The 56207-nt window shown below is 70.4% G+C and carries 55 protein-coding genes (1 of these 55 only partly in view); 19 read left to right on the top strand and 36 right to left on the bottom strand.

Translation table 11 applies throughout. The annotated features are described in order from the left end of the window. A protein-coding gene (locus ACFO0C_RS24235; RefSeq protein WP_378069142.1) for an RNA polymerase sigma factor crosses the window boundary here: on the top strand, positions 1-348 show its 3' end. It extends 1242 nt beyond the left edge of the window; the window shows 348 of its 1590 coding nt (coding positions 1243-1590); its start codon lies off the left edge, out of view; the stop codon is at positions 346-348. A 246-nt stretch (positions 349-594) separates the two neighbouring features. Continuing rightward, positions 595-837, top strand: coding sequence for a DUF7455 domain-containing protein (locus ACFO0C_RS24230; RefSeq protein ID WP_317797349.1), 243 nt, complete (start codon positions 595-597; stop codon positions 835-837). Positions 838-906: 69 nt separating this feature from the next. Here ACFO0C_RS24230 and ACFO0C_RS24225 read toward each other — a convergent pair whose 3' ends face one another. The 4 genes from ACFO0C_RS24225 to ACFO0C_RS24210 all read right to left on the bottom strand — a co-directional run bounded on the left by ACFO0C_RS24225 (position 907) and on the right by ACFO0C_RS24210 (position 5237). After that, complete coding sequence (locus ACFO0C_RS24225; protein WP_378068935.1) at positions 907-2502, bottom strand: sensor domain-containing diguanylate cyclase; 1596 nt, start codon at positions 2500-2502, stop codon at positions 907-909. Between the two features lie 64 nt (positions 2503-2566). Next, complete coding sequence (locus ACFO0C_RS24220) at positions 2567-4297, bottom strand: DEAD/DEAH box helicase (protein ID WP_378068934.1); 1731 nt, start codon at positions 4295-4297, stop codon at positions 2567-2569. 93 nt (positions 4298-4390) lie between these two features. Continuing rightward, entirely contained in the window at positions 4391-5005 is a 615-nt protein-coding gene (locus tag ACFO0C_RS24215) for a trimeric intracellular cation channel family protein (RefSeq protein WP_378068933.1), read from the bottom strand. A 7-nt stretch (positions 5006-5012) separates the two neighbouring features. Further along, a complete protein-coding gene (locus ACFO0C_RS24210; RefSeq protein WP_378069141.1) occupies positions 5013-5237 on the bottom strand; it encodes a DUF3039 domain-containing protein in 225 nt (74 codons plus the stop codon). Positions 5238-5403: 166 nt separating this feature from the next. Here ACFO0C_RS24210 and ACFO0C_RS24205 point away from each other — a divergent pair, with 166 nt between their 5' ends. Further along, positions 5404-6354, top strand: coding sequence for a pseudouridine-5'-phosphate glycosidase (locus ACFO0C_RS24205; protein WP_378068932.1), 951 nt, complete (start codon positions 5404-5406; stop codon positions 6352-6354). Then, positions 6351-7250: a carbohydrate kinase family protein gene (locus ACFO0C_RS24200; protein WP_378068931.1), complete on the top strand. Its 900-nt coding sequence runs from the start codon at positions 6351-6353 to the stop codon at positions 7248-7250. Before ACFO0C_RS24205 ends, ACFO0C_RS24200 begins: the two co-directional genes overlap by 4 nt. Before the next feature lie 64 nt (positions 7251-7314). On the opposite strand, the gene ACFO0C_RS24195 is transcribed toward ACFO0C_RS24200, so the two are convergent. From ACFO0C_RS24195 to ACFO0C_RS24130, 14 genes are all read right to left on the bottom strand, one after another. Next, the gene (locus tag ACFO0C_RS24195) at positions 7315-7749 is read right to left on the bottom strand and encodes a DUF3099 domain-containing protein (RefSeq protein WP_378068930.1); all 435 of its coding nucleotides are present in this window, start codon (positions 7747-7749) and stop codon (positions 7315-7317) included. Between the two features lie 67 nt (positions 7750-7816). Continuing rightward, a complete protein-coding gene (locus tag ACFO0C_RS24190) occupies positions 7817-8395 on the bottom strand; it encodes an HhH-GPD-type base excision DNA repair protein (RefSeq protein ID WP_378068929.1) in 579 nt (192 codons plus the stop codon). Continuing rightward, entirely contained in the window at positions 8392-8919 is a 528-nt protein-coding gene (locus ACFO0C_RS24185; protein WP_378068928.1) for a GAF domain-containing protein, read from the bottom strand. Before ACFO0C_RS24185 ends, ACFO0C_RS24190 begins: the two co-directional genes overlap by 4 nt. Further along, the gene (locus ACFO0C_RS24180; RefSeq protein ID WP_378068927.1) at positions 8916-9188 is read right to left on the bottom strand and encodes a hypothetical protein; all 273 of its coding nucleotides are present in this window, start codon (positions 9186-9188) and stop codon (positions 8916-8918) included. The genes ACFO0C_RS24185 and ACFO0C_RS24180 overlap by 4 nt, the downstream gene beginning before the upstream one ends. A gap of 34 nt (positions 9189-9222) precedes the next feature. Beyond that, positions 9223-10275, bottom strand: a complete 1053-nt coding sequence (locus tag ACFO0C_RS24175) for a methyl-accepting chemotaxis protein (RefSeq protein ID WP_378068926.1) — start codon at positions 10273-10275, stop codon at positions 9223-9225. Between the two features lie 29 nt (positions 10276-10304). Next, positions 10305-10676: a response regulator gene (locus tag ACFO0C_RS24170; RefSeq protein ID WP_093619822.1), complete on the bottom strand. Its 372-nt coding sequence runs from the start codon at positions 10674-10676 to the stop codon at positions 10305-10307. Further along, positions 10673-10948 (bottom strand): hypothetical protein, encoded by a 276-nt coding sequence (locus tag ACFO0C_RS24165; RefSeq protein ID WP_378068925.1) that lies wholly within the window; start codon positions 10946-10948, stop codon positions 10673-10675. The genes ACFO0C_RS24170 and ACFO0C_RS24165 overlap by 4 nt, the downstream gene beginning before the upstream one ends. Then, on the bottom strand, positions 10929-13304 hold the full coding sequence (locus ACFO0C_RS24160; RefSeq protein WP_378068924.1) for a chemotaxis protein CheA: 2376 nt from the start codon (positions 13302-13304) through the stop codon (positions 10929-10931). Before ACFO0C_RS24160 ends, ACFO0C_RS24165 begins: the two co-directional genes overlap by 20 nt. Then, positions 13301-13699: a response regulator gene (locus tag ACFO0C_RS24155; protein ID WP_378068923.1), complete on the bottom strand. Its 399-nt coding sequence runs from the start codon at positions 13697-13699 to the stop codon at positions 13301-13303. The genes ACFO0C_RS24160 and ACFO0C_RS24155 overlap by 4 nt, the downstream gene beginning before the upstream one ends. After that, positions 13699-14565, bottom strand: a complete 867-nt coding sequence (locus ACFO0C_RS24150; RefSeq protein ID WP_378068922.1) for a CheR family methyltransferase — start codon at positions 14563-14565, stop codon at positions 13699-13701. The genes ACFO0C_RS24155 and ACFO0C_RS24150 overlap by 1 nt, the downstream gene beginning before the upstream one ends. Then, entirely contained in the window at positions 14565-15188 is a 624-nt protein-coding gene (locus tag ACFO0C_RS24145) for a HEAT repeat domain-containing protein (protein WP_378068921.1), read from the bottom strand. The genes ACFO0C_RS24150 and ACFO0C_RS24145 overlap by 1 nt, the downstream gene beginning before the upstream one ends. A 22-nt stretch (positions 15189-15210) precedes the next feature. Next, a complete protein-coding gene (gene cheB, locus ACFO0C_RS24140; RefSeq protein ID WP_378068920.1) occupies positions 15211-16269 on the bottom strand; it encodes a chemotaxis-specific protein-glutamate methyltransferase CheB in 1059 nt (352 codons plus the stop codon). A gap of 12 nt (positions 16270-16281) precedes the next feature. Then, positions 16282-17844, bottom strand: a complete 1563-nt coding sequence (locus ACFO0C_RS24135; protein WP_378068919.1) for a chemotaxis protein CheW — start codon at positions 17842-17844, stop codon at positions 16282-16284. 17 nt (positions 17845-17861) lie between these two features. After that, positions 17862-19802 carry a methyl-accepting chemotaxis protein gene (locus ACFO0C_RS24130; RefSeq protein ID WP_378068918.1) on the bottom strand — a complete coding sequence of 647 codons (1941 nt, stop codon included), beginning with the start codon at positions 19800-19802 and terminating at the stop codon, positions 17862-17864. Positions 19803-20047: 245 nt separating this feature from the next. Between ACFO0C_RS24130 and dtd the strand changes: the two genes are divergently transcribed. Beyond that, positions 20048-20467 (top strand): D-aminoacyl-tRNA deacylase, encoded by a 420-nt coding sequence (gene dtd, locus ACFO0C_RS24125; RefSeq protein ID WP_378068917.1) that lies wholly within the window; start codon positions 20048-20050, stop codon positions 20465-20467. Here the strand turns inward: dtd and ACFO0C_RS24120 are convergent. After that, positions 20464-21252 (bottom strand): sporulation protein, encoded by a 789-nt coding sequence (locus ACFO0C_RS24120; RefSeq protein ID WP_378068916.1) that lies wholly within the window; start codon positions 21250-21252, stop codon positions 20464-20466. The genes dtd and ACFO0C_RS24120 overlap by 4 nt on opposite strands. 236 nt (positions 21253-21488) lie before the next feature. On the opposite strand from ACFO0C_RS24120, the gene sigB reads away from it, so the two are divergent. After that, on the top strand, positions 21489-22478 hold the full coding sequence (sigB, locus tag ACFO0C_RS24115; protein WP_378068915.1) for an RNA polymerase sigma factor SigB: 990 nt from the start codon (positions 21489-21491) through the stop codon (positions 22476-22478). Between the two features lies 1 nt (position 22479). On the opposite strand, the gene ACFO0C_RS24110 is transcribed toward sigB, so the two are convergent. Next, complete coding sequence (locus ACFO0C_RS24110; RefSeq protein WP_378068914.1) at positions 22480-25035, bottom strand: bifunctional acetate--CoA ligase family protein/GNAT family N-acetyltransferase; 2556 nt, start codon at positions 25033-25035, stop codon at positions 22480-22482. Positions 25036-25038: 3 nt separating this feature from the next. Continuing rightward, positions 25039-26220 carry an acetoin utilization protein AcuC gene (locus tag ACFO0C_RS24105; protein WP_378068913.1) on the bottom strand — a complete coding sequence of 394 codons (1182 nt, stop codon included), beginning with the start codon at positions 26218-26220 and terminating at the stop codon, positions 25039-25041. 151 nt (positions 26221-26371) lie between these two features. Between ACFO0C_RS24105 and ACFO0C_RS24100 the strand changes: the two genes are divergently transcribed. Beyond that, positions 26372-27061 carry a metal-dependent transcriptional regulator gene (locus ACFO0C_RS24100; protein ID WP_378069140.1) on the top strand — a complete coding sequence of 230 codons (690 nt, stop codon included), beginning with the start codon at positions 26372-26374 and terminating at the stop codon, positions 27059-27061. A 57-nt stretch (positions 27062-27118) separates the two neighbouring features. Here the strand turns inward: ACFO0C_RS24100 and ACFO0C_RS24095 are convergent, their stop codons facing one another. Continuing rightward, on the bottom strand, positions 27119-27688 hold the full coding sequence (locus tag ACFO0C_RS24095; protein WP_378068912.1) for a hypothetical protein: 570 nt from the start codon (positions 27686-27688) through the stop codon (positions 27119-27121). 67 nt (positions 27689-27755) lie between these two features. After that, the gene (locus tag ACFO0C_RS24090) at positions 27756-27977 is read right to left on the bottom strand and encodes a DUF5522 domain-containing protein (RefSeq protein WP_378068911.1); all 222 of its coding nucleotides are present in this window, start codon (positions 27975-27977) and stop codon (positions 27756-27758) included. 53 nt (positions 27978-28030) lie between these two features. Between ACFO0C_RS24090 and ACFO0C_RS24085 the strand changes: the two genes are divergently transcribed. The 4 genes from ACFO0C_RS24085 (at position 28031) to ACFO0C_RS24070 (ending at position 31156) form a co-directional block, all read left to right on the top strand. Further along, positions 28031-28489: a hypothetical protein gene (locus tag ACFO0C_RS24085; RefSeq protein WP_378068910.1), complete on the top strand. Its 459-nt coding sequence runs from the start codon at positions 28031-28033 to the stop codon at positions 28487-28489. Continuing rightward, positions 28486-29388, top strand: a complete 903-nt coding sequence (locus tag ACFO0C_RS24080; protein WP_378068909.1) for an alpha/beta fold hydrolase — start codon at positions 28486-28488, stop codon at positions 29386-29388. Before ACFO0C_RS24085 ends, ACFO0C_RS24080 begins: the two co-directional genes overlap by 4 nt. A 178-nt stretch (positions 29389-29566) precedes the next feature. Beyond that, positions 29567-30115, top strand: coding sequence for a hypothetical protein (locus ACFO0C_RS24075; RefSeq protein ID WP_378068908.1), 549 nt, complete (start codon positions 29567-29569; stop codon positions 30113-30115). Positions 30116-30184: 69 nt separating this feature from the next. Next, positions 30185-31156: an SGNH/GDSL hydrolase family protein gene (locus ACFO0C_RS24070; RefSeq protein ID WP_378068907.1), complete on the top strand. Its 972-nt coding sequence runs from the start codon at positions 30185-30187 to the stop codon at positions 31154-31156. Here ACFO0C_RS24070 and ACFO0C_RS24065 read toward each other — a convergent pair. From ACFO0C_RS24065 to ACFO0C_RS24050, 4 genes are all read right to left on the bottom strand, one after another. Continuing rightward, entirely contained in the window at positions 31146-31280 is a 135-nt protein-coding gene (locus ACFO0C_RS24065; protein WP_378068906.1) for a hypothetical protein, read from the bottom strand. The genes ACFO0C_RS24070 and ACFO0C_RS24065 overlap by 11 nt on opposite strands. A 122-nt stretch (positions 31281-31402) precedes the next feature. Next, the gene (locus tag ACFO0C_RS24060; protein ID WP_378068905.1) at positions 31403-34306 is read right to left on the bottom strand and encodes a vitamin B12-dependent ribonucleotide reductase; all 2904 of its coding nucleotides are present in this window, start codon (positions 34304-34306) and stop codon (positions 31403-31405) included. An 82-nt stretch (positions 34307-34388) separates the two neighbouring features. Next, entirely contained in the window at positions 34389-34907 is a 519-nt protein-coding gene (nrdR, locus tag ACFO0C_RS24055) for a transcriptional regulator NrdR (protein ID WP_109590589.1), read from the bottom strand. 352 nt (positions 34908-35259) lie between these two features. After that, positions 35260-35397 (bottom strand): hypothetical protein, encoded by a 138-nt coding sequence (locus ACFO0C_RS24050; RefSeq protein ID WP_378068904.1) that lies wholly within the window; start codon positions 35395-35397, stop codon positions 35260-35262. A gap of 250 nt (positions 35398-35647) precedes the next feature. On the opposite strand from ACFO0C_RS24050, the gene lexA reads away from it, so the two are divergent. Continuing rightward, entirely contained in the window at positions 35648-36424 is a 777-nt protein-coding gene (gene lexA, locus ACFO0C_RS24045) for a transcriptional repressor LexA (RefSeq protein WP_378068903.1), read from the top strand. 567 nt (positions 36425-36991) lie between these two features. Here the strand turns inward: lexA and ACFO0C_RS24040 are convergent. Both ACFO0C_RS24040 and hflX read right to left on the bottom strand, forming a co-directional pair. Continuing rightward, on the bottom strand, positions 36992-38725 hold the full coding sequence (locus ACFO0C_RS24040) for a hypothetical protein (protein WP_378068902.1): 1734 nt from the start codon (positions 38723-38725) through the stop codon (positions 36992-36994). Positions 38726-38817: 92 nt separating this feature from the next. Beyond that, positions 38818-40230, bottom strand: a complete 1413-nt coding sequence (hflX, locus tag ACFO0C_RS24035) for a GTPase HflX (RefSeq protein WP_378068901.1) — start codon at positions 40228-40230, stop codon at positions 38818-38820. A gap of 153 nt (positions 40231-40383) precedes the next feature. Here hflX and ACFO0C_RS24030 point away from each other — a divergent pair, with 153 nt between their 5' ends. Continuing rightward, positions 40384-41844, top strand: a complete 1461-nt coding sequence (locus ACFO0C_RS24030; protein ID WP_378068900.1) for an NAD-dependent malic enzyme — start codon at positions 40384-40386, stop codon at positions 41842-41844. Positions 41845-41932: 88 nt separating this feature from the next. Here the strand turns inward: ACFO0C_RS24030 and ACFO0C_RS24025 are convergent, their stop codons facing one another. The 3 genes from ACFO0C_RS24025 to miaA are packed head-to-tail and all read right to left on the bottom strand — an operon-like array spanning position 41933 to position 44414. Further along, positions 41933-42655 (bottom strand): glycerophosphodiester phosphodiesterase, encoded by a 723-nt coding sequence (locus ACFO0C_RS24025; protein ID WP_378068899.1) that lies wholly within the window; start codon positions 42653-42655, stop codon positions 41933-41935. Continuing rightward, entirely contained in the window at positions 42655-43500 is an 846-nt protein-coding gene (gene dapF, locus ACFO0C_RS24020; RefSeq protein WP_378068898.1) for a diaminopimelate epimerase, read from the bottom strand. The genes ACFO0C_RS24025 and dapF overlap by 1 nt, the downstream gene beginning before the upstream one ends. A gap of 8 nt (positions 43501-43508) precedes the next feature. Further along, positions 43509-44414 (bottom strand): tRNA (adenosine(37)-N6)-dimethylallyltransferase MiaA, encoded by a 906-nt coding sequence (miaA, locus tag ACFO0C_RS24015; RefSeq protein ID WP_378068897.1) that lies wholly within the window; start codon positions 44412-44414, stop codon positions 43509-43511. 180 nt (positions 44415-44594) lie between these two features. On the opposite strand from miaA, the gene ACFO0C_RS24010 reads away from it, so the two are divergent. Continuing rightward, a complete protein-coding gene (locus ACFO0C_RS24010) occupies positions 44595-45803 on the top strand; it encodes a DUF349 domain-containing protein (protein WP_378068896.1) in 1209 nt (402 codons plus the stop codon). A gap of 18 nt (positions 45804-45821) precedes the next feature. Here the strand turns inward: ACFO0C_RS24010 and ACFO0C_RS24005 are convergent, their stop codons facing one another. Next, entirely contained in the window at positions 45822-46760 is a 939-nt protein-coding gene (locus tag ACFO0C_RS24005) for a threonine ammonia-lyase (protein WP_378068895.1), read from the bottom strand. 84 nt (positions 46761-46844) lie between these two features. On the opposite strand from ACFO0C_RS24005, the gene ACFO0C_RS24000 reads away from it, so the two are divergent. Next, positions 46845-47732, top strand: coding sequence for a LysR family transcriptional regulator (locus ACFO0C_RS24000; RefSeq protein ID WP_378068894.1), 888 nt, complete (start codon positions 46845-46847; stop codon positions 47730-47732). Between the two features lie 40 nt (positions 47733-47772). Here ACFO0C_RS24000 and miaB read toward each other — a convergent pair whose 3' ends face one another. Then, on the bottom strand, positions 47773-49272 hold the full coding sequence (gene miaB, locus ACFO0C_RS23995; RefSeq protein WP_378068893.1) for a tRNA (N6-isopentenyl adenosine(37)-C2)-methylthiotransferase MiaB: 1500 nt from the start codon (positions 49270-49272) through the stop codon (positions 47773-47775). A gap of 21 nt (positions 49273-49293) precedes the next feature. Continuing rightward, a complete protein-coding gene (locus ACFO0C_RS23990) occupies positions 49294-49758 on the bottom strand; it encodes a hypothetical protein (RefSeq protein WP_378068892.1) in 465 nt (154 codons plus the stop codon). A 138-nt stretch (positions 49759-49896) separates the two neighbouring features. Here ACFO0C_RS23990 and ACFO0C_RS23985 point away from each other — a divergent pair, with 138 nt between their 5' ends. The 4 genes from ACFO0C_RS23985 to ACFO0C_RS23970 all read left to right on the top strand — a co-directional run bounded on the left by ACFO0C_RS23985 (position 49897) and on the right by ACFO0C_RS23970 (position 53270). Next, a complete protein-coding gene (locus ACFO0C_RS23985; protein ID WP_378068891.1) occupies positions 49897-50640 on the top strand; it encodes an amino acid ABC transporter ATP-binding protein in 744 nt (247 codons plus the stop codon). A 69-nt stretch (positions 50641-50709) separates the two neighbouring features. Next, complete coding sequence (locus ACFO0C_RS23980) at positions 50710-51588, top strand: glutamate ABC transporter substrate-binding protein (RefSeq protein WP_378068890.1); 879 nt, start codon at positions 50710-50712, stop codon at positions 51586-51588. Positions 51589-51615: 27 nt separating this feature from the next. Then, positions 51616-52326 carry an amino acid ABC transporter permease gene (locus ACFO0C_RS23975; protein WP_360324418.1) on the top strand — a complete coding sequence of 237 codons (711 nt, stop codon included), beginning with the start codon at positions 51616-51618 and terminating at the stop codon, positions 52324-52326. Further along, positions 52323-53270 (top strand): amino acid ABC transporter permease, encoded by a 948-nt coding sequence (locus tag ACFO0C_RS23970; RefSeq protein ID WP_378068889.1) that lies wholly within the window; start codon positions 52323-52325, stop codon positions 53268-53270. Before ACFO0C_RS23975 ends, ACFO0C_RS23970 begins: the two co-directional genes overlap by 4 nt. A 4-nt stretch (positions 53271-53274) precedes the next feature. Here ACFO0C_RS23970 and rny read toward each other — a convergent pair whose 3' ends face one another. Beyond that, positions 53275-54999: a ribonuclease Y gene (gene rny, locus ACFO0C_RS23965; RefSeq protein WP_378068888.1), complete on the bottom strand. Its 1725-nt coding sequence runs from the start codon at positions 54997-54999 to the stop codon at positions 53275-53277. Positions 55000-56207: the final 1208 nt, after the last annotated feature.

The following is a 56207-nucleotide window of genomic DNA, read 5'->3' as shown; positions in this document are numbered from 1 at the left end:
CAGCAGTACGCCCGGGAGCCGATCTCGCTCGACCAGACGATCGGCGACGAGGGCGACAGCCAGCTGGGCGACTTCATCGAGGACTCCGAGGCGGTCGTCGCGGTGGACGCGGTCTCCTTCTCGCTCCTCCAGGACCAGCTCCAGCAGGTTCTCCAGACGCTGTCCGAGCGTGAGGCGGGTGTGGTCCGGCTGCGGTTCGGCCTGACCGACGGCCAGCCGCGCACGCTCGACGAGATCGGCCAGGTCTACGGGGTCACCCGTGAGCGGATCCGGCAGATCGAGTCGAAGACGATGTCCAAGCTGCGGCACCCGTCGCGGTCCCAGGTCCTGCGCGACTACCTCGACTAGGACCTTTGGTCAACATTCAGTGTCTGATTGGTCACCACCCGTACATCAACGGGTGGTGATCAGACCGTTGTGCAGAAGTGATCGTTGACGTGGCACCCTTGGATCACGGCACACTAGCTGGAACCACGGTGTGATCCCGGTCCCCCCGGGGCACTCTGGGAAGGCTGCAACGGTGCAGGGTGTTGCACGATGTGTGAGCAGTAGCCGAGGAACATGTTCATCGGTGACGAACAGAGGAGGAAGGCGATGACCCCGACTCTCACGCCGTCGGCAGGAAGTCTGGCCGGCCCCGCAGCCGATGAACGGTGCGACCGCTGCAATGCAGCCGGGAAGCTCCGTTTGACCCTGGCGGGTGGCAGTGAACTGGTTTTCTGTGGCCACCACGCCAACCGGTACGCCGAGGACCTGGTGAAGATCGCGGTTCAGTACGCGGCTGAGCCCGAGTTCACCTGGCGCGGCGCGGACATGATGTCGAACTCCAGCAACTAGCAGCGGTCCCCCAACCGAGACGTGTGACAAGAACGGGCGTTCCCCCTGCAGGGAGCGCCCGTTCTGCGTTCAGGCGGCGAGCGCCGCCTCGTCCTCGGCGCACAGCCGCACCCCGTCGCCACCGGCACGCTTGATGGCGTACATGGCCTCGTCAGCGCGTTCCAGGGCCGCCGGGAGCTCGTCGGCGAAGGCCACCGCGACCCCGATGCTCAGCGTCGCGGGGCAGTCCGGGATCGCCCGTATCGCCTGGACCATGCGCACGGCGACGTCGGCGGCAGTGGCCTCGTCCCGCCCGTCCAGCAGCGCCGCGAACTCGTCGCCACCCAGACGCGCGACCAGGTCGCCCGGGCCGGCCTGGGCCGTCAGGGCCGCGGCGATGGCACGCAACGCCGCGTCGCCGGCCGCGTGGCCGTGCGTGTCGTTGATCTGTTTGAACCGGTCCGTGTCGATGAGCAGCACCGCGATCCGGTGAATCGCCGCGTCGTGGCCCGTGCGGGCCAGATTCACGGCGTGGTCGAAGGCGCGCCGGTTGGCGATGCCGGTCAGCGCATCCAGGTCCGCGGCCCGGGACATCTCCTCGTGCTGCTGCCGCAGGGCGTCCAGGTCCTTCAGGGTGCGGGCGGCGTGCAGGGTGTTCAGCCGCTGGCGCCAGAGCGCGCCGGCGAGCGAGTCGCCGTAGGCCAGGGCCGCTGCGGCGTCCGCCGAACCGAGGTTGGCCATCAGGACCGTGCGGGTGCGGTGGGTGCTCGCCACGGCCAGCCAGTCGGCGTCCGCCGGCAGGTCGCGGACGGCGTCGGCCATCACCCGCAGGGCCTCCTCCGGGCGGCCGGAACGGCTCAGTGCGACGGCGTAGAACGGCTTGCCGAGCGTCATCGCGGCCGGCATGAAACCGCGGGCCTCCAGCCGGGCGAGGTAGATCTCGATGTCGGCGGCGGCTCCGGCCGGGTCGTCCCGGTCCGCACGGGAGCAGGCGGCGTAGAGCAGCGCGTTCTCCCGCCACGCGTCGGCGTCGCCCCCGGAGACCTCGTCGGCGGCCCGCATGGCGTACCGCTCCGCCTCCGCCGTGTGCGCCTCGGCCTCGTCGACCTGGGAGATCTGGTAGAGCTCCAGAGCCCAGCCCAGGTGCATCTCGGCGAGGTTGAGCAGCCACATGGCCCGGTTGCCGTTCTGTCCGTCGCCGGCGCGGCTCATCTCGTAGGCGGAGTGGAACTGCGGGGCCGCCAGCTCGTAGAGGCGCAGCTCCCAGTAGCCGATCGCCACCGCCACCAGCGAGTTGACCGCGGCGATCGGCTCACGTTCCTCGGCGGCCAGCGCCTCGGCGGCCACCAGGTCGCGCAGCACCCGGTCCACGTCGTTCTCGGCCGGGTCGATCTGACCGAGACGCAGGCGCTGCCAGGCCCGGCTGGCCAGGGCGCAGGCACGCCATCCGGCGCTGCCCTCCCGTTCGGTGGACGGGAGCATCAGGTCCGAGGCCTCGACGGCGGCGGCCGGGTCGCCCTGGGCGATGAACGAGACGACCCGGACGAAATGCATGCAGGCCGGGCCGTCGGCGAGATCACCGGTGGCGGCACGGAGCACCTCTTCGGCGCGTTCCCGGGCGGCGACGGCCTCACCGGTCTGTGCGTGCTCCAGAAGGCGTACCGCCTCGAGTGTGATCTCCCGCATCGGGCCACCTCCCCCCGGCGCTCTATCGGCGCCGGGGAGACGGGTCCTGAGGGAATCGGTGGCCCTAGAAGGACTGGATCGTGGCGATCCGTTCCTCCAGCTGCTCGATGGTGGCCTGGGCGCTGGGCGGGCCGCCGCAAATCCGGCGCAGCTCCGCGTGGATCTTGCCGTGCGGCAGGTTGGTCCGGTGATGGTGGGCCGCGACCAGGGTGTTCAGCTGGCGGCGGAGGCTGTTGCGCCGCTCCCCCGCGCTCATCGGCACGACCGGCTCCGGACGGGCCGGCGTCTCCGGCTTCGGCTCCTCCGCCTGACGCCTCTTCTGCGCCGCCATCTGGTCGGTCTGGCGTTTGTTGAGCAGGGTGGTCACCTGGTCCGGGGTGAGCAGACCGGGCAGCCCCAGATAGTCGGCCTCCTCCGCGGTGCCGGTGAGCGCCCCCGTGCCGAACGACGTGCCCTCGTAGATGACCTGGTCCAGCTCGGCGGTCGCGGAGAGCGCCTCGAACATCTTGTCCAGGTCGCCGAGCGCGTCCTCGGTCTTCTGCGCCCGCTCCAGGATGTCGTCGTCGAGCCCGTCCTTCTCCTTGGGCGCCCCGATCACGTGGTTGCGCTGCGCCTCCATCTCGCTGGCCAGCCCCAGCAGGTGCGGGACGCTGGGCAGGAAGACGGTCGCGGTCTCGCCGGGCACCCGGGACCGCACGAACCGGCCGATCGCCTGGGCGAAGTAGAGCGGGGTGGACGCGCTGGTGGCGTAGACGCCGACGGCCAGACGCGGGATGTCGACGCCCTCCGACACCATCCGGACCGCGACCATCCAGCGTTTCTCCGAGGCGGCGAACTCGGCGATGCGGCCGGAGGCGCCGTCATCGTCGGAGAGGACCACGGTGGCGGACTCGCCGGTCAGGTCGTGCAGAAGCTTCGCGTACGCCCGGGCGGACTGCTGGTCACTCGCGATGACCAGGCCGCCCGCATCCGGCATGCCGTGCTCACGGATCTTCGTCAGCCGGGCGTCGGCGGCCCGCATCACCTGCGGCATCCAGTCGCCCCGGTGGTCCAGAGCGGTCCGCCACGCCTGCGCGATCAGGTCCTTGGTCATCGGCTCACCCAGGCGGGCGGCCAGTTCGTCACCGGCGTTCGTGCGCCAGCGGGTCTCGCCCGAGTACGCCATGAACAGCACCGGCCGGACGACCTGATCACGAAGCGCGTCGGCGTAGCCGTACACCGAATCGGCTTTTGATCGTTGAATGCCGTCCTGACCGCGCTCGTAGGACACGAACGGGATCGGGTTCTCGTCGGACCGGAACGGGGTCCCGGTGAGCAGCAGGCGCCGCTCGGCCGGCTCGAAGGCGTCCTTGACCCCGTCGCCCCAGGTCCGCGAATCGCCGGCGTGGTGGATCTCGTCGAGGATGACGAACGTGCGGCGGGAGAGGGTGCGCCGTTTGTGCACGGCCGGCGCCATGCCGACCTGGGCGTAGGTGAGCACCGCGCCGTGGAAGTCACGCGACGAATGCACGTCGGAGTTGCGGAATTTCGGGTCCAGCTGGATGCCGACCCGGGCCGCCGCGAGCGACCACTGCGTCTTCAGATGCTCGGTCGGGCAGACCACGGTGACCGCGTCGCACGTGCCGTCGGCGAGCATCTCGGCCGCGATCCGCAACGCGAACGTGGTCTTGCCGGCGCCGGGCGTCGCCACGGCCATGAAGTCCTCGGAACGGCGACGAAGGTACGTCACCATCGCCTTACGCTGCCAGTCCCGCAGCGGCGGAAAGATCTCCAGGTTCGGCACAGGCGGGCTCAAGCTGCGGTGATCCCTTCTCCCAAGGAAAAACCCCCGCGATGAAGGGGCGCGGAGGCGGGGTCCAGCATAGCCGTGGAATGTTGCCGGGCAGCGTCACGGCACCGCGACGGGAGCCGACCAGCGCCGTCGCAGCGCGATCAGGCGGACCACCGTCATGACGACCGCGGCGACCGCGAGCGGGATCACCCCGGCCTGGCCGATCCGGTGCAGGACGGCCACCACCACGGCGCCGCCGAGGGCGACGATCGCGTAGATCTCTCGTTGCAGCACCACCGGGATCTCGCCGGTGAGCAGGTCGCGGGTCAGTCCGCCGCCGATCGCTGTGAGCATCCCCACCAGGCAGGCGCCGACTGCCGGGACGCCGGCCTCGATCGCCTTCAGCGTGCCGGTCACGGTGAACAGGCCCAAACCGGCGGCGTCGAGTGTCAGCACGGTCCGCCGCACCCGGTGCAACGCCGGGTGCAGCCAGAACACCACGACCGCGGCAGCCACCGCGGTCACCGCGTAGCGCCAGTCAGCGAACGCCAACGGCGGCGTGGCACCGATCACCACGTCGCGCAGGATGCCACCACCGAGCGCGGCCGCGAAGCCGACGAACGCGACACCGAACAGGTCGAGTCGTTTCGCGACGCCGGCCGAGGCGCCGGAGGCAGCGAACACCGCCACACCGATCAGATCCGCGACGAGCAGCGGATATCCGCCCGTCACGCCCCGATCAGGCCTTCATGGCTTCGTAGATCTCCTTGCACTGCGGGCAGACCGGCGACCCGGGCTTCGGCGACTTGGTCACCGGGAAGGTCTCGCCGCAGAGTGCAACCACGAAGTTGCCCATGACCGCGCTCTCGGCGATCTTCTCCTTGCGGACGTAGTGGAACATCTCGGGACCGGTGTCGGCGTCCCGGGTCTCCGGACGCTCCAGAATCTGCGTGCTCACAGCTATCTGCCCTTCTGAAATAAGCCAAGCTCCGGCCGCCAAGTCTGACACCTCACGCCTGACCGGTCCAACGACAACGCGGAGGGTGGGCACGGCCCGCCGGAGCGTGGCGTGACGGGTCTCGCGTCCGGTCCCGGGATCATGGCGGCTGCTCGCGCCGTACGGTTTACCCGTGACTGACTTCGCGATTCGATACGGCGAGCACGTGACCCGTGCCCGGCGGGACGGCCGTCCGGTGGTGGCCCTGGAGAGCACGATCATCTCGCACGGGCTGCCGCACCCCGACAACATCCGGGTGGCGAGGGAGATCGAGCAGGCCGTCCGGGACAACGGGGCGGTGCCGGCGACCATCGGCATGATCGACGGCGAGGTGATCGTCGGCCTGGAGGACGCCCAGGTGGAGCGGCTCGCGTCGGCCCAGGCCGTGGCCAAGCTCTCGGTGCGTGACCTGGCGATCGCCGCGGCCCGGCGCGCCGACGGGGCGACCACCGTCGCGGCCACCAGCGCGATCGCCGCGGCGGCCGGCATCGGCGTGTTCGCCACCGGTGGGCTCGGCGGCGTGCACCGGGAGGCGAACGTCACGTATGACGAGTCCGCCGACCTGACCGCGCTGGCGCGGACACCGATCGTCGTGGTCTGCGCCGGGGTGAAGTCGATCCTGGACGTGGGCGCCACCCTGGAGCGGCTGGAGACCCTCGGCGTCTCCGTCGCCGGTTACCGGACACGCCGCTTCCCCGGCTTCTTCATCACCGACGGCGGTTTCGACCTGGACTGGCAGCTCGACTCGCCGGAGCAGGTGGCCGACTTCATCCGTGCCCGGACCGCGCAGGATGTCGCCGAGGCCGCGCTGGTGCTGGCCAACCCGCTGCCCGCCGACGAGCAGCTCGACCCGGCACTGCACGACCGGACCCTGGCGACCGGCCTGAACCTGCTGGCCGAGCAGAACATCACCGGCAAGGCGGTCACCCCGTTCCTGCTGGGCCACTTCCACTCCAGCACCGAGGGCCGCAGCCTGGCGGTCAACATCCGGATCATCCTGCGCAACGCCGCGCTGGCCGCCCAGATCGCGGTGGCCGCGACCGACGGCTCCAACGCGCCGGTCGGCTTCGCCGTGCCGGCATGATCCTCGTCGTCGGCGACCTGGTCACCGACGTCCTGGTCGAGCACGTCGGAGAGATCCGGGCCGGCTCGGACACGGACGCGGCGATCCGGGTCGCCGGTGGCGGTCAGGCGGCCAACACGGCGGCCTGGCTGGCCCACACCGGCCAGGAGGTGACGCTGATCGCGGCGGTCGGTGACGACCAGGCCGGCCGTGACCGGGTTTCCGAGCTCACCGCGGCCGGGGTGCGGTGCGCGGTGCAGGTCCTCCCGGGCGTGGCGACCGGCAGCGTGGTGGTCCTCACCGGGGCGGCCGAGCGCACCATGATCACCGACCGGGGCGCGTCGCTGCGTCTCGACGCCGATCATGTCGCCGCCATGGTCGCCGCCGCTCCGGCCGGCAGCCACCTGCACCTGTCCGCCTATCCGCTGCTGCACGCCGGCTCCCGTCCGGCGGGCCTGGCGGCCCTCACGGCCGCCAAGCGACAGGGGATCACCGTGAGCGTCGACGCGGCGTCGGCGGCTCCCTTGCGCGATGCCGGGGCCCAGGAGTTCCTTTCCTGGGTACGGGGAACCGACCTGCTCCTGTGCAACGCGGACGAGGCCGACGTGCTCGCCGGGCCGGGCAGCGCGGCCGACCAGGCGGGGCGGCTCACCATGTGTGTGCGCGACGCCGTGGTGAAACAGGGCGCGGGTGGCGCGGTGTGGGCGGGGCCGGACGGGGTGTGGCCGGTGGCCGCCGACCCGGTGCCGGTGAAGGACCCGACGGGCGCCGGTGACGCCTTCGCGGCCGGACTGCTCGGCGCGTGGTGTGCGGGCGCGGCCCCGTCGGACGCGCTGCGTGCCGGCGCCACCCTGGGCGCGCTGGCCGTCTCCCGAATCGGCGCCCGCCCAACCCCTCTGCTGGCGGGCCAGCCGTAGCTCAGCCATCTGACAGCGCCCCGACAACCTTTCTGAGGTACAGCACGGCCACCCCGGCTGTACCTCAGAGCGGTGGGGTGGCCGGACCGTACCGCTGCGACGGGGTTTTGTCTTGACCTTCAGCCGGACCGGAGGCGGGCTCGTCGATCACCTCGGCGTCGATGGTGATGTAGTCGGGCTCCTCGGGTGGCTGTTCGATGGCTCGGCGGACGTCCTCGCGGGCCGCCGCGTCGGCAGCCCGCTCCTCCTTGGTCTTGGGTGGCCGGTCGTTGGCGATCAGCACCGCCATCCACGGGAGCAGCACCATCCCGAGCGCGCAGAGCGTCAGCCACAGGGGCAGCAACGGGACCTGGGCGCTGATCAGGACCCCGCCGAGGATCAGGCAGCCGGCCCGGACGCTCATCATCGTGACGTAGCGGATCTGCCGGCTGCGGAGCTGATCGTCCTGGCTGTGAGCGGCATCGGTGATCAACACCGGACGCTCCGGGTGCTTCTTCACGCGAGGTCTCCGATCGACCCCGTCATCCTCCCACCGGCCGGGCCGACATGCCCAGCCGGGCCGGGACTCAGGACTCCTTCGCCGCCCGCGCCTCGGCCTTGACCTGCTTCTTGTAGGCCCGGACCTTGGCCAGCGACTCGGCGTCGACGATGTCGGCGACCGACCGGTGGGAGCCCTCCTCGCCGTAGCCGCCGGCCGCCTCGCGCCAGCCCTCCGGCCGCACGTCGTAGAGCTTGCCGAGCAGGGCGACGAAGATCTGCGCCTTCTGCTTGCCGAACCCGGGCAGCGCCAGGATCCGCTGGTAGAGCTGGGCACCGGTCGCCGCGTCACGCCAGAGGGCGGCGGCATCGCCGTCGTACTCCTCGGCGATGACCCGGCAGACCTCCTGCACGCGGGCCGCCATCGCCTTGGGGAAGCGGTGCAGCGCGGGCGGCTCGGAGAAGATCGCGACCAGCGCCTCGGGGTCGAACTCGGCGATCTCCACGGCGGTCGGCTCGTGACCGAGACGCTGGGCCAGCACCCACGGCGAGGTGAACGCCTTCTCCAGGGTGATCTGCTGGTCCAGCACGATCCCGAGGGTCACCGCGAGCGGGTCACGGTTGAGGAGGTCGTTGGCTTCGGCCGGCACCGGCAGGGAGAACGTCACGGCCCCATGATGGCAGGTTCGGCCCGGGCCTCGATGCGGCGGACCGTCTCGCCGGCGAGATCCCGCATCAGGCCAAGCTGTGCGGGAGTGAACTCGCGGGGCCGCACGTCGAGTGCGCACAGCCCCCCGAGCACCGCACCGGAGGAGGAGATCAACGGCGCGCCGATGTACGCCCGCACGCCCTCGATGACGACCAGCGGATTGTCCCGGAACTCCGGGTCCACGGCGAGGTCGCTGACGTAGCGGGCGGTGCGGGAGCGCAGCATCGGGCAGCAGAACGCCCACTCGATCGGGGTGCCACCGGCCTCGCTGACCCACTCCGGCATCGGCCCGCGCCCGGCCAGGAACAGTTGCGCGCCGTCGAGCAGGCTGTCGACGACGGCGAACGGCATGTCCAGCCGGTCGGTGACCGATTCCACGATCTCGTCGAGGTACGGCCGTGGCGCCGGGAAGTCCAGACCGAGGCGGGCCAGGTCGAGCAGCCTGCGCCGGTCGAGCAGTTCGGGGTAGCCGGTCAGGGTCACGCCTGTACCGTCCGTGCCAGTGCCTCGTAGGTGATGATCCGGACCTTGAGGGACCGGCCGGCGACCCGGCTCAGCTCCCCGATCTCCATCACGTGCTCGGCGACCTTCCGCAGATCGGCCGACGTGCTGATCGGCCGCCGCAGGCCGAGCGCCTGCACCGACAGGCTCCACAGGCCCTCGGCCATCTGCGGGCCGACGAGATCCGCCAGTGCCTTCACGGCGTCCTGCTCGGTCGGCTGTTCATGGCCGTAGTTCTCGGCGCGGGGCATGTCGTACCTCTCGCTGTGGCTGGTCTTCTGGTCGTCAGAACAGTTCGATGAGGGGTTCGGCGTCGTCGTGGGCGGGGCCTCCGGTCTGCGAGGCGTGGGTGGACCGCTGCCGGGACATCACGTGTTTGGCACGCAGGTCCTCCACGCTGATCACCCGGGACATCAGCTCCTCCTCGGTGACGGCACCACGGGCGTACGACGCGACGTCCTCGGCCTGACGGCGGACGTCGGCGACCGCGTCCACCACGTGTTCCAGCATCTGCCGGCTGATGTCCTGGAACTGCACGTGACCGACGGCGCCGGTGGTCTCCGAGGTGAGCGCGGACGAACTCTGCTGCACCTGCTGCGCCGCGCTGACGGTGTCCTTGAGGATGCCGGCGACCATCTCCGACATCTCCCGCTGGGCGTTGGCGATGCCACCGAGCCGGCGGGTCATCGCCGTCTCCTCGGTGACCGCCGGCAGCTGCTGCTCCCGGTCGAACTGGCTGTCGTCGGAGAGGACCGCGTCCAGCTTGGCGGTCAGGTCGCCGATGTTCGACCCGATGCCGTGCGCGGCCTCGGCCGACCGGTGGGCCAGCTTGCGGACCTCGTCGGCGACGACCGAGAAGCCCTCGCCCGCCTCGCCGGCCCGGACCGCCTCGATCATGGCGTTCAGCGCGAGGATGTTGGTGGCCCGGCTGACCTCCTCGATCTGCTTGACGTGCTGGTCGAGCTCGCGCATCTGCTCGACCAGCGCCCGGATCTGGTGGTCGCGGTGCAGGAAGTACGAGATCAGGCGGCCCACCAGCTGATCGTTGCTGGCGCTGACCTGACTCAGCTCGGTCTCGGTCCGGCTGAGGGTGCCGGCGAGCTGTGCCACGTCGCCGGCCATCACCTCCGCCAGTGAGTCGACCTTCACGAGTTGCTGGACGATCGCGTGCGCGGCCTCGCCGGTCTGCTCGATGACGTCACGCACGTGCCCGTCGACCACGTCGCAGTACGACGGCACCGCGTCCAGCGCTCCGGCCACCACGCCAGGCTTCAGCTTCAGCGAGGGTTCCTCCGGGTCGGCCGGGGTCAGCGAGAGCTTGCGGAGAAGACTTGGCATGCGATACCTCCGTTTCGCCGGTCAGTCGATCAGGCCCCGGGCAGAACCTGCTTGATCACACCGAGGAGCTGGTCCGGGCCGACCGGCTTGACCAGCCAGCCGGTGGCGCCGGCGGCCTTGGCCTCGGCACGCTTGGTCTGCTCCGACTCGGTGGTCAGCATGAGGATCGGGGTGAAACGCATACCCGGGGCCTTGCGGGCCTCGCGGGCGAAGGTGATCCCGTCCATCTGCGGCATGTTGACGTCGCTGATGATCAGGTTCGGCTTGACACCCTTGCCGAGCTTGTCGAGCGCTTCCTTGCCGTGGCCCGCGGTCTCGACCGCGTAGCCCGCCTTCGTGAGGATGGACTTGAGGCTCATGAGCATGGTGGCGGAGTCGTCGACGAGCATCACAGTGGTCATGGAGGATCGCTTCCCTGCTTGTTCACCGGGCCGCTGCTCCCAGTGAGCAGCGGCAGCACCTGGGCCGCCAGGAAGGCGTCGTTCGGTGCTGAAGAAATCTTCGGCTTGAAAAGAAGCAGGGCCTGGAGTGCGCCGGTGTGCAGATGGTTGCAACGGCGCAAGGAAACCTTCGGCCGCTTGGCGGCCCGCAACCAGCCGGCCAGCTGCTCCACCTCGTCGACGGTGACCACGCCGACCAGGTTGGCGGTCTCCTCATGCAACTCGAGCGGCAAGACCGAGCACCTCCTTCATGTTGAGCACCAGCAGGACGAGGCCGTCACCGAGCAACGCGGTTCCGGAGAATTCGTCGGCGTACGCGAGCAGGCCCTCCATCGGCTTGAGGATCACGTCGACCTCGCGGTGGAACTGGGACACCAGCAGGCCGACCCGCTGACCGTTCACGCTCACCACGAGGATCGCCCGGTCGGCGCCCGGGTCCGGGGACCACGGCATGTCCAGTGCACGGGCGAGGTCGATCACCGGAACCACCTCGCCCCGCATCATCACCACCTCCTGGTGCAGGACCCGGCTCATCTCGCCGGCCGGCACCCGTACCGTCTCGACGACGAGGTCCACCGGGATGCCGAACCGCTGGCCGGCCACGCTCACCACCATCACCTGGGTGACCGCCATCGACAGCGGCAGCCGCAGCCGGGTGGACGTGCCCTGGCCCAGCTTGGACCGCATGGTGACGGTGCCGCCGAGCTTCTCCACGCTGGCCCGCACCGCGTCCATGCCGACTCCCCGTCCGGAGAGATCCGAAACCTGGTCGGCGGTCGAGAATCCGGGCCGGAACACCAGGTCGACCGCCTCCGTCTCGGACAGCGTCTCCAGCTCCTCCTCGGAGATCAGGCCCTTCTCGTACGCCTTGCGCTTGACCCGCTCCGGGTCGATGCCACGCCCGTCGTCGGAGATCTCGACGATGACCGCGTCACCGTCGGCCACCGCGGCGAGGGTCAGCCGGGCCGCGCCGTGCTTGCCGGCCGCGATCCGCTCCTCGGAGGGCTCGATGCCGTGGTCGAGGCTGTTGCGCACCAGGTGCACCAGCGGGTCGCCGAGCGCCTCGATGACGTCCTTGTCGGCCATCGTGTCCTCGCCCTCGGTGACCAGCTCGATGGTCTTGCCGAGGCGCCGGCTGAGGTCGCGGACCAGGCGCGGGAACCGGCCGAACGCCACCGACAGCGGCAGCATCCGGACGTCCATCACGGCCGCCTGCAGCTCCTCGGCGATCCGGTGCATGCCGGCGTACTGGTCCTTGATCCGGCGGCTGAGCACCCGGCTGCCGAACTCCTCCTCGGCGGCGTCGGCCAGGAAGGTCAGGCCGTTCTTGGCCACGTTCAGCTCGCCGACCAGCTCCATCAGCCGGTCCACCTTCTCCTGGTCGACCTTGAGCACCCGGGTGCCGACCTGGCCACCCGGGTCGTCGGCACGGCCGGCCATCTCGGCCGGGACCACCATCGGGGCCGGTGGCGGCACCGCGAGGTCGGACGTGTCCGGGATCGCCGGCCCGGTGACGGGGGCCGGGGCCGCCTCGCCGGCGAGTCTCTCGATCGTCGTGATCAGCGCGGGCGGTTCTGCGGCGGCGAGATCCACCGGTACGCCGAGGGCCCGTGCCGCCGAGGCCACGGCATTGCGCACCGACCGCAGGCGGGCGCCCTCGGTCACCACGTCCTCCATCGTCAGGGCGCGGTGTGCGGCGTGCAGCACGGCCCGGGCGTCGGCGGCCAGTTCCGAGTCGACCATCGGGGTGATCGCGACAGTGACCGGCTCCTCCGCGGTGAGCGGGGGTTCACCGCTGAGGTGCCGGGTGATGGCGCCGGAGTCCAGCTCGACGATGTGGATCTGGTCGGGGACGTACCGGAACAGATGGTCCAGTTCGCCGGCCGCGGCCCGGGTGGCCAGGACGAACGAGAGCAGGCAGGTGTACTCGTCGTACTCGTCCGGGTCGGGCCAGGTCTCCGGCTGCACCACGCCGACCCGTTCCAGCGCCGGAACCTGCCGGACCAGGTGCAGTGGGTCCTCGGCGCGGAAGAAGCAGTCCGAGTCGGGCGTGTAGCAGACGAACCGCATCGTCGAAGACGTGGTGGACAGCCAGGCGGCAAGCTCGGTGAGCCAGTCGGCGTCGAACCAGGCCAGCCAGTCCGGGGCGGCGTCGATCACCGGCGCCGGGACGCCCACGGCCACGGCGTCCGGGACATGGTCACCGCCGCCGAGCGGGGAGCGCAGGCGGCTGATCAGGCCGGCCGCGTCGGCGCCGGCGTTGGAGGGCAGCCGCTCGTGCGCCGTGACGTGCGCCAGCCAGCCCCGGATCAGGTCGAAGGCGGCCAGCAGGTCGTCGGTCATCTGCGAGTCGAGGGCGAGCCGGCCGCCACGGACCGCGTCGAGCAGGTCCTCGGCGGCGTGGGTGAGCCGGGTCAGCTCCGGGAAGTCGAAGAGGCCGGACGAGCCCTTGAAGGTGTGCGCGGCCCGGAACACCTCGTTGACCAGCTCCGGGTCGCCGGGGACCCGTTCCAGCTGGAGCAGACCCTCGTCGACCTGGGCCAGCAGGTCGTTCGCCTCGGCGAGGAACTGGGCGAGCAACGGGTTCATGCCGCGTCCCTCCCGGCGGTCAGCATCGTGGCGACGCGTACCAGCCGGTCCCCGGCCACCGGTTTGACCAGGTAGAGGTTCGCGCCGGCCCGGTACGCCCGGTCGGCGTCACCGGGCCGGTCCTCGGTGCTGATCATCACGACCGGTGCGTCGCTGCCGACCGTCTCCGAGCGGAGGGTCTCGACGCAGGTGTAGCCGTTCATCCTCGGCATGTTCACGTCGACCACGAACAGGTCGAACGGGGCGCCGAGAGCCGACTCGACGGCCTCCAGGCCGTTCGCCGCCTCGCTCACCTCGAAACCGGCGTCGGTGAGCAGGCTGGAGTGGTAGAGCCGCACCGTGGCGGCGTCGTCGACGACCAGCACCCGGGCTCTGGTCGGGGTATCCGAGGTCATCACTTGGCTCCGGTCGGTCGCTGGTAGACGAGGCCCTCCGGCAGGCGGGTCGGCGTGAAGATCGGCGAGATCCGGCTCATCGACTCGGAGTGGCCGAGGAACAGGTAGCCGCCGGGACGCATGGCGCCGTACAGGTTCTCGGCGGCGCGGCGGCTGGACAGCTCGTCGAAGTAGATGAGCACGTTGCGGCAGAAGACGACGTCGAAGTCGCGGAACGCCCGCATCGCGGCCGTGTCGCAGATGTTCACCTTGTGCAGGGTCACGGCGCTGCGGATGCCCTCGTCGACCTGGTAACGGCCGGACCCGACGGCGACGAAGTACTTGTTCAGCCAGGTCTTCGGCACCCGTTGCACGGACCGTTCGCCGTAGCTGGCGTGGGCCGCCTTGGCGAGCACGTCGCTGTCGATGTCGGCGCCGTGGATCTCGACGTCCACGTGGTCGATCTGGTCCCATTCCTCGAGAAGACGGAGAGCGATCGAGTACGGCTCCTCGCCGGTCGAGCACGGCAGCGAGAGGATCTTCACCGGCCCGGTGATCCGTCCGGCGCCGCCGCGGGCCGCCAGCACGTTCGGCAGCACCGTGCTGAGCATGGCGTCGAACTGGTAGTCCTCGCGCAGGAAGTACGTCTCGTTGACGGTGAGCTGGTTGATCAGCTCCTGGAGCATCTCGCCCCGGTCGGCGGTCCGCAGCGCGGCGAACCAGGAACCGAACGTGTCGTACCGGGAGTTGCGGATGCAGGTCTCGATCCGCTTGTCGACGAAGTACCGCTTGCCCGCCGTGAAGTGGATCCCGGTGCGCTTGTAGAAGTATTCGCAGAATCGTGTGAAGTCGGCGTCGGAGAGCCCGGTGGCGGCGGCGCTCGTCATCACGCCGTCCCGGTCAGCCGTGGTAGCGCCGCGTTCACCGTGAACCGCAGGAACGGATCGTCCGGGAAGCGTGCCACGGCGTCCCGCAGCAGGTCGGCGTCCTCGGCCGTGGCCGAGGGCAGCAGCGCGTCGATCGCGCCGGTCACCACGTTCGGGTGCGGGTCCTCGCAGATCATCCGCACCAGCCAGGCGTGCGCCTCGGCATACGGCAGGTCGGCCAGCACCATCGCGGTCATCACCCGTACGTCGTGGTCCGGTGCCGCGAGCAGGTCGGGGAGCAGGGCCGGGACCGAGCGGGGCATGGTGGCCAGCGCCGCCGCCACGGCCGTCCTCAGCTCGGCCTCATCACTCGCGAGATGGACCGCGAGCCCGCCGGCCACCTCCTCGGTGTCGTGGGCGGCAAGCGTGGTCAGGATCGACTCCAGGACCCGCGGATCCTCCTCGGTACCCACCCGGGCGAGCAGGCCGGGCACCGCCTCGTCGGCGTCGGCCAGACCCAGTGCGGCCTCCCGGCGGCAGTCCGGGTCCGGATCGTCCAGCTGGCCGATCAGCGTCGCGGTGTCGGGCGGCTCGGGCAGGACCTCCTCCGGCTGTTGCGGGGCCTGCTTACGGACGAGTCCCATCGTGGTTCCCTCCTCCTGGCGCTCAGCGGACCCAGTCGGCCAGCTTGTCGGCGATCTCGTACGCCGGCAGCACGACCGTGGCCCCGCCCCGGCGGGACAGCTCGCCCGGCATTCCCCAGACCACTGCCGTCTCCTCGGCCTCGGCGATGGTGCGTCCGCCGCCCTCCTTGACCGCGGTCATCTCCTTGGCGCCGTCGTCACCCATGCCGGTGAGCAGCGCGCACACCAGCCGGGCCGGATCGAGGTAGCGGCGGGCCGAGGCGACCAGCCGGTCCACGCTCGGATGCCAGCGGTACTCGACCGTGGACGGCACGCTCTTGACGATCAGCCCGTCGGTACGCCGTGCCACCACCACGTCGGCGTTGCCCCGCCCGATGTAGATGTTGCCGCGCTGCACCTTCATGACCCGGTCGACCTCGTGCACCCGCAGCGGGCAGATCTCGTCGAGCCGGCGGGCCAGCGCACCGGTGAACGAGGCCGGGATGTGCTGTGCCACCACCACCGGTGCGCCGAGTGTCGCGGGCAGCTGCGGGAGCAGGTCGGACAGCAGCGCCGGGCCGCCGGTCGACGACCCGATCAGAACCAGGTCGACCGCGCCGACCGCACCGATGTCCCGGTTCGGTGGCGCGGCGGCCTGCCTGCTCTGCGCCTTGATCCGGGCGCTCAGCCCACCGGCCCGTTTCAGCTTCGCCGACGAGGCGTTGCGCACCTTGCTGATCAGGTCGGCCGAGACCTCGTCGATGTTCAGCGACACCGTGCCGCCGGGTTTCGGCACGTAGTCGACCGCGCCGAGCTCCAGCGCCTCCAGGGTCACCAGGGCGTTGTGCTCGGTCAGGGAGGAGACCATCACGACCGGCGTGGGCTGCTCCTGCATGATCCGGGCCAGGCAGGTGAGCCCGTCCATCTCCGGCATGTTGATGTCCAGGGTCACCACGTCGGGCTGCAGGCGGCCCATCTGTTCCAGCGCATCCACCCCGTTGCGCGCGGTGTGCACCTCGAAGTCACCGGCCTCCGCCAGGATGCCCTTGAGGGCGCGGCGCATCAGCGCCGAGTCGTCGACCACGAGTACGGACGTAGGCACCCGAGACTCCGATCAGACCCCGACGAGCGCCTCGTCGGCGACCGTCACGCAGAGCTCCGCGGCCTGGTCCGCCTGCCCCGCCGCGAGCAACTGGTCCACCTGCACGAGCAGCAGCATCCGCTGCTGGTCCGGCAGGTTCGCCACCCGGGACACCACCCGGGCCTGCTCCGCGGAGAGCTCCGGGGCCGGTTCGAGCACGTTGCGGCCGACCCGTGCCACCTCGGCCACCGAGTCCACGATGAACCCGGTCCGGACCCCGCCGATGATCAGCACCACGATCCGCTGCCGTTCGTCGCGCTCGGTCCGGCCCAGCCCGAGCCGGGTCCGCAGGTCCACCACCGGCAGCACCGTGCCGCGCAGGTTGACCAGGCCCTCCACGAAGTCGAACGACTTGGGCACCCGGATCAGCGCCTCCGGCACCCGGATGATCTCCTGCACCGCGTCGACGTCGACGGCGTACTCCTCGTCGTCGAGGCGGAACACCACGAACAGTTCCTCGTCGCCGCGCCCGTCGTCGGCGCTGCCGTTGTGCTCCCCGGGCATGTCCAGCTCGTCCTCCTGCCGGTAGTCGGCGATCTCGTTGCGTACCTCCGGCGAGTCGAACATCCGGTTCACGCTCAGCACCGAGACCAGCCGTTTGCCGTCCTCGAGCCGGCACACCGACTCCACCTCGGTCTTGCGGCCCTCACCGGCCACCACACTGGGCAGCGGGGCGACCAGCTGGTGCGGCACCCGTAGGACCTCGCGCACGGTGTCCATCACCACGCCGACCACGCCGCCGTCGATGGAGACCACCACGATCCGGTTCTGCGGCTCCAGCGGCGTGACCGGCAGCCCGAAGACCCGGCGCATACTCACCACCGGCAGGAGCCGGCCGCGCAGGTCGATCACGCCGAGCACCCGGCTACCGGCGTTCGGCACGTGGCTGACCGATTCCGGGGCCTGCACGATCTCCTGCACCTGGTCGATCGGGAGGGCGTACTCCTGCCCCTCGACGGCGAAGCTGACCAGCTCCAGGGTGTCGTCGAGATCCGCGTCGGCGTCGTTCTCCGCGGAGACCCGGGCCACCGCCGAACTGTCCCGGCCACCCTTCTTCTCCGAGGCCAGGCGGGTGAACTGACTGCCGATCAGCCGGTCCACGTCCAGGACCGTGGTCATCTCGCCCTCGCCGGACTTGATCACTCCGACCAGGACGTCCGAGTTGACCGTCGACTGGACCGATTCGGCCGGCTCCACCTGCTGCGGGTCGATGCTGATCACGCTGGAGACCCGGTCGACGACGAAGCCGAGCGGCACTCCCCCGTCCACCACGATCACCCGGGTGGTCTCGTCGTGCTCGGTCTGTTCCATCGCGCAGCAGAGCCGCAGGCTGACCACCGGCAGGACCCGGCCACGCAGGTTGGCAAGGCCCTCCAGCGACGGCGGCCCGAGCGGCACCTTCACCACGGCGGGCATCCGGATGATCTCCTGGACCCGCTGCATCGGGAAGGCGTACCGCTCCCCCGCCATGTCGAACGTGACGAAGTCGCTGTTCTCGTCGAACTCCTCGTCGGCGAGATCGGTGTCGGCGTCCATGTCGCTCCTCGTCCCGCTCAGGCGGCGTTCTGCAGCTCGTCGGCGAGCGCGGCGATCTCCTCGACCGCGGCCGCGAGCTCCTCGGCCCCCTGGGCCTGTTCCCGGGCCGCGGTGGACGCCTGACCGGCCAGTTGCTCGGCCTGGTTGGCGGCCGACGAGATCTGTTCCAGACCGGTCTTCACCTGGCCCAGCGTCTCCGCGATGGCCAGCGCCGACTCCCGTACCTCCTCGTTGCCGCCGCGGACCTGCTGCATGTCGCGCTCGATCTCCTCGAGCCGGGCGGTGGTGGCCTTGGCCGACTCCACCTCGGCCAGCGACATCCGGCTGGTCTCCTCCAGGTCGGCCCGGACCTCGACGATCCGGTCCTGCACCGACTTGACCAGGTCCTTGATCCGGTCGGCGTTGTCCGCCGAGTCCCGGGCCAGGTTGCGGATGTCGGTGGAGACCACGGCGAAGCCCTTGCCGAACTCGCCGGCCCGCGCCGACTCGACCGACCCGTTCACCGCCAGCATGTTCGTCTGGATCGAGACGTTCGCGATGGCGTCCACGATCTTGTCGATCCGGCGGGAGATCTGCTCCAGCTCGGTCACCTTGCGGACGTTCTCGATGCCGTCCCGCGCGGCCGTGCCGATCGCGTCGATCATCGAGTCGACGGCCTGCTTGTTGCCCGCCAGCAGCTCCAGGATCACGTCGGCACGCTCCACCGCGGCCGCACCCCGGGTGGACGAGAGCTGGGCGCCCTGCTCGATCTGGTTCACCGCCTCGGCGGTCTGCTGGCCCTTCTCGGCGGCCGTACGCGCACCGCTGTTGATCTCGTTGATCGCGACGTTGATCTGGCTCGCCGCCCGGTTGATCTCCTCGACCGCCGCCGACAGCTCCTCGGCCGCGGAGGCCACCTCCTCGGCGCTCTTGGCGATGTCGGTGCTGCTGCGCAGGGTCTCGGACACCTCGGCCAGCGACTCGGCGGCCTGGTCACTCTGCCGCAGCGCCTGGGTCTGCTGGGCCACCGTCTGCAGCGACTCCTCACAGGCCGCGGACTGCTGCTCGGCGGCCGCTGCGATCTCCTCGGACCGCTGCTTCGCGCTGGCCGCCGCCTTCTTGGCCTGACCGGCCGCGGCCGCCATCTCGGTCGCGCCGGCCATGATCGTGCCCATGTCGGCGCGGATCGTCTCCAGCTGCGAGGTGATCGTCTTGCCCTTCTCCACCTCACCGCGGGCCGTCTCGGCCGACGTCTGGACCGCGCCGGCGATCTCGGTGACGCTGCTGCGCACCTCGTCGATCAGGTCGCGGATCTGCCGGGCGCTGCGCTCGCTGGTCTCGGCCAGCGTGCGCACCTCGTCGGCGACGACCGCGAAGCCCTTGCCGTGCTGCCGGGCGCGGGCCGCCTCGATCGCGGCGTTCAGTGCCAGCAGGTTGGTCTGGTCGGCGATGTGCGCGACGGTCTTGACGATCTCGCCGATCTCGTCGGCCTGCTTCTCCAGCTCGGTGATGGTCGCCACCGACTCGGTCTGCCGGGACGACGCGCTGTCCACGTTCGCCAGCAGGTTGCTGATGCCGTTGCGGGTCTCGTTCAGCAGGTTCTGCAGCGCCTGGCTGAGGTCGGCCACCTGCCGGGTGGTCTGCTCCTGGCTGCTTACCCGCTCCTCGACCTGGTTCATCGCGGCGAGACTCTCCTGGGTCGCGCCGGAGGCCTCCTCGGCGCCGGCCGCGATCTGCTGCATGGCCTCGGAGAGCTGGCGGGAGGCCTCGGAGGCCTGGGCGTTCTGTGCAGAGATCTCCGCGGTGGCGGAGGCGATCCGCTCGGCGGCCTGCTGCTGCTTCGCCACCGAGCGGGCCTGACGGCGGTTGGCGTCCGGGTCGCCACCCCTGACCGGGCGGGCCGCCGCCGGCTGACCGGCTGGGCGGGCTGCTCGGGAGGTGTCGGCGCCGCGCCCGGTGGCGGTGCTGGTGAGGGGCATGGGTTGAACTCCCGTCTGGGTCCGGTAGATCCGGCGCACAGAGTGTGCAAATCGCCAGGATCGGGGCACGTCGGTCGCTCACCATCGGAGCTCACGTTTCGACGGCCCCCTCCGACCAGGCAAATCCTGGCACCGCCGGAAAGCCCGTCGAGGAGATATTCACCGAGTTCACGGCGACCCGCCGCCGTCGGCACGTAGGGGCCGTTCGGCTACCGTCAGCGGCGGCCGGACGAGAGGGGAAACGCGTGCGAGCGCTGGTGCAGACGGTGAGCCGGGCGAGTGTCACCGTCGACGGGACGATCGTCGGAAAGATCGAGGACGGTCTGCTGGTGCTCGTCGGCGTGACCCACGACGACACCCCGGCGAAAGCCGCCGAGCTGGCCCGAAAGACCTGGGAACTCCGGGTGCTGGACGACCGCTCGGCCGCCGACCTGGTCGCGCCGCTGCTCGTGATCAGCCAGTTCACCCTCTACGGCGACGCGCGCAAGGGCCGCCGGCCCAGCTGGAGCGCGGCCGCCCCGGCCGAGGCCGCCGAGCCACTGATCGAGGAGTACGTGACAGCACTGCGCGCCCGGGGAGCGACCGTCGAGACCGGCCGCTTCCGGGCGCACATGCTGGTGGAGTCGGTGAACGTCGGACCGTGCACGGTCCTGCTGGAGCTCTAGAAGAAGAGCCCGCGCCGTGAGGCGGACTGGCGCAGCCACTGGTCCAGCCGGGACACCCAGTCGATCTGGTCGGCGCTGGCGTAGTCGACGTCGAAGCTGCCGAACGCGTCGTGGCCCTCGGTGAAGACGCCACCACGCTTGTCCAGCTCCAGCACCACCTGGAGCTTCTGCGGCGTCGGCAGGAACGTCAGCTCCAGCTGGTTGATGCCGCTCGCGTACTGCGGGGGCGGGTAGAACTCGATCTCCTGGTAGAACGGCAGGTGCTGCTCCACCCCGTAGACCCGGCCCTGCTCCACGTCGGCCTTGCTGAAGCGGAAACCGATCTGGAGCAGCGCGTTGAGGATCCGCTCCTGGGCCGGCAGCGGGTGCACGGCGACGGTGTCGAGGTCCGACTTGTCGACCGCGCGGGCCACCTCGAGCTCGGTGGCCAGGCCCATCGTCATGCCGTGCAGATGCTGCCCGTACACCTCGGTGATCGGCGTCTGCCAGGGCACCTCGAACCGGAACGGCACGTCGTGCCGCACGCCGGGCTCCAGTTTGAACGAGCCGGTCAGGCGCTGGCGGTGGAACTCCTGGTTCGACTGGTACTCGCTGTCACCGCTCTCCACCTCGACCCGGGTCATCAGGCCGACGGCGACGTACTCGATGTCGACGGCGTGGTCACCACCGACCACGTGGACGTGGCCCTCGAGGTAACCACCGGGATAGGTGTTCGGATTGGTCAGCACGGTGTCCACCGACGGGCCACCGACGCCGAGCGCTTGCATCATTCGCTTGAAGACCACGCAGATCCCCTCCTAGGGCCAAGCACATTATCGAGTTCCGGCAAATTCTCCGGTGGCCAGAACCCTCGCGTTGTCGGTTTGACGACGTCAGGGTTCTCCCCGATTCATGCCACCTGGACGCTGGCCTCACCTCCGCTTAACGCGCCACGGACGAAGCTAGCCCTCACACCGGCACGGATGCGGCTGGTACGCACGAGACGTTACTCGGGGGAGGGGACTGAAAAGTGGTCCTGAACATGAAGGCGTCGGAGTCCAAGGCGGCTGAGGACAGCATGACCGACGATGTCGAGCCGCTGGCCGACCTGGACGCCACGGACGAGCGCGGTGTGTCCGCCGACCTCGTTCGTGCCTACCTCAACGGCATCGGCCGGACCCGGCTGCTCACCGCCGTCGAAGAGGTGACGCTCTCCAAGCGCATCGAGGCGGGCCTCTACGCGGAGGAGAAGCTGCCGGCGGCGCCCGCCGACCTGGCGCCTCTTCTGCACGTGATCGCCGCGGAGGGCAAGTCCGCGAAGAACCACCTGCTCGAGGCCAACCTGCGCCTCGTCGTCAGCATCGCGAAGCGGTACACCGGTCGTGGCATGGCGTTCCTGGACCTGATCCAGGAGGGCAACCTCGGCCTGATCCGCGCGGTCGAGAAGTTCGACTACACCAAGGGCTACAAGTTCTCGACGTACGCCACCTGGTGGATCCGCCAGGCCATCACCCGCGCCATGGCCGACCAGGCCCGCACCATCCGCATTCCGGTGCACATGGTCGAGCAGGTCAACCGCATGGTCCGCTGCCGGCGCGACTTGGCCGCCTCGCTCGGCCGGGAGCCCAGCATCGCCGAGATCGCCAAGGCGATGGACGTGCCGGAGTTCCAGGTCATCGAGCTGATCTCGTACGACCGGGAGCCCGTCAGCCTGGACCAGGCCGTCGGCGAGGACGGCGAGAGCGCCCTCGGTGACTTCGTCGCCGCCGTCGACCCGAACGTGCCCGGCGAGGGCCACACCCAGGGCGAGCTGCGCAGCGAGGTCGAGATCGTCCTCTCCACGCTCTCCGAGCGCGAGTCCGCCGTGATCCGGCTGCGCTTCGGCCTTGACGACGGCCGCCAGCGCACCCTCGACGAGGTGGGCCGCGAGTTCGGTCTCAGCCGCGAGCGGATCCGCCAGATCGAGAAGGTGACGATGCTGAAGCTGCGTGACCCCGAGCGGGCGTCCCGCCTCGAGGCCTACGCAGTCTGATTCACACGCTCCTCAACCGCCGGGGGCCGGTGTCCGGCCGGGCCCCCGGGTCGCCGAACTCGATCGTGGCGTGCAGCACGGACCAGCCGTCCGGGCGCGCCAGCACCGGGTTCAGCGTCAGTGACCGCACCCGCGGCTGCTCGTCGGCCAGCCGGCCCACCCGCAGCAGCAGATCGATCAGGGCGGCCCGGTCCACGGGGGTGGACCCGCGGTAACCGTGCAGCAGCGGGGCCGCCCGTGGCTCGTCGACGAGTGCCTCGGCGGCCCGGTCGGTGAGCGGCGCGGCCCGCCAGGCCAGATCGCCGAGCAGCTCGCTGGCGACACCACCGAGCCCGAACCCGATCACCGGGCCGAACGCCGGGTCCTCGACCATCTCGACGGTGCAGGCGACACCCGGCGCGACCATGGTCTGCACCAGGACGTCCGGGCCGAAGGCATCGGCCAGTTCACCGTACGCGACCCGTACCCCCTGCTCGCCGGAGACCGCGAGGCGCACCGCGCCGAGGTCGATCCGATGCCGCAAGGCCCCTCCCGCCGCCTTGAGCGCGACCGGGAAGCCCAGCTCGGCCGCCGCGGTGACGGCCTCGTCCACACTGCGCGCCAGCGTCGACGGCAGCACCTCGATACCGTAGGCGGCGAGCAGCCCGATCGGCGACTCGGCGGTGACCGCGGCCTCCGCCGCGACCGGGTCCACCCCGGCCAGCGCCGGCATCACCCCGGGCGGGCGGCGCAGCCAGTCGGCGTAACCGACCACCCTGGACAGCGCCCGCACCGCCTCCTCGACCGAGGGGTAGGCCGGCACCCGCGGCGGCGCCTGACCGAAGACCATCGTCGCGACCGTCGGTTTCTCACCGGCCAGCGCCACACTCGCCAGCGCGGCGGTGAAGTCCGCGTCCTCGTCGGCGTGCCGGCCCGGCATCGGCGGCGCGAAGACCACCACCAGCGCGTCCACCGACGGGTCGACGGCCGCGTCGGCCAGCGCGTCGGCGAGGTCGTGGGCGCCCGCCTCCGGGCCGGTGTCACGCGGATAGCCGTCGCCCACCGTCAGCCCGGCCGACCGGCACGCGACGACCGCCAGCTCGGCCAGCGCCGACGAATTGCCCACCACGGCGACCCGGCGGCCGGCCGGCAACGGCTGGTGGGCCAGCAGCATGCCGACGTCGAAGAGCTCCTGGACGGTGTCGACGCGGATCACCCCGGAGCGGGCGAACAGGGCCGTCACCGCGTGCGCGTCCGGGCCCGGGCCCTCACCGGCCAGGCCCGGCGGGCGGGTCGCCGACGCCACCGCCACCACCGGTTTCACCCGGCTGATCCGGCGGGCCAGGCGGGCGAACTTACGCGGGTTGCCGAAGGTCTCCAGGTAGAGCAGGACCACGTCGGTGCCGGGGTCGTCCTGCCAGTACTGCAACAGGTCGTTGCCGGAGACGTCGGCACGGTTGCCGGCCGACACGAAGCTGGACAGGCCCAGGCCGCGCCGATCGGCCTCGGCCAGCAGGGCGACCCCGAGTGCGCCGCTCTGGCTGAAGAATCCGACACGGCCCGCCTTGGGCAGGCGTGGCGAGAGGGTGGCGTTCAGCCGTACCCCCGGATCGGTGTTGGCGATCCCGAAGCTGGACGGGCCCACCACCCGCAACCCGGCGGCCCGCGCGGCCTCGACCAGGCCGCGCTGCTGCGCGGCGCCCTCCGGACCGGTCTCGGCGAAGCCCGCCGAGACCACCACCCCACCACCCGCACCGGCACGGGCCGCGTCCGCCCCGGCCTCCGCGACCATGTCGGCCGGCACGGCGATCAGGGCCAGGTCGATCGGGACACCGGCGTCGACAGCGCTGCGGTACGCCGTGAGCCCCGCCACCCGCTCGGCGGAGGGATGCACGGGCACCACATGACCGGTGTAGCCGCCGTCGCGCAGATTGCCGAGCATGTGCGCGCCGATCCCGTGCCCGGTGGCGCTGGCGCCGTAGATGGCGATCCCCCGGGGCGCCAGCAGCCGGGCGATCGACCGCGCCTCGGTCAGGTGCTCGCGGGACTCCTGGACCTCCCGCGACTTCTCGGTCGGCTCGATCGGGAAGCTGAGGTGGACCACGCCGTCGGCGTAGCGTCGCTGCACCTGGTAACCGGTGTCGCCGAAGACGCGCAGCATCCCGTTGTTCTCCGGGAGGACCTCGGCCACGAAACGGGTGATCCCGTTCTCCCGGGCGGCGTCGGCGAGATGCTCCAGCAGCACCGACCCGATGCCCCGGCCCTGGTGCGCGTCCTCCACCACGAACGCGACCTCGGCCTCCGGCGAGTCCGGCCCGAGCCGCTCGTAACGGCCCACCGAGGTGATCCGGCCGTCGGCGAGCGTCACGAACGCCTCACGGTCACGGTGGTCGACGTTGACGAACCGGTGGAGGTCACGCTCGGGGATCCGCGGGTAGGGCGAGAAGTAGCGGAGATAACGGGTGCGGTCGCTCATCCGGGAATGGAAGTCCACGATGGCCGGAGCGTCCTCCGGGCGGATCCGGCGCAGGTGAACGGCCGTGCCGTCGGAGAGGAGGACGTCTGCGCTGCGCTCCATCATCTAATCCCGGGGATCGTGGGGGTCCAGGCCGTGCAACGGGAAGACCGCCGTCCTGGTGGCGAGGACCGCCCGGTCCACCGGGTCGCCGCCGGTCCCCGGCCAGGGCTCGAGCGGCGGCTCGGTCCCATCGGTCATCGTCACCGGAATCGTAGCCTCCGGCCGGCGTGAGGCGGCGAATGCGCGCCACTGCTGCGGGATCCGGGTCTCCGGCGCCAGCGGCTCCCCCGTCGCCACGGCCAGCAGATGCGACCAGGCCCGCGGAACCACCTCGACCAGCGCGTAGCCCCCGCCGCCGGTGGCCACCCAACGGCCGTCGCAGACCTCGTCGGCCAGCGCGCGCATCGCGATGTAGGCGGCCCGCTGCCCGTCCACCGACAGCCGCAGATCGGCCAGCGGATCGAGCTTGTGGGCGTCGGCGCCGCACTGGCTGATGATGATCTCCGGGGCGAAGGCGCGAACCACCGACGGCACCACCGCGTGGAACGCCCGCAGCCAGCCGGCGTCGCCGGTGCCGGGCGGCAGGGGCACGTTGACCGCGGTGCCCTCGGCGTTCGGCCCGCCGATCTCGTCGGCGAACCCGGTGCCCGGGAAGAGCGCGAGGGGCGACTCGTGCAGGCTGATCGTGAGCACCCGCGGATCGTCGTAGAAGGCGGTCTGCACGCCGTCGCCGTGATGCACGTCGACGTCGATGTACGCCACCCGCTGCGCGCCCTGCTCCAGCAGCCAGGCGATCGCCACGGCCGGGTCGTTGTAGACGCAGAAGCCGGCCGCCCGGGCCGGCATCGCGTGGTGCAGGCCGCCCGCCACGTTGACCGCGCGACGGGCCACGCCGTGCCACACCGCCTGCGCGGCGGCCAGGGTGGCGCCACAGATCCGGGCGGAGGCCTGGTGCATGTCCTCGAAGACGGGATTGTCCGCGGTGTTCAGCCCCCAGCCGCGGAAGAACGGGTCGACCGGGGCGAGGCGGACCGCATCCAGATAGTCGGCGCGGTGCACCCTGGTGAGATCGATCTCACTGGCCGGCGCCGGTGTGATCATCTGGACCCCGGGGCGGTCCAGAATGCCGAGCTCACGGGCGAGAGCCATGGTGAGCTCGACCCGCACCGGATTGAGAGGATGATCGCCCATGTCGTAGTCGAGCAGGGCGCTGTCCCAGACCACCGCCGTCGTGTCGTCCGCCATGCCCGCCATGCTGCCATGCGCCCGGCGTCCCCCGGTCGTGGCGATGTGCTGTTAGCACACGTGTTCCGCCGTCGGGTAGGGTCGTCAGGCACTTGTCCGGGGCGGAGGTCAACCCTGCGCAACGCGGTATTATCGCTGCTGGGAGGGCCGCATTGTGAACGATCTCGTCGATACCACCGAGATGTACCTGCGCACCATTCTCGAGCTTGAAGAAGAAGGTGTGCCCGCACTCCGCGCCCGCATCGCCGAGCGCCTCCACCAGAGCGGTCCCACGGTCAGTCAGACGGTCGCGCGCATGGAGCGCGACGGCCTCCTCACTGTCGAGGGCGACCGCCACCTCGTGCTCACCGACCTCGGCCGTGCTTCGGCGGTCGCGGTCATGCGCAAGCACCGCCTCGCAGAGTTGCTCCTGGTCAACGTCATCGGCATGCCCTACGAGGAGGCCCATGAGGAGGCCTGCCGCTGGGAGCACGTCATGAGCGACGCCGTCGAGAAGCGGGTCTACGAGCTGCTCAACAAGCCGACCCGCTCGCCCTACGGGAATCCGATCCCCGGTCTCGACCAGTTCGGGGCCCTGGACGAGACGTCCGATCTCCTCGGGCACGGTGAGCGCAACCTGGCGTTCCCCGGGCTCAGCGGCAGCGTCGTCATCCAGCGGATCTGCGAGAGCGTGCAGACCAACTCCGACGTGCTGCGCCAGCTCCACGCCGCCGGGATCAACCCGGGGACGACGGTGACGGTGGCCCAGGAGCGGGACGGGGTGACCATCGACGGCTCCGCCGGTGACAAGATCCGGCTGCCGCGCGAGGTCGCGTCCCGGGTGTTCGTGGCCGCACACTAGCCGTTCGCCGCTTCAGCCGGCCGGGCGCACGCACACACCGCGTCCCGGCCGCGGGGGCTAACCGTTGGTCGTGCTCAGAGCTTTCGCCAGCTCCAGAAGCTTCGTGTTCATGTCCTTCACGTCGGCGCTCGTGGCGCCCTTGGCGAAGGTGTAACGGAGCGTCTGGAGCTGCTTGGCCTCGCTCAGCCACCCGATCTCCACGGTCGGGCCGTGCCCGCCGGACGCCTTGCTGTTCAACCGGTAACCGGCACGGCCCAGACCGGTCAGCTTCGTCGCCTTCTCCGGCATCCGGGTGTCGAGGAAGATCGTCGCGTTCGCCGTCGTGGTCTCCACGACGGACAGAGCCAGGTCAGGCCAGGCCGCGGTCAGCGTCTGCACGACACACGTCGACGTGTCGTCGACCTGGTCGGCGGCGGCCACCGCGAAGCGGACACCGATCGTCTGCTCGATGAAGTCGTAGTCCCACAGGATGCACGCCCCACCGGCGGAAGCCGCCGGCTGCTCGGCCAGATCCTCCGCCGGAGCCACCGGGGTCACGATGGTCGCGTCGTCGTTGTCGGCGGCGCTGCTGCAACCGGAAACGGCGAACAGCACGGCGGCGCCGAGAGCGGCCAGACGTGTAGGCACTGAGACATCCTCCCCGGGGGCGGGCGCACACACCGTACTGGGCGCGGGCCGATCACGGAAGGGGCGATCACGCGCCGGTCACGTACGGACAGTGGCGACAGCCTCGGGTGCAGCAGGTGCCCCGGGCGGCCAGAAAGCCCGCGGTCAGCACGAACAGGCCGGAGCCGGGATCTGAATAGCCGGGCCGGCCCGCGTCGAGGGCCTCCGCGTGCGCGGCCAGGATCTCGGCGCGGCGCGGGTGGTCGAGCGCCAGGCGGGACGGATGCGGCTCGGTCAGCGGTCGGTTCACCCTCGTGACCATATCGCTTGACACTCACTGTCAAGTAGAGTCAGGATGCTCCCATGGACCTGGCCGGGCAACTGCTCCGCCTGCTCGACGTCCGGCTGCTCGACCCGCTGGAGATCCTCCTGGAGGACGATCGGCCGTCCGACGCGGTCCGGACTCTGCTGCGGCGCCGGGTGACCGAGTGGGCCGAGGTGCTCCAGCACGGCGACGACACCGCCGCGGTCCACGTCATCGCGCGGCTCATCGCCACGCTCTACCCCGGCGACCACGGCTTCCAGCCGCCGGCCGACTGGTGGCGGAGCCCGCTCGGGCAGATCGTGGTCCGGCGGGTCGGTCATCCGTATGCCGCATCGGTGTCCCTGGCGACAGCCGGCGCGATGCTCGGCATCAGCCGTCAGGGCGTGCACGACCTGGTCCGCCGCGGTCGCCTGCCCCGCCATCCCGACGGCGGAGTGCCCGTCGCCGCCATCCGCGACCGGCTCCGCAACAGCCCGCCCACCGAGGAGTCCCCATGATCAACGACCGTCTGATCGACGCCGGCAGCGTCCAGCTCGCCGTCCGCGACTTCGGCGGCGACGACCCGCCCCTGCTGCTCGTGCACGGCGCCGGCGGCAACCTGGCCCAGATGACCACCCTGGCCCGGGCGCTGCGCCCGCACCATCGCGTCGTCACCCTCGACCTGCGCGGCCACGGCCGCTCCGCCGACGGCGACTGGAGCTGGGACGCCGCACTCGGCGACCTCGCCGCCGTCTGCGTCCAGCTCGAACTGGACCGCCCGGCCGTCGTCGGCCACTCGCTCGGCGGCATGCTCGCCGCCCTGTGGGGCCAGCGGCACCCCGAGTCGCCCGGCGTCGTCAGCCTCGACGGCAACCCGCCGCCCACCCGGCCCGAGCACCTTCCCGGCCTCGACCCCGAGAAGGCGACCGCCGAGCTGGCCCGGCTGCACGCCGTCTTCGACGCCGTCGAGGCCGCGGCCGGCCAGGTGATCCCCGCCTCGCAGCTGCCCGATCTGGTGGAGAGCCAGCAGATGGCGGCCCGGGACATGGGCGCCAACGAGAAGGTGTGGGTCGAGGGTTTCCGGCGCAACCTCGTCCACCTCGGCGGCGAGACCTCGATCCGGCCGTCGGCGGCCCTCACCGGCCAGCTGCGCTCGGCGATGAACACGCTGGACCTTGGGCCCGTCTACGCCGCTACGACCTGTCCGGAACTGATCGTGCTGCCGACCCGCGACATGCCGGTGCAGGAGCCGTTCGCCGAGCTCTACGCGGCCCACCGTCGCTTCCTGGTCGAGCAGGCGCAGTCCGTCCCGCATCTGCGCCACCTGTCGCTGGCCGACGCCTCGCACGCGATGGTGATCGAGCAGCCCGCCCTGCTGGCCAAGGTGATCACCGACTTCCTCACCGAACACCGCTGACCTCTCGCCGCGGTCGCTCGGTGTTCCGCAGACGCGATCCTCCCCCGCCGAAGTCGTGCCGCGGGCGTACCCGTGGGGCCATGATCTCGCGTTGACGGGCCCGGATGAACGGGGCCGATCGGCCACACCCGACAATGTGCGTCGACGGGGCCAGGAACGTGTCGGGGAGGAGAGCAGGATGGCCAGCCCGGAGGAGCTGCAAGCGGAGGCGCGCTCGGTTCTCGCGCTGCTCGAGCCGCTGGGTGTACTCACACCCACCGGCAGTTTCGTCTCGGGACTGATGGTCTGGCGGGACCTCGACGTGATGCTCGCCGGCGGGCCCGAGTTCGGGCCGGCCGACGTGGTCGCGCTGCTCGGCCGCGCGGTGATGATTCCCGGGCTGTCCGGTTTTGCCTATCGGGACGAGCGAGGTGAGCGGTCGCCCACCGGCAAGCAACGCGACGAACGGCACCTCGTCACGTTCACCGTCGGCGAATGGCGTGTCGATCTCTCGATCTGGCTGCACGACGACCACGCCGACGTCAGCGAGTGGCATCGGGAACTCGCCGGCCGCCTGACCGACGAGGAGCGCCAGGCCATCCTCGCCGTCAAGAGCGTCTGGCACCTGCGCCCGGAGTACCCCGACGAGGTCGGCGGCTTCGACATCTGCACCGCGGTCCTGGAGCACGGGGTGCGTACCGCCGTCGAATTCGGTGTCTGGTTGCGAACCGGGCGCAACAGCCTCTGACGGTGTCAGCCGCCCATCCGGGCCCGCCGATAGCCAGGCGTAGGCATCGGCACTCCAGGATGGGCAGAGATGACGCGTTCCCGGCTCGGCACGTTCGCTGCTTCGTTGGCAGGGCTCCTGTTCTGCACCGGTCTGGCAACTCCGGCGGCGGCCGCACCCGCGCCGGGGCCACTACGGATCATGCCGCTCGGAGACAGCATCACCGTCGGGGTCGGATCACCGGGAAAGAACGGGTGGCGCGCCGACCTGCAACGACGCCTGCGTGACGCGGGGGTCGCCGCCGACTTCGTCGGGACCGGGAGCGACGGTACGGCCGGCGACCTCGACCACGAGGGACACGGCGGATGGACCATCGAACAGATCGCCGGAGTCGTCGACCAGAGTCTGGAGCAGTTCCGGCCGGACGTCGTGCTCCTGCACGCCGGCACCAACAACATCACCCGGTCCGACGACCCGGTGGCGGCGGCGGGCAAACTGTCCGCCCTGATCGACCGGGTGCAGGCCCGGGTGCCGGACGCGGAGATCTACGTCGCGAAGATCATCGGTACGACCGTCGCCTCGGAGGTCCCGGCCAACCGGGCGTACAACGCGCTGATCCCGGCGGTGGTGCGGGGCAAGGGGCCGCGGGTGCACCTGGTCGACCAGTCCACGGTCTCCGGGCTCGACATCTACGACCTGCACCACCCGAACGAGTTCGGCTACCGCAAGATGGCCTACAACTGGTACTCGGCCATGCGCGGCACACTCCACCCGGAGTGGGCGGGGACCGGTAACCCGTACAAGGCCCGGCAGGCTCTCCTGTGCCACGCGCAGAGCCGGACGGCGCGGGAATGCCGGACCTGGCACCTGCGCCGCGTGATCGTGTCGCAGAAGGACGGTCAGACGGTCACCGCGGAACGCTGGCAGACCCTGCGGCCGGTCACCGAGCGGATCCGGGTCCGGGTGAGCGGCCACTGGGCCCGTCAGCACGGACGGAAGGCCTGGGTGCCGGCCCGTTACGTGACGAAGACCCGTCAGGTCACCCGGTGGGTCAGCCGCTGACCAGCACCACCGCGATCAACCCCCGTGGTGGGGCGGGCAGGCCGAACAGTTGCGCCGCCTCGCCGAGCCACGGATAACCGTCCTCCAGGGCGGTGTCCGGGTCGGCCCCCGATCGATCAGCCATCACACCCCCTCGTCGGCTGTGGACGGTCCGCGGGTCCCCACCCGGACAGTGACCGCGGCCACAAAAGAGCGTCCCCCGGACCATGATGGTCCGGGGGACGCTCTTCGGATCGACTACTACCGTCAGCTGCAGCCCGAGGTCGAGCCGCAGCCCTCACAGACGTAGCAGCTACCGGCGCGGCGCATCTTGGTGCCGCAGGTGAAGCAGAGCGGCGCGTCGGCGGCGTGCCCGGTCACGATCTCCAGCAGCTCGGTCGAGGACCCGGCGGCCACCGGGGCCACCGTCTCCTTCTCCACGGTGGTGGAGGCCTTGACCTCGGCCACCGTCACCTTCGAGGTCGACGGGACGGAAACCGGCGCGGAGGAGGCCAGGCCGGCCAGCTCCTCGGCTGCCTCAGCGGCGGCTGCCTCTGCGGCAGCCTGCGCGGTGCGCTCCTTGACGGTGAAGATACCGAGCTCGGCGCGCGTCTCGTACGGCAGGAAGTCCAGCGCCAGGCGACGGAAGATGTAGTCCATCACCGAGGTCGCCATGCGCACGTCCGGGTCGTCGGTCATACCGGCCGGCTCGAAACGCATGTTGGTGAACTTGCTGACGAACGTCTCGAGCGGGACGCCGTACTGGAGCCCTATCGAGATCGCGACGGAGAAGGCGTCCATGACGCCGGCCAGGGTGGAACCCTGCTTCGACATCTTGAGGAAGACCTCGCCGAGACCGTCGTCCGGGTAGGACGAGGCGGTGAGGTAGCCCTTGGCGCCGGCCACCGAGAACGACACCGTCTCCGACGTCCGCTTCTTCGGCAGGCGCTTGCGGATCGGGCGGTACTCGATCACCTTCTCGATGATCTTCTCGACCTCGGCAACCGGGATGGCCGGAGCCTCGACCTCGGCGGTCTTCTTCTTCGCCGCGGACAGCGGCTGGCCGACCTTGCAGTTGTCGCGGTAGATCGCGAGCGCCTTGAGGCCCAGCTTCCAGCCCTGGTAGTGGATCTCCTCGATCTCCTCGACGGTCGCCGTCTCCGGCATGTTGACCGTCTTCGAGATCGCGCCGGAGATGAACGGCTGCACCGCGGCCATCATCTTGACGTGGCCGATCGGGGAGATGACCCGCTCGCCCATGGCGCAGTCGAAGATCGCGTAGTGCTCCGGCTTGAGGCCGGGGGCGTCGACGACGTTGCCGTTCTCGGCGATGTGCTCGACGATCGCCTCGACCTGCTCCTCCGGGTACCCGATGCTGCGCAGGGCCCGCGGAACCGTCTGGTTGACGATCTGCATCGAGCCGCCGCCGACCAGCTTCTTGAACTTGACCAGGGCGAGGTCGGGCTCGATGCCGGTGGTGTCGCAGTCCATCATCAGGCCGATGGTGCCGGTCGGCGCGAGCACCGAGGCCTGCGCGTTGCGCCAGCCGTTCTTGGCACCGAGCTTGTTGCCGGACTGCCACTGGCGGGTCGCCTCACGAAGGATCTCGGTGGCGACCGGGCCCAGGGCGCGGACCTCGTCGTTGGCCGCGGCGTGCTTGCGCATGACGCGCTGGTGCGCCTCGGCGTTGCGGGCGTAGCCGTCGTACGCGCCGACCACACCGGCCAGCTCGGCCGAGCGCCGGTACGCCGTACCGGTCATCAGCGAGGTGATCGCCGCGGCGACACTACGGCCCCCGTCGGAGTCGTACGGCAGACCCGACGCCATGAGCAGCGCGCCGATGTTCGCGTATCCGATACCGAGCTGGCGGTACGCCCGGGTGGTGACACCGATGCGCTCGGTCGGGAAGTCGGCGAAGCAGATCGAGATGTCCATCGCGGTGATGATGAACTCGACGCTCTTGACGAACTTCTCCACCTCGAAGCCACCGTCGGCCTTGAGGAACTTCATCAGGTTCAGCGAGGCCAGGTTGCAGGACGAGTCGTCCAGCGACATGTACTCCGAGCACGGGTTGGACGCGGTGATCCGGCCGGTCTCGGGGTTGGTGTGCCAGTCGTTGATGGTGTCGTCGTACTGCAGGCCGGGGTCGGCGCACTCCCAGGCGGCCTGGGCGATGCCACGGAACAGCTTCTTGGCGTCGATGGTCTCGATGACCTCGCCGTCGAGGCGGCCGCGGAGACCGAACTCGGTGCCCTCCTCGTACGCCCGCATGAACTCGTCGCTGACCCGCACCGAGTTGTTGGCGTTCTGGTACTGCACGGAGACGATGTCGGCGCCGCCCAGGTCCATGTCGAAGCCGGCGTCCCGCAGCGCGCGGATCTTGTCCTCCTCGCGCGCCTTCGTCGAGACGAACTCCTCGATGTCCGGGTGGTCGACGTCGAGGATGACCATCTTCGCCGCGCGCCGGGTGGCGCCGCCGGACTTGATGGTGCCCGCGCTGGCGTCGGCGCCGCGCATGAAGCTGACCGGGCCACTCGCCGTCCCCCCGGACGACAGCAGCTCCTTGGACGACCGGATCCGGGACAGGTTGACACCCGATCCGGAGCCGCCCTTGAAGATCAGGCCCTCTTCCTTGTACCAGTCGAGGATCGAATCCATCGAGTCGTCGACCGAGAGGATGAAGCAGGCGCTGACCTGCTGCGGCGACTTGGTGCCGACGTTGAACCAGACCGGCGAGTTGAAGCTGAACACCTGGTGCAGCAGCATCCAGGTGAGCTCGTGGTCGAACAGCTCGGCGTCCGCCGGGGTGGCGAAGTAGCCATGCTCCTCGCCCGCCTTGCGGTAGGTCTGCACGACCCGGTCGATGAGCTGCTTCAGCGACCACTCCCGCTCAGGAGTGCCCACCGCGCCACGGAAGTACTTCGTCGTGACGATGTTCGCCGCGTTCACGCTCCAGAACGCGGGGAACTCGACGCCGCGCTGCTCGAAGTTGATCGAGCCGTCGCGCCAGTTGGTCATGACGACGTCGCGGCGTTCCCACTCGACCTCGTCGTACGGGTGAACGCCCTCGCTCGTCCAGACCCGCTCCACTCGCAGCCCCCCGGCCGCCGCGCCGCCGCCGCCGTTCGTCCGGCTGCGCTGGCGACCTGCAGTGATGCCGTCTCCGGCCATATGGATGTGCTCCCCCTCGTAGGTACCGCTACAGATGAGTCGGTAAGAAGTGCCTCGGGCTGAGGCCGGCCGAACTGACGCCTCAGCCGTTCAGCTTGGGTGCGCGTCCCCCGGACCGCGGCGCGACGGCATGTCGCGTCCCGGATTCCCGGTCGGGGCCGGCTTCGCGCAGCGCGGCGATCTCCTTCTCGAATTCGTCGAGAGAGTCGAACGACTTGTACACGCTGGCGAACCGGAGGTAAGCCACCTGGTCGAGCTCACGCAACGGCGTGAGGATCGCCAGTCCCACGTCGTGGCTGGGGATCTCGGCGGCGCCACGGGCCCGGACGGCTTCCTCCACGCGCTGCGCCAGCTTCGCAATGGAGTCCTCGTCGACGGGCCGGCCCTGACAGGCCTTCCGCACCCCGCTCATGATCTTTGTCCGGCTGAAGGGCTCGGTGACACCGCTGCGCTTGACCACCGCGAGGACCGCCTCCTCGACAGTGGTGAACCGCTTGCCGCACTCGGGGCACGAGCGGCGGCGACGGATCAGCTGACCGTCGTCGGCCTCACGTGAGTCGACCACGCGTGAATCGGCGTGACGACAGTACGGGCAGCGCACCGCGAACTCCTTCCGGATCCGTTCCCACCCTGCTCCGGGCATGCCGAAACGCAGCGAAACCATTGTCGTAACAATCGGCCGCGCTGTGGATGACATGTGGATAACCGGGGAGAAGGAAACCCAACCTGTGGACGACTTACATCCGTATAACCACTAGATGTTGGGGTAGACGCTAGGCCCCGGCGGACGCCGATGCAAGTTCAGCAGTGTGCCGACGCGCCGTATTTTCTGCCTCACCACCTGGGGTGATGACACCATCACGCGCAGCGGCCGGATCGAGCGACGCGACGCGCCGGAGAATCGGGCAGCACACCCGACGGAGATCAAACTCGGGACACCCGGGATGCGGAGGTCAGCCCCGGGAGGCGGTGGTGAGGAGGACGACATTGGCCAGCCCGACGGCGGCGAAGAACAGGCTCAGCAGCACCACCCGGCCACGGCGGGTGAGGCGCAGCGGCGGCTCGGCGTGTCGCGCACCACTGACCGTCATGACAAGACCCCTCTCGGACACCCGTTCGATAGAACGTCCGTACGAGGGTTTATCAGAACAGAGGTACGGAAGTCGAGCCCTTCGGAGCGACACGCCGGGAAAATCTCGTACAGATGTTTGAATATGTCGGACCTGCACACTAGGTTTTCCGTGAAGAGGGGTCAGCCGGACGCACGCCATCCCCACGGCGTCGCCCGGCTCCGCGACGCACCACGTGCCGCGAGGCACTTGGCCGACAGGGAGGGCGGACGTGTCGACCGAAGACCGCACCAGCCGACAGCAGCAGACCAGGAAGCCCGAGACGGCCCGGCGCCGCACCACGCCGACCCGGTCCCGTGGCTCGGACGCGCCGCAGTTACGCGCGGTCACGCCCATCGGTCACGTCCCGGAAGTGGTCGCCCCCGACCTGACCGCCCGGCAGCGCCGCATCCTGGAGTTCATCCGCGACTGGGTGGAGAAGTATGGCTACCCGCCGAGCGTCCGTGAGATCGGCGAGGCGGTCGGGCTCGTCTCCCCGTCCAGCGTGGCCTACCAGCTGAAGGCGCTGGAGACCAAGGGCTACCTGCGCCGCGATCCGAACCGGCCACGCGCCGTCGACGTCCGCGCGCCCGGCGAGCTGGTCGACGACGAGGCGCTGCGCGCGGCCCGCCCACAGCCGGCCTACGTGCCGCTGGTCGGCCGGATCGCCGCCGGTGGCCCGATCCTCGCCGAGCAGTCCGTGGAGGAGTTCTTCCCGCTGCCACGCGAGCTGGTCGGCGAGGGCGACGTCTTCATGCTCGAGGTCAAGGGCGACTCGATGATCGACGCCGCGATCTGCAACGGCGACTGGGTGGTCGTGCGCCAGCAGCCGACCGCCGAGGCCGGTGACATCGTCGCCGCGATGATCGACGGCGAGGCGACGGTGAAGAGCTACCGCCAGCGCGACGGGCACGTCTGGCTGATGCCGGCGAACCCGGCCTTCGACCCGATCCCCGGCGACGACGCCACGATCATGGGCCGCGTCGTAGCGGTCCTCCGCCGGGTCTGACCGCACACGACCGGCCGGCCGCCGGCGTCCACCCTGAAACCCGGACGCCGGCGCCCCACCGGCAATGCCGGCTCTCCCGGCAGACGGCCATCTCACGGCAACACCGACCCCACCGCGGACCTCGACGGAAATCAAGGTCGGCGGTCACCTCGCGGCAAAACCGGCCGGCCCCACCGCGGACGTCCGCGGAACTCCCAGTTGGCGGCCACCTCACGGCGATGCCGGTTTTTCGAACCGCGGCGATACGGTCCGCGCGCTCACATCCCACGCAAAAGGCATCCCCGCGCGGCCGGGTATCAGCAGCAGGCAGGCTCCGCGGTGTGCGGAACCGGCCTTCTGCAAAGACGTCGAGTTGCCGAGACATCGAGTTGCCGAGACATCGAGTTGCCGAATGTCGTGTCGCCGAATTGTCGTGTCGCTGGAGCGGACAAACCTGCGTCTGCCCTTGCCCGGCGGCGGGCGGCGGGCGGCGGGCGGCAGGCGGCAGGCGGCAGGCGGCAGGCGGCAGGCGGCAGGCGGCAGGCGGCAGGCGATTGTGGCACTCAGGTGCCGAGTGACCGAATCAGATTACTGACGGCCGTCGGGCCCGCCACCGTAAACCCCGTTCGGCCGCTGGGCCTGGCCCTGCGGCCCCCGCGGCGGCTGCTGCCCGCCGTAGACACCGCCACCACCGCCGGACTGCGGCCCCCGTGGCGGCTGCTGCTGCGGCCCACGCCCAGGTACCTGTTGCGGACCACGACCCGGGGCCTGCTGCGGATTACGGCCTGGAGCCTGCTGCGGCCCACGACCCGGAGCCTGCTGCGGACCCCGCGGCGGCTGCTGACCGCCGCGACTGGGAGCCTGCTGCGGACCACGACCCGGGGCCTGCTGCGGATTACGGCCTGGAGCCTGCTGCGGATTACGAGCCGGGGGCTGCTGCGGGTTGCGCGGGGGCTGACCGGCCGGGCGGGCATACTGCGGGCCACCTGCCCCGCCGGCGCCATAGACACCGTTGCCACGCTGCGGCCCCCCGCCGCCACCGCCGCCGGAACCCGGGCCGGACTGCGCCCCGTAGACCGGTCCGCCGCCCTGCCGCCCGGAACCGTAGGCAGGGCCGCGCTGCGGAGCCCCGCCGACACCGATGAGCTCGGTCTCCGGGTCACCCTTGACGAACCCGCCGGACGGCAGGTCGTCGGAGGAGGAGGCGGCGAGGGCCTGGGGCGACCGGCGGAACCGGACGATCCCGAAGACGCCGGCACCGACCAGGATCAGGCCCAGCACGCCGATGCCACCGACCATGTAGGTGATGTCGTCGATGGTGAGATCCGAATACCACGAGTCACTGGCACCGCCCTTGCCGGATTTCTCCGACTTGACCGCGACGGTGGTGGCCGGCGTGTACTCCCGGATGTGGTTGGCCGTCTCCTTGTCACCGCTCATGTCGGAGACGGTGTAGAAGAGCTTGCCGTCGCTGCTGTAGGCGATCGCCTCACCGAGCGGCTCGTTCGGCAGGCCGGTGGTGCGCGGCTCCTTCTTCAGCGCCGCGAGCACGTTGCCACCGGTGACATCCCACTCCAGGGCGTCGGTGTAGGTGCGGAGCACCACCTTCGACACGCTCTGGGTGACCGCGCCACCGGTGATCGTCTTGTTGCCGATGCGGGCGATCGGGTTACCGGCCGTCTCGGTGGCGGACAGGGTGATCTCGCCGACCCGCTCCAGCGGCACGGGGGTGGTGTTGTTCTTCTTCAGCGCGGCGGTCGGCTTGTAGATGCCGGCGGCCGCCCCGATCTCCTTGGTCACGATCAGCGGTGTGCCGTCACCGTCGAAGATCAGCGCCTCGGCGTCGTGCTTGTCGCCGTCGGGGTAGCTGACCCGGTGGATCGTCGCCTTGCCGTTGCCGCTGACCGGGATGCTCCAGAGCGCCACGTGCGGCCGCGTGTTCGTCGGATCGTTACGGACGTTGTTGTCACCGATGTCGGCGATCCACAGCGTGTCGTTGTCGGGCGAGAGGACGATGTCCTCCGCGTCCAGCGGCGTGCCGTCGAAGCTCGCCTCCTTGACCTTCTTGCACTCGCGGTTGAGGAAGAAGATCTTCGGGGTGACGCCCTCTTTGCCGTTGTTGACGACGGCGAACCCGTTCTTGGTGACCGCGATCCCGGAGAGCTCGGTCATCTCCGTGTCAGCGATCTTGCACAGCTTCTTGCCGGGCGTCGACTTGGCGCTGACAGTGGGCGCGGGCGTCGGGTCCTCGGCGGACGCGCTGGAGGAGCCGACCATTACCAGACCGATGGCCACGATGGTCGGAAACACGAGACGCCGCATCCGCACAGTGTCGCACGCGACGCCCCGCGCCGGTATTACGTGTGGATCAACACAGGTGACTGCGCCCGTGAAGTCCGGATTGCGTGTCCTGATCAGCTCCGAAAACCGGACAGCTCTGCCGCGAACTGCTCATCGACCCGAACCTGGAGCTCGGTCCCGTCGTCCAGATGGCGGGACTGGAGCACCTGACCGGACCGGTGCACCCGGGCCACCAGGTCACCCCGGTCGTAGGGGATGAGCACCCGCATCTCGACTCCCGGCCGGGGCAGCCGGTCGGCGATCGCCTGGTGCAGCTCCGCGATGCCGGTGCCGGAACGGGCGGACACGAAGACCGCCTCTGGCCACGCCCGCTTCAGGCGCAGCACGGTCTCCTCGTCGGCCGCGTCGACCTTGTTGATCACGAGCAGCTCGGGCAGCCGGTCGGCGCCGACTTCGCCGAGCACCTCGCGGACCGCACTGACCTGACCCTCCGGGTCCGGGTGGGCGCCGTCGACGACGTGCACCACCAGGTCGGCCTGGGCCACCTCCTCCAGCGTCGAGCGGAACGCCTCGACGATCTGGTGCGGCAGGTGACGGACGAACCCGACCGTGTCGGAGAGCGTGAAGACCCGCCCGTCCTCCGCGGCGGTCCGCCGGGTGGTCGGGTCGAGGGTGGCGAACAGGGCGTCCTCCACCAGCACGCCCGCCTGGGTCAGGCGGTTGAGCAGGCTCGACTTGCCCGCGTTGGTGTAACCGGCGATGGCCACGGCGGGAACGCCGCTCGCCACACGACGGGAGCGCTTGGTCTCCCGTACCGTCTTCATGGCTTTGATCTCGCGCCGCAGTTTCGCGATGCGGGTGTTGATCCGCCGCCGGTCGGTCTCGAGTTTGGTCTCACCGGGACCACGGGTCCCGACGCCGCCGCCGCCCGAACCGCCACCGGCGCCGCCGCCCTGGCGGGACAGCGAGTCACCCCAGCCGCGCAGACGTGGCAGCAGGTATTGCAGCTGTGCCAGCTCGACCTGGGCCTTGCCCTCGCGGCTCTTGGCGTGCTGGGCGAAGATGTCGAGGATCAGCGCGGTCCGGTCGACGACCTTGACCTTGATCTGCTCCTCGAGCTTGCGCAGCTGTGACGGTGACAACTCGCCGTCACAGATGACGGTGTCGGCGCCGGTCATGATGACCACGTCGCGCAGCTCGTCGACCTTGCCGCGGCCGATGAAGGTGGCCGCGTCGGGCTGTTTCCGTCGCTGGATCAGGCCCTCGAGGACCTGGGAGCCGGCGGTCTCGGCGAGAGCCGCGAGCTCGGTGAGTGAATTGTCGGCGTCCTCGACGCTGCCCTCGGTCCACACCCCGACCAGCACGACCCGTTCGAGTCGCAACTGGCGGTACTCGACCTCGGTGACGTCGGTCAGCTCGGTGGAGAGACCGGCCACCCGCCTGAGCGAGTGCCGCTCCTCGAGCTCGAGATCTCCGGTCGTGGGGTCCAGCTCGTCGAGGACGGGTGTCTGGTACGTGTTTCGCAAAAGGTGACCTCCTCCGTCCGATCGTGGCACGTCACGAGACCGAACGCATCCGCATAACTCCACCTGACTGACGAGTAACCACCGACCGGTGAGCCGTTATTCCGCAAGAGCGACAATCTGAGGACTCACCCCACCAACGTCGGAGGGAACACCGTGGTGACCACCCGCCTGCCGAGCGCAGGATTCTCGATCACGATCCGTATCGCCGTTACCGCGGACGCCTCGTCCATCGGCCGGCTCACCACCTGTGTCGGTGAGGCCGGGGCGATCGTGACGGCGCTGGACGTGGTGGACTCCGACCCCACTCGCGTGCTGGTCGACCTCACCTGTGACACCGCCGACGCCGCGCACGCCGACCAGGTCGTCAAGCAGCTCGAGGAACAGGACGGGGTGGACGTCCGCAAGGTCTCCGACCGGACGTTCCTGCTGCACCTCGGCGGCAAGATCGAGGTGTCGTCGAAGGTTGCGCTCCGTAACCGGGACGAGCTGTCCCGGGCGTACACCCCGGGAGTCGCCCGGGTCTGCATGGCCATCGCCGAGAACCCGGCGGACGCCCGCCGGCTCACCATCAAGCGCAACACGGTCGCCGTGGTCAGCGACGGCTCGGCAGTCCTCGGCCTCGGCAACATCGGGCCGGCCGCCGCGATGCCGGTGATGGAGGGCAAGGCCGCACTGTTCAAGCGGTTCGGCGGCGTCGACGCGTGGCCTGTGGTGCTCGACACACAGGACACCGACGAGATCGTGGCGATCGTGAAGGCGATCGCACCGGCCTACGGCGGCATCAACCTGGAGGACATCGCGGCCCCGCGGTGCTTCGAGATCGAGGCGCGGCTGCGGGAACTGCTGGACATCCCGGTCTTCCACGACGACCAGCACGGCACCGCGATCTGCGTGCTGGCGGCGCTCACCAACGCGCTGCGGGTGGTCGGCAAGCGGATGGAGGACGTCAAGGTCGTCGTCTCCGGCGCGGGCGCGGCCGGCACCGCGATCATGAAACTGCTCATGCGCCAGGGGGTGGGCGACATCATCGCCTACGACCGGAAGGGCGCGCTGCACCGCGGCATGCCGGACCTGAACGAGTCGATGCAGTGGCTGGCGGACAACACCAACAAGGACAACTACGCCGGCGACCTGCCCGGTGCGATCGTCGGCGCCGACGTCTTCATCGGCGTGTCCGCTCCCAACCTGCTGACCGGCGACGACATCGCCAGGATGGCCGGCAAGGCGATCGTGTTCGCGATGGCCAACCCGGACCCGGAGGTCGACCCGCGGGAGGCCCGCAAGCACGCCGCGGTGGTCGCGACCGGCCGCTCCGACCAGCCCAACCAGATCAACAACGTGCTGGCGTTCCCCGGCGTCTTCCGCGGCATGCTGGACGTCAGCGCCGAGGAGTTCACCGAGGAGATGGCGCTGGCCGCGGCCCGGGCCATCGCCGACGTGGTCGGTGAGGACAAGCTCAACCCGACCGTGATCATCCCGAGCGTCTTCGACGCGCGGGTGACCCCGGCGGTGGCGGCGGCGATCCGGGCGGTCGTCAAGGGCGGTCCGGCTCCGGTCAACCCGGCGGCGGTTCCGGAGAGCGAGCTCGACAAGGCTCCGGACACGACCTTCTAGGCGGTACGGCTGTCGCGCGCCGGGATCGAGCGGATCTCCGGCGCGCCGCACCCGTATCCTGGGCCGGGCACCGCCGTGTCGCCCCGGGTCAGGCGCCGGCCCAGCCGGTCAGCTCGCCGACCAGGTCGGTGATCAGGCCGGCGGCGCCCGCCTCGACCAGGGGCCGCCACTGGGCGATGTCGTTGGGCGTCCACGGCATCACGCCGATACCGGCGGCGGCCAGCGCGGCCATCGTCTCCGGACCGGTCAGGACGTCGTCGACCGACGGGTTGCAGTAGGACACGCCCAGCTCCCGGGACAGCTCGACGGTCTCCGCGTCGAACCGGAACAACAGCAGGCCACGACGCACCTCGGGGGCCACGTCGCGGACCTTGCGCACCACGTCGGCGTCGAAGCTCTGCAGCACCGCCCGCCCCAGCAGGTCACGCTCGGCGAGCAGGGCGATGACCGACTTCACCTCGTCGAGGGTGGCCGGCGGCTTGATCTCGACGAGGAGGTCGACCGCGGCGGGCGCCAGCAGGTCGAGGGTCTCGGCCAGCGACGGCACCCGCAGCCCGCTGAACCCGGCGCCGAACCAGGATCCCGCGTCCAGGGCGGCGACCTCGTCATACGTCAAGTCCCAGACCCGGCCGTGGCCGTCGGTGGTGCGGTCCACCGTCCGGTCGTGGATCACCACGGGCACCCCGTCACGGGTGACCCGGACGTCGAACTCGACGACCGTGGCCCCGGCCCGGACGGCGGCGGCGAAAGCGGGCAGCGTGTTCTCGGGGGCGACCGTGGAATAGCCCCGGTGCGCGACTCGGGCCAGCATCAGAGCACGGCCCCCGGGTCGACGTCACCGTCGGCGACCAGCACCGCCGGGCCCTCCAGCCACCACGCCCCGTCCGCGTCACAGGTGACCACGACACGCCCGCCGAGCACGTCGACCGCCACCGAGCCGGTCGCCAGGCCCGCCTCGCGCAGCGCCACCGCGCCGACCGCCAGTGCACCGGTGCCGCACGACTGGGTCTCGCCGGACCCGCGCTCGTGCACCCGCATGCGGACATGCCGGTCCACACCGTCGATCGGCTCGGCCGGCTCGACGAACTCGACGTTGACCCCGGCCGGGAACACCCGCGGATCGTGCAGCGGTGCCCTGGTCAGGTCGAGGGCGGACAGCTCGACCCCGTCGTGCAGGCCGCAGACCAGATGCGGGTTCCCGCAGTCCACCGCCAGCCCGGGGACGGTCAGATGTCCGAGAGTGGCGGTGCTCCCCGCGTACACCCTCGGGGTTGTCATCCTCGCGCTGATCGTGCCGTCACCGACGACGGTGAGCAGCACCCCCGCCCTGGTCGCCACCGGAAGGCCCGAAGGGCCGGGTGTGGCCAGGCCCTTCGCCAGCAGGAAGCGGACGAAGACGCGCAGGCCGTTGCCGCACATCTCGGCGATCGAGCCGTCGCTGTTGTGGTAATCCATGAACCACTCGGCCTCGCCGGCGTATCCGGCGGCCTCGGGGTGTTTGGCGCTGCGCACCACCCGGATCACGCCGTCGCCGCCGAGCCCCCGGCGGCGGTCGCAGAGCGCCGCGACCAGCTCGGGCGTCAGCTCCAGCTCGCCGTCGGCGTCCGGCAGGAGGACGAAGTCGTTACCTGTTCCATGACCCTTGGTGAAACGCACGCGGCCCATCATCGCGCACGGTGCAGTGCCTCCGCCAACAGCTCCGGGGCCGCGCCGTCGAGCCAGACGACCGAGGCGTCGCGCCGGAACCAGGACCGCTGACGGCGCACGAACCGCCGGGTGCCCTGCACCGTGTCCGCCCTGGCCTGCTCCTCGGTCATCGTGCCGTCGATCTGGGCGAGGGCCTGCTGATAGCCGAGGGCCCGCGACGCCGTCCGCCCGTCACGGATGCCGTCGAGCCCGCGGACCTCGTCGATCAGCCCGGCCGCCCACATCAGGTCGACCCGCAGCGCGATCCGCTCGTCCAGCTCCGCGGTGTCGCGGTCGACGCCGATCTGCACCGACTCGTAGACCGGCCGCGGGTCCGGCAGCGACGCGGTGAACGGCCGCCCGGTCAGCTCGATCACCTCCAGCGCCCGCACGATCCGTCGGCCGTTGCTCGGCAGGATCTTCGCCGCCGCCTCCGGGTCGCGCTCGCCGAGCCGCAGGTGCAGCGCGCCCGAGCCGACCACGGCCAGCTCGTCCTCCAGCCGGGCCCGGATCGCCGGGTCGGTGCCGGGGAACTCGAAGTCCTCCAGGACCGCCCGCACGTAGAGCCCCGAGCCGCCGACCAGCAGCGGCACCCGGCCCCGCTCGAGGATGCCGTCGATAGCCGCGCGCGCGAGACGCTGATACTCCGCCACGGCGGCGGGCTCGGTCACGTCCCAGATGTCGAGCAGATGATGCGGAACGCCCTCACGCTCGGCCGGGGTGAGCTTGGCCGTGCCGATGTCCATCCCCCGGTAGAGCTGCATGGAGTCGGCGTTGACCACCTCACCGCCCAGCTCGTGGGCGAGCGCGATGCTCAAGGCGGACTTCCCGGCCGCCGTGGGACCGACGACGGTGACCACTCGTTGACCTGTCCGGAACGGCACGAACCAACCGTAGGACACCGTTGTGTCACGGTCGTCAGCGGGAGCTTTCCCCTAACCGGGTTGGACCTGTGACAATGCGCGAGAAAGAATGCCGATGAGAAGTCGGCATTCAGGCTGCGCTGTGGCGGTGGCCCCGACCCCGATGCGGGCCGGTGGCGCCGGGAGAACGAGGATGAGCTCATGAACGACTGGACGGCCTTCGGGCGCGTGGATGCCGACGGCACCGTGTACGTGAAGACCGCTGAGGGCGACCGGGTGGTCGGCTCCTGGCAGGCGGGCACCCCTGAAGAGGGGCTGGCCCACTTCGCCCGGCGATTCGCCGACCTGGTGACCGAGGTCGAGCTCGTCGAGGCTCGCCTCAAGTCGGGCGCGGCCGACGCGGCCCACTCACTCAGCAGTGTGAAGCGGCTCCGGGCCCAGCTGGACGAGGCGCACGTCGTCGGTGACATCGACGGCCTCACCGCCCGCCTGGAGCGGCTGGCCACGCTCGCCGACGAGAAGGCCGGCGAGGCGAGGGCGGCCCGCGAGGTGGCCCGGACCGAGGCGCTGGCCCGCAAGACGGCCCTGGTCGAGGAGGCGGAGAAGATCGCCGCCGACGCCACCGGCTGGAAGACCGCCGGCGACCGCCTCAAGGAGATCCTCGACGAGTGGAAGACGATCCGCGGCGTCGACAAGAAGACCGACGGTGAGCTGTGGAAGCGGTTCGCCGCCGCCCGGGACGGTTTCACCCGTCGCCGCGGTGCCCACTTCGCCACCCTCGACGGTCAGCGCAAGCAGGCGCAGACCGCCAAGGAGGACCTGGTCAAGGAGGCCGAGGGCCTGGCCGAGTCGACCGAGTGGTCGAGCACGGCCAACCGGCTCAAGGAGCTGATGACCGAGTGGAAGGCCGCACCCCGCGCCGCCAAGGAGGCCGAGCAGCGCCTCTGGGAGCGGTTCCGGGCCGCGCAGGACGCGTTCTTCACCAAGCGCAGCGAGGTCTTCTCCGCCCGTGACGCGGAGTACCAGGGCAACCTGGAGAAGAAGCAGGCCATCCTGGCCGAGTTGGAGGCCGTCGACGTCGACGCGGACGCCCGCGGCGCGCAGAACAAGCTGCGCGACGCCCAGGCCGCGTGGCACGACGCCGGCCGGGTGCCGAGGGAGGCGTCCGCCTCGCTCGACCGCCGCTGGCGGGCCGCCGAGGAGCGCATCCGGGTCGCGATGGACTCGGCGTGGCGCAAGACCAGCCCGCAGGACAACCCGCTGCTGCGCCAGATGCGCGACCAGGTCGCCGAGGCCGAGCAGCGGCTCGAGCGGGCCAAGGCGGCCGGCGACAACCGGCGCATCAAGGAGGCCGAGCAGGCGCTCGCCTCGAAGAAGCAGTTCCTCGCGCTGGCCGAGCAGGCCAACTGAGGTTCATCGGCTCCCTGATCAACCGCGCCTGAGGGTCGCCAGTTCGTCCGCGTCGGCATTTCCGCCGGTGCAGACGACGGCGACCCTCTTGCCGTGGAACAGGTCCGGGCGGCTCAGCACCCCGGCCAGAGCGGCCGCTCCGGCGCCCTCGGCCAGGGTGTGCGCGGCCGTGGCCAGCAGCCGCCTCGCCTCGGTGATCCGATCGTCGTCGACCAGCAGGAAGTCGGCCAGCCGGTCCCGCATGATCCGTTGTGGCAGCTCGAAGCCACGGCCGGTGGCCAGCCCGGCGACGGTGGTGCGGTTGGGACGGGTCACGAGTTCACCGGCCCGCCACGAGTCGTGGGCGGCGCGCGATGCCGAGGACTGGACGCCGATCACCGGGCGGCCGGCCACCAGACAAGCCGCGGCCGCTCCGGTACCGCTGCCCACCGGCACGACGATCACGTCCACGTCCGGCCGGGCCTCCACGATCTCCAGGTAGACGGTACCGACGCCGGCCAGCAGTTCCGGTGTGTCGCCGGGGCTGATCAGGCGGGCACCGGTCCGTTCGGCGTGCTCGCGGGCGTGCTGCTCGGCGGCCTCCAGGCTGTCGCCGCGCCGGATCGCCCGGGCGCCCCAGCCCTCGACCGCCGCCGCCTTGCCTTCCGGCGTGCCGGCCGGCATGAACACCGTGCAGCCGGCGTCGAAGACATGGCTCGCGTACGCCAGCGACTGCGCATGATTGCCGGTCGACCAGGTGACCGTGCCGGCCTTCCGCTCGGCGCCGGTCATCCCGGCCAGCAGGGTCAGCCCGCCGCGCACCTTGAACGCGCCGACCGGCTGGGCGTTCTCGTGCTTGACCAGTACCGCTGCGCCGGCGGCCCGGTCCAGCAGCGGATAGGACCACATCGGGGTGGGCGGCAGGTGGCGGCTGATCAGGTCACGGGCGGCGCGGATGTCGTCGAGGCCGGGTTCCATGTCCTCGATCGTCGGCTCTGCGGAGACATAGGTCCAATGTCAGTGTTCTCGGTGACCCATAGACTGGATTGATACGTTGGCCGGATGCTCGACGTCACCCGGCTCACCGTGCTGGCCGCCGTCGCCCGCCACGGGTCGGTCACGGCGGCCGCCCGTGCGCTGCACTACGCGCAGCCGTCGGTCAGTCATCACCTGGCCCGGCTGGAGGCCGAGACCGGCAGCCGGCTGCTCCAGCGGGTGGGCCGGGGTGTGCGGCTCACCGAGGCCGGCCGGCTGCTCGCCGAACGCGCCGAGGAGATCCTGGGGCGGCTCGCGTCCGCCGAGGCCGAGCTCGCCGAGTTGACCGGGCTCCGGGCCGGGCGGGTCAGGCTGGCCGCGTTCCCGTCCGCGCTGGGCACGTTCGTCCCGGTCGCGGCGGCCGGATTCACCACCGCTCATCCCGGCGTCGACCTGCGGTTCAGTGAAGCCGAGCCGCCCGCCGCGGTCCGGCTGCTGCGTGGCGGCGAGGCCGATGTCGCCCTGCTCTTCACCCACCCCGGGGAGTCCTCACCGGACCTGGACGGGCTCCGGCACGAGACGCTGCTGGAGGAGCCGTCCTATCTGGTCGTACCGGTGGACTGGCCCGGCGACGGGCTGGCCGATCACCGGGACCGCCCGTGGATCGGCGGCTGCGAGCGATGCCGGAGCCGTCTGGTGACCGCGTGCGGGGTTGACGGCTTCACACCGGACATCCGGTTCACCACCGACGACTACGTGGCGGTGCAGGCGCTGGTGGCCGCCGGGATGGGTGCCACCACCCTGCCCGCGCTGGCGCTGGCCGCCCATCGCGATCCCCGGGTCCGGGTGGTACGTCTGCCCGGGCCCGGTCGCCGGGTGTCCGTCGCGGTCCTCGGCGAACCACCCGACCCACCGGCGACGGCGGCACTGCTCGATCAGATCAGGGCCGCCGCGGCCGGGCTCGGCCGGCTCTGATCAGAGGGAGCCGGGGGTGGGCCCTGACCATGGGTACTCTCTAGACGGCGCAACCGTCGGCGGCTGGGGGCAGCGGGGCCGGGACGCCGAGGGTGGGCAGGCCGAGTGACACGCCCTTGAGTTTCGGGGTGCGGCCGGCCTCGAAGGCGTCGCCCGCCCGGGTCCGGCGGTGGCTCAGCGGGTCGCCGTCGGCGTTGAGGTGGTGCGGGGCGGCGTAGGTGATCACCGTCTCGACGATGTCGCCGGGGCGGGGAGCCCGGTCGCCGGTCAGGTCGCCGGTGGCGAAGTGCACCAGGCGGCCGTCGCGGGCGCGCCCGCTCATCCGGCCGGTCCGCTCGTCCTTGCGGCCCTCGCCGACCGCGACCAGGACCTCGACCTTCTCGCCGACGAGCTTCTTGTTCTCCGACCAGGTGATGTCCTCCAGGGTGGCGATCAGCCGGTTGTAACGCTCCTGGACGACCGCTTTCGGAACCTGCTCCTCCATCGTCGCGGCGGGCGTGCCGGGCCGCTTCGAATACTGGAAGGTGAAGGCGCTGGAGAACCGGGCCCGGCGGACCACCTCAAGGGTCTGCTCGAAGTCCTCCTCGGTCTCACCGGGGAAGCCGACGATGATGTCGGTGGTGATCGCGGCGTCCGGCATGGCGGCCCGGACCTTCTCGATGATGCCCAGGTATTTCTCCTGGCGGTAGCTGCGGCGCATGGCCTTGAGCACGGTGTCGGACCCGGACTGCAGCGGCATGTGCAGCGAGTGGCACACGTTGGGCGTCTCGGCCATCGCGGCGATCACGTCGTCGGTGAAGTCCTTCGGGTGCGGGCTGGTGAACCGGACCCGCTCCAGGCCCTCCACCTCACCGCAGGCGCGCAGCAGCTTGCCGAACGCGAGACGGTCACCGAACTCCACACCGTACGAATTCACGTTCTGGCCCAGCAGGGTCACCTCGAGGACGCCCTCGGCGACCAGGGCCCGCACCTCGGCCAGGATGTCGCCGGGGCGGCGGTCCTTCTCCTTGCCGCGCAGGCTCGGGACGATGCAGAACGTGCAGGTGTTGTTGCAGCCGACCGAGATGGAGACCCACCCCGCGTACGTCGACTCGCGCTTCGTCGGCAGCGTGGAGGGGAAGACCTCGAGCGACTCGAGGATCTCGACCTGCGCCTCCTCGTTGTGGCGGGCGCGCTCCAGCATCGCCGGCAGGGAGCCGATGTTGTGGGTGCCGAAGACGACGTCGACCCAGGGCGCCTTCTTGACGATGTCGCCCTTGTCCTTCTGGGCGAGGCAGCCCCCGACGGCGATCTGCATGCCGGGGTTCTTGAGCTTGGTGGGACGCAGGTGACCGAGGTTGCCGTAGAGGCGGTTGTCGGCGTTCTCCCGGACCGCACAGGTGTTGAAGACGACCACGTCAGCCGCGTCGGCCTCGGGGGCGCGCACGTAGCCGGCGTCCTCCATCAGGCCGGAGATCCGCTCGCTGTCGTGCACGTTCATCTGGCAGCCGTAGGTGCGCACATCATAGGTGCGCGGGGCGCCCTGCATCTCGGTAGTCATGGCAATTGACCAGGCTACCCCTCACGCCGCGGCGGGCCGCTCCGGCGTCGGGTCCGGTTTCCACCGCGATCGGTCACAACCGGCCGAGGCGGCGCACGCCGGGTCGTGGCCGGTGCAGGGGCGCACGTGCCGCCGTTCGGTGCCGTCGTCGGTCTCCCGTTCGTCGACGTGCACCGGCCTCAGGGTGCCATCGGGTTCGGCCAGCACGTACCGCGAAGGGTTGAGGGTGTCGTCGGGGAGAAGGACCGCGGCACGGAGCCGGACCGCGACGGCGCTCGCGATGGTCTCCTCCACGACGCCGGCGGGCGTCACGTAGATGTCGACCATGGTCGGGAAGTCGCCTCCGACGTGATAGACGTCGCAGAGCAGGTCCGCGCCGGCGACCATGCCGTGCACCGGGCGTTCCAGTACGCCGGCCAGCGCGCCGGTCACGCGGTCCGGATCGATCCGGGCCGCTATGCACCAGTTCCACGGGCCGTCCGCCATAAAGTCCATGGTCCTGACCCCTCTCTCAGCGCATTGGCTGTGTTACCGCTCCGTGACCATTCTCGACACATTCCGATACGGACGGGCCCATAGGGTGTGTCCATTCGAGTGAACCGAGAACGAGCGGATGGACCAGGGGTGACAGGCGAGGCTCTCATCGTCCTTGAGAACGTCAACAAGTGGTTCGGCCCCTTGCACGTGCTACAGGACGTCGACCTGTCTGTCGCGCGCGGCGAGGTCGTGGTCGTCATCGGACCGTCCGGGTCCGGTAAGTCCACGCTGTGCCGTGCCATCAACCGGCTGGAGCCGATCGACTCCGGCACGATCACCTTCGACGGGCAGCCACTTCCGGCCGAGGGCCGTGCTCTCGCGCGGCTGCGCAGCGAAGTCGGCATGGTGTTCCAGTCCTTCAACCTCTTCGCGCACAAGACCATCCTGCAGAACGTGATGCTGGGCCCGGTCAAGGTGCGCAAGGAGAAGCCCGCGGTGGTCCGTGACCGTGCCATGGGCCTGCTGGAGCGGGTGGGGATCGCCAACCAGGCGGACAAGTACCCTGCTCAGCTCTCCGGCGGCCAGCAGCAGCGCGTCGCGATCGCACGGGCGCTCGCCATGCAGCCCAAGGCGCTGCTCTTCGACGAGCCCACCAGCGCGCTCGACCCGGAGATGGTCGGCGAGGTGCTGGACGTGATGACCTCACTGGCCCGCGACGGCATGACCATGGTGGTCGTCACCCACGAGATGGGTTTCGCCCGGCACGCGGCCGACCGGGTCGTGTTCATGGCCGACGGCCAGCTCGTCGAGCAGGCCGCGCCGGACGAGTTCTTCGCGAACCCGCGCAGCGACCGGGCCAAGGACTTCCTTTCCAAGATCCTCACGCACTGAGCGTCCTCACCGGCGCCAGCCCTCAGGGCCGCCACACGACGGCGGCTCTGATCGAAAAGGAGATGAAGTATGCGTTTCACTCGTGCAGCCGTTGTGGCCACCGCCGCGGCTCTGACTTTCGGCCTGACCGCGTGCGGCGGCGACAAGACGGAGTCGGGTGACACCGGCACCAGCAAGTCGTTCGCCGCCGGCAGCACCATGGAGAAGCTCAACAAGGCCCAGGCGGTCAAGGTCGGCACCAAGTTCGACCAGCCCGGCTTCGGCTTGAAGGGGCTGTCCGGCAAGCCGGAGGGCTTCGACGTCGAGGTCGCGAAGATCATCGTCAAGGAGCTCGGCATCCCCACGGACAAGATCGAGTTCGTCGAGACGACCTCGAAGATCCGCGAGGACGCGATCGTGAACAACAACGTCGACTTCATCGTCGCGACGTACACGATCAACGACAAGCGCAAGGAGCGCATCGCCTTCGCCGGGCCGTACTACGAGGCCGGCCAGAACATCCTGGTCAAGGCGGACGACGCGACGATCACCAGCCCGGACGCCTTCAAGGCGGGCGACAAGAAGGTCTGCTCGGTCACCGGCTCGACCCCGGCCGAGACCATCAAGACGTACGTCAAGGACGTCGCCACCCAGCTGGTGCTCTTCGACACCTACGACAAGTGCATCAGCGCCCTGGACGGCGGCCAGGTCAACGCCGTGACCACGGACAACGTCATCCTCCTGGGCTACATCGCCAAGAACGAGGGCAAGTACAAGCTCGCCGGCGACAACTTCACCAAGGAGCCGTACGGCATCGGTGTGAAGCTGGACGACAAGGACTTCCGGACCTTCATCAACGACACGCTGGAGAAGGCCTACGCCGACGGCAGCTGGAAGAAGGCCTGGGACGACACCGCCGGCAAGTTCGGCGCCGAGCTGGGCACCGCCCCGGCCGTCAACCGTTACTGATCAGCTGATCCCGGGGAGCTTCCGCCCGTGAGTGTTTGGGTAGACAAGTTCGACGTCTTCGCGGGCGGTTTCTGGCTCACCCTCCAGATCTGCGTGCTCGCCGCGATCGGCGCCCTCATCCTGGGCGCCGTCGTGGCGGTGCTCCGCATCTCACCGGTGCCGCCGCTGCGGGCGGTCGGCACCGCGTACGTCACGATCTTCCGCAACATGCCGCTGACCGTGGTGATGTTCTTCGCCGCGTTCGCGCTGCCGGCACTCGGCTCCAACGCCGACTTCCTGCGCATCCCGGGGCTGGACGTGGTCTTCACCCGTCTCGGCACCGACCTGCCGTACTTCCGCTTCGCCCTGATCGCGCTGACCCTCTACACCGCCGCCTTCGTCTGCGAGGCGCTGCGGTCCGGCATCAACGCGGTCCCGCCGGGCCAGGCCGAGGCCGCCCGGTCGCTGGGGCTGACCTTCACCCAGAATCTGCGGTACGTGGTGCTGCCGCAGTCGTGGAAGGCCTCGATCGTCCCGCTCGGATCGGTCATCATCGCGATGATCAAGAACTCGGCGCTGATCGGCTTCTTCGGCGTCGTCGGTGACCTCTCGCAGAGCGCCGACCAGCTCACCTCGGCCGAGGGCTACGCCTTCATCCCCGTCGCCATCGGCATCTCGATCGGATACCTGATCATGACCGTCCCCCTCGGGGCCCTCCTTGACCGGATCGAGCGACGGCAGGCGGTGGCGGCCCGATGAGCAGCGTCCTCTACGACGTCCCCGGACCGCGTCAACGGCGGCTCACCCTGATCCTCAGCCTGCTGGCCACCGTCCTGGTGGTGGCCGGCGCGTACTACCTGATCTACCTGCCCCTGGACGAGAAAGGGCAGTTCTCGATGGAGCTCTGGGGGCCGCTGGTCGACCCCTCCAACGAGAACTTCGTCCTGGTCTGGGAACGGATCTGGGTCGGCATCGAGAACACGCTGATCGCGGCCGCCCTGGCCATCGTCGCTTCACTGATCATCGGCACCCTGCTCGCCATCCTGCGCCTGCAGCTCAAGAGCCTGGCCGGCCGCCGGTACGCCGGGTTGTCCGCGCCGGTCGCCTACCTGCTGCGCGGCCTCGGCTCCGGCCTGGCCGTGCTCACCCGGGTCTGCGTCGAGGTGTTCCGCGGCCTGCCCGTGGTCATCACGATCTTCTTCGTCGCGCGCGGGCTGCCCGAGTTCGGCGTGACCCTCGAGACGCTGTGGTACCTGGTCATCGGCCTGACCGTCTACAACGGTGTGGTCATCGCCGAGATCCTGCGCTCCGGCATGGAGGGCCTGCCGTTCGGCCAGCGGGAGGCGGCGGTCGCCATCGGGCTCTCCCCGTTCCAGACCACCACGCTGATCCTGCTGCCGCAGTCCTTCCGGATCATGCTCCCGGCGCTGATCAGCCAGCTGGTCGTGGTCCTCAAGGACACCTCGCTCGGCTTCATCATCAGCTACGAGGAGACCCTGAACATCGGCAAGCAGATCATCGGCGTGCTGAGCAACCCGATCCAGGTCTACTTCGTGATCGCGGTGCTCTTCATCCTGGTCAACTACTCGCTGTCGAAGCTCGCCCAGTACGTCCAGAAGCGGCTCGCCCGCGGCCGGAAGACGGCGGCCCTGCCGGTGGTGACGGCGACCGCGGCTCCGGCCGAGACCGGCGCGAACGTCTGACGCCTCACCGGGCCAGTTCGGTCACCCGGGACTCACGGACCACGGTGACCCGGATCTGGCCCGGGTAGGTCAGCTCCTCCTCGATCTGCTTCGCCACGTCACGGGCAAGCACGGCGGCACCGATGTCGTCGATGTCGTCCGGCCGCACCATCACCCGGATCTCCCGGCCGGCCTGCATCGCGAAGACCTTCTCCACACCGGCCTTGCCGCCGGCGATCTCCTCGATACGTTCCAACCTCTTGACGTACGCCTCCAGGCTCTCCCGCCGGGCACCCGGCCGTCCCCCGGAACACGCGTCGGCGGCCTGCGTCAGCACGGCCTCGATGGTCTGCGGCGGGACCTCGTTGTGGTGCGCTTCGATGGCGTGGACGACGTCCTCGTGCTCGCCGTACTTCCGGGCCATGTCGGCGCCGATCAGAGCGTGACTGCCCTCCACCTCGTGGGTCAGCGCCTTGCCGATGTCGTGCAGGAACGCCGCCCGCTTCATCGTCGGCACGTCCAGGCCCAGCTCGGCCGCCATGATCCCGGCGATGTGGGCCGTCTCCACCAGGTGCTTCAACACGTTCTGCCCGTAGCTCGTCCGGTAGCGCAGCCGGCCCAGCAGCTTCACCAGCTCCGGGTGGATGTTCGTGATCCCGACGTCGACCAGCGCCTCCTCGGCCGCCCGGTCGCACAGGCGCTCCACCTCGTTCTTGGCACTGTCGAAGACCTCCTCGATCCGGTGCGGATGGATCCGGCCGTCCAGCACCAGTTTCTCCAGCGTCAGGCGGCCCACCTCCCGGCGTACCGGATCGAAACAGGAGAGAAGGACCGCCTCCGGGGTGTCGTCGATGATCAGGTTCACGCCGGTGGTCGACTCGAACGCCCGGATGTTGCGGCCCTCACGGCCGATGATCCGGCCCTTCATCTCGTCGCTCGGCAGATGCAGGACGCTGACCACGCTCTCCGCCGTCTGCTCGCTGGCGATCCGCTGGATCGCGTCGACCACGATGTGCCGGGCCCGCGTGTCGGCGGTGTTCTTCGCCTCCGTCTCGATGTCCCGGACCAGGATCGCGGCCTCCCGCTTCGCCTGCCCCTCGATCGCCTCGATCAGCTCCGCCCGGGCCGTCTCCGCGGTCAGGCCGGCGATCCGCTCCAGCTCGCGGCGCTTCACCTCGTCCGCCTTCGCCAGCTCCGACTCCCGCGTCGTCAGCGTCGACTCCCGCTTCGACAGCTCCGACTCCAGGGTGGCCAGCCGGCGCTCCCGCTCCACCAGCCGCTCCACCTCCTCGGCGTGCAGGCGCTCCCGCTCGTCGATCCGGGCGGCACGGCGCTCCACCTCGGCGGCCTGCTCCTTCACCGTCGCGTTCAATAGAGCGATCTCTCGCTCCCCCGAACGACGGGCGGCGGCCCTCAGCTGCTCGGCATCGGTCTCGGCCTGGCGGTGGGCGTGCTCCAGGATCGTGTCGGCCTCACCGTGGGCGGTCTCCAGGACCCGGCGTGCCTCGGCCCGGGCGGCACCCGCCTCGGCCTTGGCGGCCGCCGTCTCCGCGCGTACCGAAGCGGCTTTGGCCTTGGCGTCCTCGACCTTGGCCTGCGCGTCGCCGACCGCCTGCTCCCGCCGCTCCTGGGCGTCCTGCCGATCGGAGTGCAACTGGCGCAGCGCACGCGCCCCGAGGAAGAGCCCGGCTATCACCGACGCGGCAAGCACGATGATCGCAACCACGAGCACCCAGTCCACGGGGGTCATCTCGCCGCGTCTCCCTTCGCCGCCGGCGCGGTGCGCACGCGCGGGCTCTCTGCGGGATGCCCGACCAAGGCAGCTGACCGCGAGCGGCACCGAGCCCGGGTATCCCGCGCTCCGCCGTCGGCCACCCCGAGCTTCCAGTCTCCGTCCGAACGGCCTCCGGCGCGCGGCTTCCCTCTGCGGCCTGGAATCCGCTCGGCTGTCCGCCTCCCGGGTCCCCGGGTCCACGGCTTGACCGTCGGTCCGCCGCGGTCTCCGCCCTCGGCTTCGTCCGTCGGCATCCGGCTGGCTTCCGCCCTGGCTCGCCGACGTCCGCCGGCATTGGCCGCTTTCGCCTGCACGCCGCCTGGCTTCCGCTCGTGGATCGCCTGGCTTCCGCCTATGGACCCGCCCGGCCTCCGCCCGTGGATCGCCTGGCTTCCGCCTACGGACCCGCCCGGCTTCCGCCCGTGGGCCGCCTGGCTTCCGCCTACGGACCCGCCCGGCTTCCGCCCGTGGGCCGCCTGGCTTCCGCCTACGGACCCGCCCGGCTTCCGCCTTTGCGACCGCCGGCTTTCGCCTTTGCGCCCGCCGGCTGTGTGCCGGTGGGCCCTTCGGGCTCTTGCCCCGATCTGGTCAGCCACTGGCCCTCTCATCGGCCAGCCGGTCGGTTTCTCCGGGCGGTCCAGCGTCTTTCGGCTCGAATCAGGCGTTGCCGACCCGAGCCGACCGGCCCGGATCAAGCATGGGCGGGATCGGCCGGGCCGTTCGGACGGCTCGGCTTCACCGGGCTCCGCAGGTTGCGGGACGCCGCCCACAGCCTTGTGGCCGTAGCGGATGATCACTGTGTGCCCATCCGTTGAGCGTTCCCCTGCGTAGCCCTTCGCCACCGCGGTCGCCTCACTCGACGGAAACCCCGTTACCGTCCGTGGGATATGACGATGTCTCGAGCGAACGTCGTCGCCCGAGACCCCATCTGATCCCCCGGCCGGCTTCGCGAAGCCCCGCCAGCGAGCCGCCCACCGGACGCTCGAATCAGGAGTGTGTGGAGTTGTGGGGTTGACCGCCGGTATGTCACGCCGTCTGCCGCGCGGTCAGCGGCCGACGGAGGCGTCCATCGAGCGAAATCCGCCCAAGTGATGCCGTAATGTAATGCGATCTATGTTGTGCCTGTTGCATGCGATGGTCGAACAAACCTTGTGTAACGCGAGGCTAGGTCGCGAGCACCGCTT

It is taken from the genome of Actinoplanes subglobosus (assembly GCF_042650585.1).
Classification (GTDB): Bacteria; Actinomycetota; Actinomycetes; order Mycobacteriales; family Micromonosporaceae; genus Actinoplanes; species Actinoplanes subglobosus.
Note: the sequence above shows the minus strand (reverse complement) of the source record. Positions and strands in the feature narration are given on the sequence as shown.

Coding starts and splice junctions, on each gene's coding strand:
- ACFO0C_RS24130 (WP_378068918.1), bottom strand. CDS start 19,802: ATGCCCCTCACCAGCACCGCCACCGGGCGCGGCGCCGACACCTCCCGA.
- ACFO0C_RS24025 (WP_378068899.1), bottom strand. CDS start 42,655: ATGCTGGCCCGAGTCGCGCACCGGGGCTATTCCACGGTCGCCCCCGAG.
- ACFO0C_RS24080 (WP_378068909.1), top strand. CDS start 28,486: ATGATCAACGACCGTCTGATCGACGCCGGCAGCGTCCAGCTCGCCGTC.
- ACFO0C_RS24200 (WP_378068931.1), top strand. CDS start 6,351: ATGATCCTCGTCGTCGGCGACCTGGTCACCGACGTCCTGGTCGAGCAC.
- ACFO0C_RS24000 (WP_378068894.1), top strand. CDS start 46,845: ATGCTCGACGTCACCCGGCTCACCGTGCTGGCCGCCGTCGCCCGCCAC.
- ACFO0C_RS23990 (WP_378068892.1), bottom strand. CDS start 49,758: ATGGCGGACGGCCCGTGGAACTGGTGCATAGCGGCCCGGATCGATCCG.
- ACFO0C_RS24075 (WP_378068908.1), top strand. CDS start 29,567: ATGGCCAGCCCGGAGGAGCTGCAAGCGGAGGCGCGCTCGGTTCTCGCG.
- ACFO0C_RS24175 (WP_378068926.1), bottom strand. CDS start 10,275: ATGCCAAGTCTTCTCCGCAAGCTCTCGCTGACCCCGGCCGACCCGGAG.
- ACFO0C_RS24180 (WP_378068927.1), bottom strand. CDS start 9,188: ATGCCCCGCGCCGAGAACTACGGCCATGAACAGCCGACCGAGCAGGAC.
- ACFO0C_RS24110 (WP_378068914.1), bottom strand. CDS start 25,035: ATGGAGCGCAGCGCAGACGTCCTCCTCTCCGACGGCACGGCCGTTCAC.
- ACFO0C_RS24170 (WP_093619822.1), bottom strand. CDS start 10,676: ATGACCACTGTGATGCTCGTCGACGACTCCGCCACCATGCTCATGAGC.
- ACFO0C_RS24050 (WP_378068904.1), bottom strand. CDS start 35,397: ATGACGGTCAGTGGTGCGCGACACGCCGAGCCGCCGCTGCGCCTCACC.
- ACFO0C_RS24155 (WP_378068923.1), bottom strand. CDS start 13,699: ATGACCTCGGATACCCCGACCAGAGCCCGGGTGCTGGTCGTCGACGAC.
- ACFO0C_RS24150 (WP_378068922.1), bottom strand. CDS start 14,565: ATGACGAGCGCCGCCGCCACCGGGCTCTCCGACGCCGACTTCACACGA.
- ACFO0C_RS24065 (WP_378068906.1), bottom strand. CDS start 31,280: ATGGCTGATCGATCGGGGGCCGACCCGGACACCGCCCTGGAGGACGGT.
- ACFO0C_RS24070 (WP_378068907.1), top strand. CDS start 30,185: ATGACGCGTTCCCGGCTCGGCACGTTCGCTGCTTCGTTGGCAGGGCTC.
- ACFO0C_RS24135 (WP_378068919.1), bottom strand. CDS start 17,844: ATGGACGCCGACACCGATCTCGCCGACGAGGAGTTCGACGAGAACAGC.
- ACFO0C_RS24040 (WP_378068902.1), bottom strand. CDS start 38,725: ATGCGGCGTCTCGTGTTTCCGACCATCGTGGCCATCGGTCTGGTAATG.
- ACFO0C_RS24105 (WP_378068913.1), bottom strand. CDS start 26,220: ATGGCGGACGACACGACGGCGGTGGTCTGGGACAGCGCCCTGCTCGAC.
- rny (WP_378068888.1), bottom strand. CDS start 54,999: ATGACCCCCGTGGACTGGGTGCTCGTGGTTGCGATCATCGTGCTTGCC.
- ACFO0C_RS24145 (WP_378068921.1), bottom strand. CDS start 15,188: ATGGGACTCGTCCGTAAGCAGGCCCCGCAACAGCCGGAGGAGGTCCTG.
- ACFO0C_RS23980 (WP_378068890.1), top strand. CDS start 50,710: ATGCGTTTCACTCGTGCAGCCGTTGTGGCCACCGCCGCGGCTCTGACT.
- ACFO0C_RS24085 (WP_378068910.1), top strand. CDS start 28,031: ATGGACCTGGCCGGGCAACTGCTCCGCCTGCTCGACGTCCGGCTGCTC.
- ACFO0C_RS24230 (WP_317797349.1), top strand. CDS start 595: ATGACCCCGACTCTCACGCCGTCGGCAGGAAGTCTGGCCGGCCCCGCA.
- ACFO0C_RS24225 (WP_378068935.1), bottom strand. CDS start 2,502: ATGCGGGAGATCACACTCGAGGCGGTACGCCTTCTGGAGCACGCACAG.
- ACFO0C_RS24060 (WP_378068905.1), bottom strand. CDS start 34,306: ATGGCCGGAGACGGCATCACTGCAGGTCGCCAGCGCAGCCGGACGAAC.
- ACFO0C_RS24160 (WP_378068924.1), bottom strand. CDS start 13,304: ATGAACCCGTTGCTCGCCCAGTTCCTCGCCGAGGCGAACGACCTGCTG.
- ACFO0C_RS23970 (WP_378068889.1), top strand. CDS start 52,323: ATGAGCAGCGTCCTCTACGACGTCCCCGGACCGCGTCAACGGCGGCTC.
- miaB (WP_378068893.1), bottom strand. CDS start 49,272: ATGACTACCGAGATGCAGGGCGCCCCGCGCACCTATGATGTGCGCACC.
- ACFO0C_RS24010 (WP_378068896.1), top strand. CDS start 44,595: ATGAACGACTGGACGGCCTTCGGGCGCGTGGATGCCGACGGCACCGTG.
- ACFO0C_RS24005 (WP_378068895.1), bottom strand. CDS start 46,760: ATGGAACCCGGCCTCGACGACATCCGCGCCGCCCGTGACCTGATCAGC.
- sigB (WP_378068915.1), top strand. CDS start 21,489: ATGAAGGCGTCGGAGTCCAAGGCGGCTGAGGACAGCATGACCGACGAT.